The 56863-nt window shown below is 45.1% G+C and carries 66 protein-coding genes, 4 tRNA genes and 1 pseudogene (1 of these 71 cut by a window edge); 8 read left to right on the forward strand and 63 right to left on the reverse strand.

All coding sequences use genetic code 11. The annotated features are described in order from the left end of the window. Window positions 1-96 (forward strand): annotated as a pseudogene (locus H8S52_RS06940) (rRNA adenine methyltransferase); the annotation flags it as partial. 197 nt (window positions 97-293) lie between these two features. On the opposite strand, the gene mobV reads toward H8S52_RS06940, so the two are convergent. The 5 genes from mobV to H8S52_RS19940 form a co-directional block, all read right to left on the reverse strand. Then, on the reverse strand, window positions 294-1661 hold the full coding sequence (mobV, locus tag H8S52_RS06945; protein WP_117703097.1) for a MobV family relaxase: 1368 nt from the start codon (window positions 1659-1661) through the stop codon (window positions 294-296). Between the two features lie 591 nt (window positions 1662-2252). Beyond that, window positions 2253-2645, reverse strand: coding sequence for a hypothetical protein (locus H8S52_RS06950; protein WP_117703096.1), 393 nt, complete (start codon window positions 2643-2645; stop codon window positions 2253-2255). Between the two features lie 17 nt (window positions 2646-2662). Beyond that, window positions 2663-3895, reverse strand: a complete 1233-nt coding sequence (locus H8S52_RS06955) for a site-specific integrase (RefSeq protein ID WP_117703095.1) — start codon at window positions 3893-3895, stop codon at window positions 2663-2665. Window positions 3896-4188: 293 nt separating this feature from the next. Then, window positions 4189-5142 carry a DUF5700 domain-containing putative Zn-dependent protease gene (locus tag H8S52_RS19935; RefSeq protein WP_255470006.1) on the reverse strand — a complete coding sequence of 318 codons (954 nt, stop codon included), beginning with the start codon at window positions 5140-5142 and terminating at the stop codon, window positions 4189-4191. Window positions 5143-5148: 6 nt separating this feature from the next. Then, window positions 5149-5862 carry a DUF6563 family protein gene (locus H8S52_RS19940; RefSeq protein WP_255470007.1) on the reverse strand — a complete coding sequence of 238 codons (714 nt, stop codon included), beginning with the start codon at window positions 5860-5862 and terminating at the stop codon, window positions 5149-5151. A 110-nt stretch (window positions 5863-5972) separates the two neighbouring features. Here H8S52_RS19940 and H8S52_RS06965 point away from each other — a divergent pair, with 110 nt between their 5' ends. Together H8S52_RS06965 and H8S52_RS06970 are read left to right on the forward strand one after the other, a co-directional pair. Further along, the gene (locus H8S52_RS06965) at window positions 5973-6146 is read left to right on the forward strand and encodes a hypothetical protein (protein ID WP_181987229.1); all 174 of its coding nucleotides are present in this window, start codon (window positions 5973-5975) and stop codon (window positions 6144-6146) included. A gap of 157 nt (window positions 6147-6303) precedes the next feature. Next, window positions 6304-8193: a MutS family DNA mismatch repair protein gene (locus H8S52_RS06970; RefSeq protein WP_186909538.1), complete on the forward strand. Its 1890-nt coding sequence runs from the start codon at window positions 6304-6306 to the stop codon at window positions 8191-8193. A 50-nt stretch (window positions 8194-8243) separates the two neighbouring features. Here the strand turns inward: H8S52_RS06970 and H8S52_RS06975 are convergent, their stop codons facing one another. From H8S52_RS06975 to rpsU, 52 genes are all read right to left on the reverse strand, one after another. Beyond that, entirely contained in the window at window positions 8244-8783 is a 540-nt protein-coding gene (locus H8S52_RS06975) for a hypothetical protein (protein WP_117984947.1), read from the reverse strand. A gap of 124 nt (window positions 8784-8907) precedes the next feature. Then, entirely contained in the window at window positions 8908-9327 is a 420-nt protein-coding gene (locus H8S52_RS06980) for a hypothetical protein (RefSeq protein WP_117984944.1), read from the reverse strand. Window positions 9328-9628: 301 nt separating this feature from the next. Next, entirely contained in the window at window positions 9629-10129 is a 501-nt protein-coding gene (gene rplQ, locus H8S52_RS06985; protein ID WP_005656466.1) for a 50S ribosomal protein L17, read from the reverse strand. A 3-nt stretch (window positions 10130-10132) separates the two neighbouring features. After that, entirely contained in the window at window positions 10133-11125 is a 993-nt protein-coding gene (locus H8S52_RS06990; protein ID WP_005656468.1) for a DNA-directed RNA polymerase subunit alpha, read from the reverse strand. Between the two features lie 11 nt (window positions 11126-11136). Further along, window positions 11137-11742 (reverse strand): 30S ribosomal protein S4, encoded by a 606-nt coding sequence (gene rpsD, locus H8S52_RS06995; RefSeq protein ID WP_005656470.1) that lies wholly within the window; start codon window positions 11740-11742, stop codon window positions 11137-11139. Window positions 11743-11857: 115 nt separating this feature from the next. Further along, a complete protein-coding gene (gene rpsK, locus H8S52_RS07000) occupies window positions 11858-12247 on the reverse strand; it encodes a 30S ribosomal protein S11 (RefSeq protein ID WP_005656474.1) in 390 nt (129 codons plus the stop codon). Window positions 12248-12258: 11 nt separating this feature from the next. Continuing rightward, window positions 12259-12639 (reverse strand): 30S ribosomal protein S13, encoded by a 381-nt coding sequence (gene rpsM, locus H8S52_RS07005; RefSeq protein WP_004291218.1) that lies wholly within the window; start codon window positions 12637-12639, stop codon window positions 12259-12261. Window positions 12640-12673: 34 nt separating this feature from the next. Continuing rightward, window positions 12674-12790 carry a type B 50S ribosomal protein L36 gene (gene ykgO, locus H8S52_RS07010; protein WP_002558051.1) on the reverse strand — a complete coding sequence of 39 codons (117 nt, stop codon included), beginning with the start codon at window positions 12788-12790 and terminating at the stop codon, window positions 12674-12676. 9 nt (window positions 12791-12799) lie between these two features. Continuing rightward, window positions 12800-13018, reverse strand: a complete 219-nt coding sequence (gene infA, locus H8S52_RS07015; RefSeq protein WP_002558052.1) for a translation initiation factor IF-1 — start codon at window positions 13016-13018, stop codon at window positions 12800-12802. 9 nt (window positions 13019-13027) lie between these two features. Next, window positions 13028-13828 carry a type I methionyl aminopeptidase gene (gene map, locus H8S52_RS07020; protein ID WP_005656511.1) on the reverse strand — a complete coding sequence of 267 codons (801 nt, stop codon included), beginning with the start codon at window positions 13826-13828 and terminating at the stop codon, window positions 13028-13030. Between the two features lie 13 nt (window positions 13829-13841). Further along, window positions 13842-15185, reverse strand: a complete 1344-nt coding sequence (secY, locus tag H8S52_RS07025) for a preprotein translocase subunit SecY (RefSeq protein ID WP_005656513.1) — start codon at window positions 15183-15185, stop codon at window positions 13842-13844. Window positions 15186-15189: 4 nt separating this feature from the next. Continuing rightward, the gene (gene rplO / locus H8S52_RS07030) at window positions 15190-15636 is read right to left on the reverse strand and encodes a 50S ribosomal protein L15 (RefSeq protein WP_004291221.1); all 447 of its coding nucleotides are present in this window, start codon (window positions 15634-15636) and stop codon (window positions 15190-15192) included. Window positions 15637-15666: 30 nt separating this feature from the next. Beyond that, window positions 15667-15843 (reverse strand): 50S ribosomal protein L30, encoded by a 177-nt coding sequence (gene rpmD, locus H8S52_RS07035; RefSeq protein WP_004291222.1) that lies wholly within the window; start codon window positions 15841-15843, stop codon window positions 15667-15669. Between the two features lie 11 nt (window positions 15844-15854). Then, the gene (rpsE, locus tag H8S52_RS07040; RefSeq protein ID WP_005656517.1) at window positions 15855-16373 is read right to left on the reverse strand and encodes a 30S ribosomal protein S5; all 519 of its coding nucleotides are present in this window, start codon (window positions 16371-16373) and stop codon (window positions 15855-15857) included. Window positions 16374-16378: 5 nt separating this feature from the next. Further along, on the reverse strand, window positions 16379-16723 hold the full coding sequence (gene rplR / locus H8S52_RS07045; RefSeq protein ID WP_005656518.1) for a 50S ribosomal protein L18: 345 nt from the start codon (window positions 16721-16723) through the stop codon (window positions 16379-16381). A gap of 20 nt (window positions 16724-16743) precedes the next feature. After that, window positions 16744-17313 (reverse strand): 50S ribosomal protein L6, encoded by a 570-nt coding sequence (gene rplF / locus H8S52_RS07050; RefSeq protein WP_005656520.1) that lies wholly within the window; start codon window positions 17311-17313, stop codon window positions 16744-16746. Between the two features lie 15 nt (window positions 17314-17328). Then, complete coding sequence (gene rpsH / locus H8S52_RS07055; RefSeq protein WP_005656522.1) at window positions 17329-17724, reverse strand: 30S ribosomal protein S8; 396 nt, start codon at window positions 17722-17724, stop codon at window positions 17329-17331. A gap of 55 nt (window positions 17725-17779) precedes the next feature. Further along, a complete protein-coding gene (gene rpsN / locus H8S52_RS07060) occupies window positions 17780-18079 on the reverse strand; it encodes a 30S ribosomal protein S14 (RefSeq protein WP_005656523.1) in 300 nt (99 codons plus the stop codon). 4 nt (window positions 18080-18083) lie between these two features. Beyond that, entirely contained in the window at window positions 18084-18641 is a 558-nt protein-coding gene (gene rplE, locus H8S52_RS07065; protein WP_004294559.1) for a 50S ribosomal protein L5, read from the reverse strand. Then, window positions 18641-18961 carry a 50S ribosomal protein L24 gene (rplX, locus tag H8S52_RS07070; RefSeq protein ID WP_005656526.1) on the reverse strand — a complete coding sequence of 107 codons (321 nt, stop codon included), beginning with the start codon at window positions 18959-18961 and terminating at the stop codon, window positions 18641-18643. Before rplX ends, rplE begins: the two co-directional genes overlap by 1 nt. Before the next feature lie 20 nt (window positions 18962-18981). Next, window positions 18982-19347 carry a 50S ribosomal protein L14 gene (gene rplN / locus H8S52_RS07075; RefSeq protein WP_005656528.1) on the reverse strand — a complete coding sequence of 122 codons (366 nt, stop codon included), beginning with the start codon at window positions 19345-19347 and terminating at the stop codon, window positions 18982-18984. A gap of 2 nt (window positions 19348-19349) precedes the next feature. Next, entirely contained in the window at window positions 19350-19619 is a 270-nt protein-coding gene (gene rpsQ / locus H8S52_RS07080) for a 30S ribosomal protein S17 (RefSeq protein WP_005656533.1), read from the reverse strand. Further along, on the reverse strand, window positions 19616-19813 hold the full coding sequence (gene rpmC, locus H8S52_RS07085; protein WP_005656537.1) for a 50S ribosomal protein L29: 198 nt from the start codon (window positions 19811-19813) through the stop codon (window positions 19616-19618). The genes rpsQ and rpmC overlap by 4 nt, the downstream gene beginning before the upstream one ends. 5 nt (window positions 19814-19818) lie before the next feature. Further along, complete coding sequence (gene rplP / locus H8S52_RS07090) at window positions 19819-20253, reverse strand: 50S ribosomal protein L16 (protein WP_005656538.1); 435 nt, start codon at window positions 20251-20253, stop codon at window positions 19819-19821. A 21-nt stretch (window positions 20254-20274) separates the two neighbouring features. Continuing rightward, complete coding sequence (gene rpsC / locus H8S52_RS07095) at window positions 20275-21006, reverse strand: 30S ribosomal protein S3 (RefSeq protein ID WP_005656540.1); 732 nt, start codon at window positions 21004-21006, stop codon at window positions 20275-20277. 5 nt (window positions 21007-21011) lie between these two features. Further along, entirely contained in the window at window positions 21012-21422 is a 411-nt protein-coding gene (gene rplV, locus H8S52_RS07100) for a 50S ribosomal protein L22 (RefSeq protein ID WP_004291236.1), read from the reverse strand. A 36-nt stretch (window positions 21423-21458) separates the two neighbouring features. Beyond that, the gene (gene rpsS / locus H8S52_RS07105) at window positions 21459-21728 is read right to left on the reverse strand and encodes a 30S ribosomal protein S19 (protein WP_002558070.1); all 270 of its coding nucleotides are present in this window, start codon (window positions 21726-21728) and stop codon (window positions 21459-21461) included. Between the two features lie 20 nt (window positions 21729-21748). Further along, window positions 21749-22573, reverse strand: coding sequence for a 50S ribosomal protein L2 (gene rplB, locus H8S52_RS07110; RefSeq protein ID WP_060385716.1), 825 nt, complete (start codon window positions 22571-22573; stop codon window positions 21749-21751). 5 nt (window positions 22574-22578) lie between these two features. Further along, on the reverse strand, window positions 22579-22872 hold the full coding sequence (rplW, locus tag H8S52_RS07115; RefSeq protein WP_005656548.1) for a 50S ribosomal protein L23: 294 nt from the start codon (window positions 22870-22872) through the stop codon (window positions 22579-22581). Window positions 22873-22888: 16 nt separating this feature from the next. Beyond that, window positions 22889-23515, reverse strand: a complete 627-nt coding sequence (gene rplD / locus H8S52_RS07120; protein WP_186909539.1) for a 50S ribosomal protein L4 — start codon at window positions 23513-23515, stop codon at window positions 22889-22891. Continuing rightward, a complete protein-coding gene (gene rplC, locus H8S52_RS07125; protein WP_005656556.1) occupies window positions 23515-24132 on the reverse strand; it encodes a 50S ribosomal protein L3 in 618 nt (205 codons plus the stop codon). The genes rplD and rplC overlap by 1 nt, the downstream gene beginning before the upstream one ends. A 19-nt stretch (window positions 24133-24151) precedes the next feature. Beyond that, window positions 24152-24457 carry a 30S ribosomal protein S10 gene (gene rpsJ, locus H8S52_RS07130; RefSeq protein WP_004291244.1) on the reverse strand — a complete coding sequence of 102 codons (306 nt, stop codon included), beginning with the start codon at window positions 24455-24457 and terminating at the stop codon, window positions 24152-24154. Window positions 24458-24547: 90 nt separating this feature from the next. Further along, window positions 24548-26665, reverse strand: coding sequence for an elongation factor G (fusA, locus tag H8S52_RS07135; RefSeq protein WP_060385714.1), 2118 nt, complete (start codon window positions 26663-26665; stop codon window positions 24548-24550). 56 nt (window positions 26666-26721) lie between these two features. Then, window positions 26722-27198: a 30S ribosomal protein S7 gene (gene rpsG / locus H8S52_RS07140; RefSeq protein ID WP_005656559.1), complete on the reverse strand. Its 477-nt coding sequence runs from the start codon at window positions 27196-27198 to the stop codon at window positions 26722-26724. Between the two features lie 154 nt (window positions 27199-27352). After that, window positions 27353-27754, reverse strand: coding sequence for a 30S ribosomal protein S12 (gene rpsL / locus H8S52_RS07145; protein ID WP_004291249.1), 402 nt, complete (start codon window positions 27752-27754; stop codon window positions 27353-27355). 116 nt (window positions 27755-27870) lie between these two features. Continuing rightward, on the reverse strand, window positions 27871-28182 hold the full coding sequence (locus tag H8S52_RS07150; protein ID WP_016660791.1) for a DUF3467 domain-containing protein: 312 nt from the start codon (window positions 28180-28182) through the stop codon (window positions 27871-27873). Window positions 28183-28607: 425 nt separating this feature from the next. Beyond that, entirely contained in the window at window positions 28608-32903 is a 4296-nt protein-coding gene (gene rpoC / locus H8S52_RS07155; RefSeq protein WP_005656561.1) for a DNA-directed RNA polymerase subunit beta', read from the reverse strand. A 113-nt stretch (window positions 32904-33016) separates the two neighbouring features. Continuing rightward, window positions 33017-36829, reverse strand: a complete 3813-nt coding sequence (gene rpoB, locus H8S52_RS07160) for a DNA-directed RNA polymerase subunit beta (protein WP_016660792.1) — start codon at window positions 36827-36829, stop codon at window positions 33017-33019. 105 nt (window positions 36830-36934) lie between these two features. After that, window positions 36935-37312 carry a 50S ribosomal protein L7/L12 gene (gene rplL, locus H8S52_RS07165; RefSeq protein WP_004291279.1) on the reverse strand — a complete coding sequence of 126 codons (378 nt, stop codon included), beginning with the start codon at window positions 37310-37312 and terminating at the stop codon, window positions 36935-36937. 60 nt (window positions 37313-37372) lie between these two features. Beyond that, entirely contained in the window at window positions 37373-37894 is a 522-nt protein-coding gene (gene rplJ, locus H8S52_RS07170; protein WP_004291281.1) for a 50S ribosomal protein L10, read from the reverse strand. A gap of 15 nt (window positions 37895-37909) precedes the next feature. Next, window positions 37910-38608 carry a 50S ribosomal protein L1 gene (rplA, locus tag H8S52_RS07175; protein WP_005656564.1) on the reverse strand — a complete coding sequence of 233 codons (699 nt, stop codon included), beginning with the start codon at window positions 38606-38608 and terminating at the stop codon, window positions 37910-37912. A gap of 15 nt (window positions 38609-38623) precedes the next feature. Next, the gene (gene rplK, locus H8S52_RS07180; protein WP_004291286.1) at window positions 38624-39067 is read right to left on the reverse strand and encodes a 50S ribosomal protein L11; all 444 of its coding nucleotides are present in this window, start codon (window positions 39065-39067) and stop codon (window positions 38624-38626) included. A gap of 57 nt (window positions 39068-39124) precedes the next feature. Continuing rightward, window positions 39125-39667 carry a transcription termination/antitermination protein NusG gene (gene nusG / locus H8S52_RS07185; RefSeq protein WP_016660793.1) on the reverse strand — a complete coding sequence of 181 codons (543 nt, stop codon included), beginning with the start codon at window positions 39665-39667 and terminating at the stop codon, window positions 39125-39127. A 13-nt stretch (window positions 39668-39680) separates the two neighbouring features. Beyond that, on the reverse strand, window positions 39681-39869 hold the full coding sequence (secE, locus tag H8S52_RS07190) for a preprotein translocase subunit SecE (RefSeq protein WP_004291288.1): 189 nt from the start codon (window positions 39867-39869) through the stop codon (window positions 39681-39683). A 14-nt stretch (window positions 39870-39883) separates the two neighbouring features. Beyond that, a tRNA-Trp gene (locus H8S52_RS07195) sits at window positions 39884-39956 on the reverse strand. 54 nt (window positions 39957-40010) lie between these two features. Beyond that, window positions 40011-41195 carry an elongation factor Tu gene (gene tuf, locus H8S52_RS07200; RefSeq protein ID WP_117907031.1) on the reverse strand — a complete coding sequence of 395 codons (1185 nt, stop codon included), beginning with the start codon at window positions 41193-41195 and terminating at the stop codon, window positions 40011-40013. Between the two features lie 49 nt (window positions 41196-41244). After that, window positions 41245-41316: transfer RNA gene (locus H8S52_RS07205), tRNA-Thr, on the reverse strand. Between the two features lie 16 nt (window positions 41317-41332). Then, a tRNA-Tyr gene (locus tag H8S52_RS07210) sits at window positions 41333-41415 on the reverse strand. A 70-nt stretch (window positions 41416-41485) separates the two neighbouring features. Next, window positions 41486-41559, reverse strand: a tRNA-Thr gene (locus H8S52_RS07215). 96 nt (window positions 41560-41655) lie between these two features. After that, window positions 41656-41955: a ribosome hibernation-promoting factor, HPF/YfiA family gene (gene hpf, locus H8S52_RS07220; protein WP_117984937.1), complete on the reverse strand. Its 300-nt coding sequence runs from the start codon at window positions 41953-41955 to the stop codon at window positions 41656-41658. Between the two features lie 15 nt (window positions 41956-41970). Then, complete coding sequence (xerA, locus tag H8S52_RS07225) at window positions 41971-42855, reverse strand: site-specific tyrosine recombinase/integron integrase (RefSeq protein ID WP_186909540.1); 885 nt, start codon at window positions 42853-42855, stop codon at window positions 41971-41973. Window positions 42856-42925: 70 nt separating this feature from the next. Further along, on the reverse strand, window positions 42926-43117 hold the full coding sequence (gene rpsU, locus H8S52_RS07230; protein WP_002558090.1) for a 30S ribosomal protein S21: 192 nt from the start codon (window positions 43115-43117) through the stop codon (window positions 42926-42928). A gap of 270 nt (window positions 43118-43387) precedes the next feature. On the opposite strand from rpsU, the gene H8S52_RS07235 reads away from it, so the two are divergent. Continuing rightward, on the forward strand, window positions 43388-45181 hold the full coding sequence (locus H8S52_RS07235; protein WP_186909541.1) for an aminopeptidase P family protein: 1794 nt from the start codon (window positions 43388-43390) through the stop codon (window positions 45179-45181). A 14-nt stretch (window positions 45182-45195) separates the two neighbouring features. Further along, the gene (locus H8S52_RS07240; RefSeq protein ID WP_005656571.1) at window positions 45196-45711 is read left to right on the forward strand and encodes a gamma carbonic anhydrase family protein; all 516 of its coding nucleotides are present in this window, start codon (window positions 45196-45198) and stop codon (window positions 45709-45711) included. A 272-nt stretch (window positions 45712-45983) separates the two neighbouring features. Here the strand turns inward: H8S52_RS07240 and H8S52_RS07245 are convergent, their stop codons facing one another. Continuing rightward, window positions 45984-47204, reverse strand: coding sequence for a 3-deoxy-D-manno-octulosonic acid transferase (locus H8S52_RS07245; RefSeq protein ID WP_005656572.1), 1221 nt, complete (start codon window positions 47202-47204; stop codon window positions 45984-45986). 18 nt (window positions 47205-47222) lie between these two features. Continuing rightward, window positions 47223-48749, reverse strand: a complete 1527-nt coding sequence (gene gltX / locus H8S52_RS07250; protein WP_186909542.1) for a glutamate--tRNA ligase — start codon at window positions 48747-48749, stop codon at window positions 47223-47225. 98 nt (window positions 48750-48847) lie between these two features. Between gltX and H8S52_RS07255 the strand changes: the two genes are divergently transcribed. Beyond that, entirely contained in the window at window positions 48848-50920 is a 2073-nt protein-coding gene (locus H8S52_RS07255) for an HD family phosphohydrolase (RefSeq protein WP_117984929.1), read from the forward strand. Then, window positions 50917-51684 carry a hypothetical protein gene (locus tag H8S52_RS07260; protein ID WP_186909543.1) on the forward strand — a complete coding sequence of 256 codons (768 nt, stop codon included), beginning with the start codon at window positions 50917-50919 and terminating at the stop codon, window positions 51682-51684. The genes H8S52_RS07255 and H8S52_RS07260 overlap by 4 nt, the downstream gene beginning before the upstream one ends. Window positions 51685-51699: 15 nt before the next feature. Here the strand turns inward: H8S52_RS07260 and H8S52_RS07265 are convergent, their stop codons facing one another. The 3 genes from H8S52_RS07265 to H8S52_RS07275 form a co-directional block, all read right to left on the reverse strand. Next, the gene (locus tag H8S52_RS07265) at window positions 51700-52176 is read right to left on the reverse strand and encodes a low molecular weight protein-tyrosine-phosphatase (RefSeq protein ID WP_005656578.1); all 477 of its coding nucleotides are present in this window, start codon (window positions 52174-52176) and stop codon (window positions 51700-51702) included. 44 nt (window positions 52177-52220) lie between these two features. Continuing rightward, window positions 52221-54683: a primosomal protein N' gene (priA, locus tag H8S52_RS07270; RefSeq protein WP_186909544.1), complete on the reverse strand. Its 2463-nt coding sequence runs from the start codon at window positions 54681-54683 to the stop codon at window positions 52221-52223. An 81-nt stretch (window positions 54684-54764) separates the two neighbouring features. After that, the gene (locus H8S52_RS07275; protein WP_186909545.1) at window positions 54765-55343 is read right to left on the reverse strand and encodes a porin family protein; all 579 of its coding nucleotides are present in this window, start codon (window positions 55341-55343) and stop codon (window positions 54765-54767) included. 744 nt (window positions 55344-56087) lie between these two features. Here H8S52_RS07275 and H8S52_RS07280 point away from each other — a divergent pair. Then, complete coding sequence (locus H8S52_RS07280; RefSeq protein ID WP_186909546.1) at window positions 56088-56579, forward strand: GNAT family N-acetyltransferase; 492 nt, start codon at window positions 56088-56090, stop codon at window positions 56577-56579. 20 nt (window positions 56580-56599) lie between these two features. On the opposite strand, the gene H8S52_RS07285 is transcribed toward H8S52_RS07280, so the two are convergent. Next, window positions 56600-56863 carry the 3' end of a DEAD/DEAH box helicase gene (locus H8S52_RS07285; RefSeq protein ID WP_186909547.1) on the reverse strand. 2181 nt of this gene lie beyond the right edge of the window, so the window shows 264 of its 2445 coding nt (coding positions 2182-2445); its start codon lies beyond the right edge, outside the window; the stop codon is at window positions 56600-56602.

A 56863-nucleotide genomic window follows, 5' to 3' on the forward strand; every position in this document is an offset into this window, starting at 1 on the left:
CTTAATGCTCAAATTGTTTGTTTGTCTCCAAGTCAATGGGTAAACTGTTTTTTGGAAATGCTGGAAGTTGTCCCTGAAAAATTTCATCCTTCGTAGTTCAAAGTCGGGTGGTTGTCAAGATGATTTTTCTGGTTTGGTGTCGTCTTTTAAGCTGCCGCATAATGTTGTGCTAACAGCGAAATCGGCTGTTATTTTCTTCAAGTATATCACCTTGCGAACAAATATAAAAAAAGTGCGGTACACCACGAACGGCGTACCGCACTTTTTTCGGCAAATCGGGCAGGATTTAACATTTATAGCTTGAATCCCTTGCCTTTCCTTTGCGGTTGTATAGGTCGGCGTATGTTCTGCCTTAACTTCTCGAACTGTTCCTTAAACCACTCGGCAATGGGCTTTCGGTCGATGACAAGAACCAATTTAGTCCCGTCCGTGGGGTCTTTCAGCACTTGGAAACCTGCCCTTTCGGTCGTGAATTTCCGTCCGTGTTCCTCCGAGTAGAGTTCCCCCGTATACTCCAACGGCTTTCCCTTGACGAGCGTTGCGGTCTGCCTTTCATCGAACCCGACAAGGCGGCAGAGGTTTTCGATACGGAGCATTTCACGGAAATAGGGAAACCATGCCGCCGCCCTTGCGATTACCGTTTTCAGAAACGATATTTCCTGCTTGTGCCTTGTGTCCTTGTCGGCTATCTCCCTGCCGTGCTTTTGCTGCATTTCCCGTATCTCCCTGCTGTGGTCTGCCTGCATGGTCTGTATCCTATCTTGCAGGGCTTCGATGGTTTCCTCGTGGTCGGCTACCTCCCTATGCAGGGCGGTGTTCTCCCTTTCCAGCGTCTTGACCTTGTTACTGCCGAAAAGAGAACCGACGCTCTCGGCGATGTTGGCGGCTGCGGTGGTTGCCGCCCCTTTCAGCTTCTCGGTCTGTATTTCTTTTTTCGCCCGTCTTAGTTCCTCCCGTGCCGTTTCTTTCTGCTGCTGCAAATCCACCACTTCCGCTTTGAGGTCGTCGGAGAGTTTCTGTATATCCCGATAATACTGCTGCGTGGACTTGTGGCGAGCTTTCGAGCCGTCTATGCCCCTTTGCAGCCCGTATTTCGCCATCGCTTCGGCATAGGTATCTTGGTAGGACTTCAATTTCAGCCGTGTCATAATATCGTCTGCGCACAGCCTCACGGTGTCGGTCGGCTTCTTGCGGTATCGCTTCTTCGTCTGTTCCTCCCTTTTCCTGCGCTTGCGCTCTCCCTTGACGATAGGGACGAGTGTAACGTGTATGTGCGGCGTTTCCTCGTCCCTGTGCAGGTGAGCCGCCACGATGTTCTCCTTTCCGAACGTGTCGGCGAAGTATTTCAGATTGTCGGCGCACCACTCGTCCAAACGCCCCTCTTCCTCTATCCGCTTCATGTCCTCGTGCGTTCCCGACACGTTGATGCGGATAGCCCGTACTTGGTTGCTTCCGATTTTGCGTGTCAGCCCCGCTTCTTCCAGTCTTCTCTGAACAGCCGCCGAACGGTCTTTCACCCCGTCGGGGTATTCGATGAGCCTGCGGTTTAGGTGCGTGCGTGTGGGGTCGGCGTTCTTCGGTATGATGAAACGCTCGATATGTGCGGTTGTTCCGCTGTCGCTGCCGTGCGCCTTTTCCATGTGTAAAACTACGAAACCCATATATTCTTCCTTTCTTTTTTGGCTTGTGAAACAATGATTTTTTGTATCTTCGGGGGCGGCAAATGCCGTCCCCGATGGGGTGTGCAGAGGGGCTTGCCCCTTGCCTTATTGGGGAATTTTCAGCGATACGTAGTATTGCGGCTCGGAAAATTCCCTAATAAGCTACGGTATTTTCTCCGTAAATACCCTGCGGCGTGCCGTCTGCCTTTCGGCTGTGGCTGTTCCTACCACCTGCTTACCCATATAACCCCACCTTATTTTTTCCCTTTCGGTCGGTGGGTGGCGGGGCGGTCGTTTCCGTTTTCAAAGGCTCTTTTGCATGGGGCGGTCGGATACAAGGTTTTCCCGATAAATACGCTCGCAGCGAAGCGAGAGGAAGATTTATCGGGAAACGGCGCAGCCGCCTGACCTTTTAGCCGACATAAAGCCCCGTGCTTGCTTTGCCTTTGTAAACGGAAATGATTGCTCCGCTTTCCTCTGAAAAGAGGAATAGAACCTGCAATATCTATCACCATAGTGATAGATTTGCATGTTGGTATGTTGGTATGCTGATATGTTGGTATGTTTGCATGTTGGTATGTTGATATATCATCATGCTTTCCAACGGCTGTTGGGCTTGCCGTCCGAAACAACCGACACGAATACCGTCGTTTTCTCTTTTCGCCCGTGTATAATCCTCTCTAATAATGCCCTGCGGACTTTCGCCGCCCCGAACGATTCGACACGGAAAGCGAGGGCGGCTATCGTTTCGAGGTTGTAAACCTCCGCGCTGTATTTGTCCGATAGGCGGATAATGCGCTTTATGTCATATATAGATAAAACTCCGCTTTTGCAGAGTGCCTTTATCCCTGCCCGAACCGTCGGGGCGATAACCCCGAACAGTTCGCAGATTTCCCGCTCGGTCATGGCGGTTGCGCCTATATCGCTCGGCAGGGAGATATTGCCCTGCCCGTCCATCGTGATAATGTTCTTTTCTTCTTTCATCGGTATTCTGTTCTTAATTAGATGGCTCGGCAGATATTCTTCTCCATATCCTCCAACTTGTGCGACAAGGTTTCCATGTCTTGGCTTATCTTCTGGGCGGTGATTTTGGCGTAAATTTGGGTGGTCTTTATGTTCGTGTGTCCCAAAAGGCGGCTCACCGTTTCGATGGGTACGCCGTGCGACAGAAGTACGGTCGTGGCGTTCGTGTGACGTGCAACATGGTAGGTCAAGCGTACCTTGAAGCCGCATTGTCTGCCTATCTCTTTGAGTATCTTGTTGCAGCTTCCGTTGCTCGGAACGGGGAAAACATGACCGTCCCGAGCCAGCCCCTTGTATTTCTCTATGATACGCTTGGGAACGTCCAAAAGACGGATGTTCGATTCGGTGTTGGTCTTCTTTCTTCGGGTGATTATCCACAGGTTGCCGTCGAAGAATGTTTGCAGGCGGTCGGTGGTGAGGTTCTTCACGTCGGAATACGCCAAACCCGTGAACACCGAAAAGACGAACAAGTCCCGTACAAGTTCATGGGTGGCGTTCTTCATCGGTGCGTCCATGAGCGTCTGTATCTCCGTTTGGGTGAGGTAGCCCCTATCCACGCTTTCGGGAGAGTTGATATATCCTGCAAAGGGGTTGAACGGCAAACGCCCGTCGTTCCTCGCTATGGAAACGATGTGTTTCAACACAATCATGTAGCCCCACACGGTATTGGTATGGCATTTCTTCTCCGTGCGCAAAAAATACTCGAAGTCGTTGATGAACGTGAGGTTGAGTTCCTTTAACGGAATATCCTCACGCTTGTGGGTATGGGGCAGGAACTCCCGAATATGGTTGCAGACCGTCCGATAACGGGTAAATGTACCCTGCGCCCTGCTGTGCCCGACTTTCTTCTCAAACTCGGCGTTGTGCTGCTCGAACAGCTTTAACAATGTTTCCTGCTTGACGCCGATACCGAGATAGGCGTCTTTGAGTTTGGCGGCGGTAACATAACCGTCCGTCTGCATCAACTCTTGATAGCGGCGGTTTACCTCCACACGGATTTTATCTACCGCAAGGTTGATTCTCTGCGCTTCGACACTCTTGCCCGAAGCACGGCTGTTCCTCACGTCCCACAACCGTGGGGGAACGTCCATCTTACAACTGAACTGTTTAATCTCGCCGTCCACCGTGATACGGCACATTAAAGGCAGGTTGCCGTTCGGCTTCTCGCTGCCTTTCTTCACGTAAAATAATACCTTGAATGTACTACGCATAACTCACTCCTTTTTTTGGTTACAAAATTAGTTATTAGTGAGTTACCGACAGCTATGTAAATCTACGCAAAACGCAGAAACAGAACCTTTTAGCAAAAAATCTGCACCCGTTACGGGAGTAACGAGGTGGTAACTGAACTTCTGCACCGTTTGGCTTCGAGGTGGTATTTCGTTGGCTCTGCCCCATAGAAAAACAAAGCGTAACGAACGCTCTATCAGCTAATTCGCTACGCTTTGCCCAAATTTACTTTTTCGCTATGTGTTTATTTTAATTTTAGTTAAAGTCAGAAAAGTTACTTCTCCATTAACTTATACTGTTGTTTTACATAAGCCACAAATTCATCAGTAAAGACATATTCATCACCTGCCTTTCGCGCAGCCTTGTTATAGGTTTCCACAAACATCACCGGTTCCACAGAATTGTCGGCAATCGCCTGCAATCCGAGTTGATGCTTGATGAGCGTCGCCATATAAAAGCCATTCGGATGTCCGCCGTTAACCGGCAACTTGGCAACCTGCCCATAGACATCGGCGTCCACTGTTCCTTTCGAGTAACCCACCGTCAAAGAATCTATCTTTTGCAGTAGCTTCGGCGTATTGTAGTAGTTTTCGTTCATCTGTTTCAGCACATCTTCACCGAAAAGCCCGGCGTCTTTCATAGAATAAGGCCCCTCGAACTTGTTCAGAATATCAGCGCAACCCTCCGACTGCATCATGCTCAACGCTGCCGCAACAGGACTTCCACTGTCTTTGTATTTCTCTCGAAGATAGCCCCAACGATAGCTGTGATGCAGTTCGTGGCCTATCAGATTGACCAGGGATTCTTCATCCTGACTATAAACACAGTTCAAATCCATAAATACATTGCCGCTGAGCGACCAGGCTTCGGGGGTAAACAAGAGAATGTAGAATTTACTGTGATCGGGATGTCGCATCGCAAAACTATCCGGTAAGTATTTCAAGGCTTGCTTGTTGCCACGGACAAAAGCGCCGGAGAGGGCAGAGCCTGCCAAATAGTCATCGAGCCTATCAAGGTCATCGCCAAACCGGCTGAGATTTTGAATACAAAAATAACGTACGATATCTTCATTGTTCTTCATCGTCTGAAGGGGAACGGACAAGATACTATCCTTAACAGCCTTTAAATTCCGGTCGAAAACAATTTCATAAGCAGCCTTGAAAGTTTTTTTCAGCGATTTCCCCACAGGGCGGTCAAAAAACTGCTTATATCCATCGGTGGCAAACAATATTTCTCACTCCTGTTGTGAAGGCAGATGACCGTTTCTCGCTTTCTTGGTCAGTTCGATAAGGGCTTGGGCTGATTCGATGGAACAAGTCGGTTCAGACTTGAGCTGTCTCAGATACCTTCCGATGACCTCCGCCGACTCGCTCGTTTCTTTTTCAAAAGCCTCTTTCAGCTCCGGATAATCCGCCAGCAGTTCCAGCATCTTCTCCCTGCCCACAAACTCCGAGCGTCCCGTTTCCGGATTCAACTCATAATACACGCGCGCAAAGACCAGCCCCGAGGCATTGATGGCATCTCCCACTTCACCGCCCAACTTGGTTGCATCGGGCGGAGTTGCCGTACTTGCGGCAGCCTGCCCCACAGGTTGCGCACAGAAATAAATCCTGCCTTTCACCCACATGGCAGGTGCATACCAGCCGCCAAAGCGGTAGCGTTTATAACGCATTTTCTTACAATTTACATATAGCGACGTATCCATCCGCACCGCATAACAGCGAGACTTCAAATATCTGCAAAGACCGGAATTGTCCTTCGCTTCTATACGGTAATCCGCTCCCCCCATCAGATAAATCTGATTCTTGGAACGCTTCTCCACCTTCAGTATGGTGACCGTATCTCCACGCCCTTCCACCAACTCTTTCAAATTGGAATACATTATCTGCTGTGCCGAACATGGCAAGACCAATAATGCCAATAGCCCTAACACCCAACCTCTTTTCATATCGCTATCCTTTCTTTTTGAAACTTTGCATACTCAGGCGAAAGGTACATTTTTTATTGATATTCAGCAAATATAGAAGAGAAAAAACATCATATTCCCCGCAAAATCATTTGCATATACCTATCATCGGCCTTGCATGCCGCCATCGCCGCGAACGGAAACCTATGGTACGGAAGCCCGAAGCCACCTTGCCGCAACAAGCAAGATACGCTGCTGATTACAAGCAAGATGTAAGTACCAACAATGTACCTCCTGCTGGTACACGCCGTACCAACCGTTGGTAGCTCCCGTACCAAGCAGTGGTAGTTCTCCTACCCAACCGTGGTAGGCCTCGTACCAACCTGTGGTACTTCGAATACCGCCAGCCGGTATTTCGCATATCCTTAGGGGAAAAAACATATATTTCGTTATCTTTGTCGTTCTCTAAAGCATGGAAACAAAATGGAAAGCATTGAAAATATAAAATCGGTCTACCGGCGCATCGAGGATGAAGCCCGATGCGAATTGAATAAAGTACAGCAACAGATTTATCGCATCAGCACACTGCGGCTGCTGCTGTTCGTGGCAGGAATTGCGGGGATTATCTATTTCCGGACGGAAAGTTGGGCAGTGCTTACGGGCATTGCACTTGTCACCCTGCTGCCGTTCATTCTCCTGATAAAATACCACAACCGCCTGTTTCACCGCAAAGATTATCTGGAAAAGGAGGCAGAGGTCAACCGGCAGGAACTGGCTGCGCTGGACTATGACACATCCTGCTTCGACGGCGGCGAGGAATTTGCAGACCCTGCACATCTGTATGCTTACGACCTGGACGTATTCGGCACGCATTCGCTGTTCCAATACATCAACCGTACCTGTACCGAACCGGGGAAACGCCTGCTGGCCGACTGGCTGGGACAGCATCTTACAAAGAAGGAGGATATACTGGAACGCCAGGCTGCCGTACGCGAACTTGCTCCCGAACTGAAATTCCGCCAGCGGTTCCGTATCCTCGGCCTGCTGCATAAAGGCAAGGCAGCCGATGAAACCGAGTTGAAAGCATGGGCGGCAAGTCCCGGGATATTTCGCAAGAGCAGACTCTTGCGTGTGCTGCCGGCAACCGTTACGGGTATCAACGGTGTATGTTTTCTTTTGGTCGTTGCCGGTTACCTGCCGGCAAGTATGTGGGGAGTAATCTGGACCCTCTTTGTCGTTGCCGGGTTTGCCTTTACCGGAAAGATTACCAAGATACAAGCCGTGTACGGCAAGAAACTGCAGATTCTCGGAACGTATGCCGGGCTGCTCAGGCTTATGGAAGCCCGCCCCATGCAATGCCGCCTGCTGAAAAGCATTAAAGAGGAAATCGGCGGCGAACAGCGGAAAGCATCCCTCTCCATCAGCCGTTTGAGCAAGCTGATGAACGAGTTGGACCAACGCAACAATATGTTCATGTACGTCATCCTCAACGGACTGTTCTTCTGGGAACTGCGGCAGATTATGCGCATCGAGGCATGGAAAGAGCAATATGCCGGCGAACTGCCTCAGTGGCTCGATGCCCTCGGGCAGATGGATGCTCTTAACTCACTGGCAACCTTTGCCTATAATCATCCCGCATATGCTTATCCTACTCTGCTTGACAAGGCTGATATGGCTGCCGCCAAAGCCGGCATCTCTTCCGATGCAAGGAAAGCCGGTGCGGCAAATACCGGTAGCAATGCCCGTTTCATACTCCGTGCAAAGGCCTTGGGACATCCCCTGATGCATCGCGACCGTTGTGTGCGCAACGACATCGACATGGAGAAACGCCCTTTCTTCATCATCATCACCGGCGCCAACATGGCAGGAAAAAGCACGTACCTGCGTACGATAGGCGTCAATTATTTGCTTGCCTGCACCGGCATGCCTGTGTGTGCGGAGGAAATGGAAGTGTATCCCGCGCGCCTTATCACCAGCCTGCGCACCAGCGACTCCCTGACCGACAACGAGTCTTACTTCTTTGCCGAACTCAAGCGCCTGAAACTCATTATCGACAAACTGCAAGCGGGCGAAGAGCTGTTTATCATTCTGGACGAAATACTCAAAGGAACGAACTCGATGGATAAGCAGAAGGGGTCATTCGCACTTATCAAGCAGTTCATGGCTTTAGAGGCAGACGGCATCATCGCCACCCACGACCTGCTGCTGGGTACGCTCATCGACCTTTTCCCGGAGAATATCCGCAACTTCCGCTTCGAGGCGGATATCACCGACAATGAGCTGACCTTCTCCTACCGTCTCCGCCCGGGCGTGGCGCAGAACATGAACGCCTGCTTCCTGATGAAAAAAATGGGGATTGCCGTCACCGACTAATCCCCGTTTTATACCGATAAGCTAAAGCGCTCGCTTTTATCTGCGCAAACTTACACTGCCTTGCACTTAGACAGGAAAGCCGAGACCGCCGCTGCCTCGCTACCCGTGAAGTAACGTACGGAAGTCACCGGAGTGTAGGTGTAAGGCACAAACTGAAACAGTTGCAATGCGGCAAATTTATTGTCCTGCGAAATCATAATATCCATACGTACATTACCGCTCGACTCGCTTTTTATACCCGCCTCGCAGTCCGGATTGCCGCGCTCAATCATTTCGGTCAGCTCACCTATATGCTTCAAATCGAAAAACATGCTGCGCTCCTTTGTCACGCTTCCTGTAGGCAGGTACACCATTTCCTTCGACTTCCAGAACAAACGGAATACCCCCAGCAGGATCAATGCCGTGCCCACTACCATCAGCGCCATGCTTATGGTGGAAGATTTATCGTGCATTTCAAAAATAGAAACAAAGATAAGAAGACCTACCACCATCATCGCCAATGAGATGAGCAGTCCGGAAACACTTGTACGTTTTGCAATATCGGGATGTGAAGACGCAAAGAGAGTTGCGTCGATAGTTTTAGTTGCCATATTATAAACAGTTTTATAAATTAATGAATTATTGTAATAGAGAATAAGGGAGTACAATCTCTTCTCTATACGGACATTTATCCGATGCCCATACACAGAAAAAAGACCTGAATACAATAAGACATTAAATCAGAATCCGCCTCAGTGTGAAAATATAGTATTCACACACAGGCTTGCAACCATAGTAAGCGGTGGAATCATAAAGCTTCTCTTTATGCAAAGACAGAACCGCTTCGCGCCGGGCAAGCTTATCCACCCAGTCCTTTAGTGAAAAGATGTATTTGGCGGTATAGGAACGCTGAATGCGGGACATGGCAAGCGAGTGCAGATGACCGCTGTTACTCGCCAGCTCCGCTACCGGCAGATAGGGCAACTGAGGTGAAGTAAAGCATGTGCCATCCTGAGAATGAGCGGCAGTCACCGCCTGAATATCCGTAGAATCTCCTGTACTCACCCCGCCATCGGAAGTAAATACAGCGCCCGACGTCTGCCACAAAGCCAACGCAAGCACCAGGAGTCCTATGATTTTCAAATATCTGCCCATAACTGTGTGCAAATATAACGGTTTATTTCACAGGTTTGTTTTATACACACATCTTTTAAGGTTTGTTCATGTAAAAAGAGGATTGCCAAAATACGTTTGATTGAATCTCTAAAAAATCTTGCTTCGTCATAAATAGAAAGGTTATAGCTGTTGCAATGTTGAAGTGGCAAAATTACACCACAACCATAACCTTTGAAGTAAGTACTTCTGTTAGTGCTTACCGTAAAAATGATAAAAGCGTAAACAAAAAAGCCGCCCCAATCGCTGGGACGGCTTTCTATATATAAAAAGAATAGTTGAATTATTCTGCTTTTGCTTCTTCAGCAGCAGGAGCTTCGGCAACCGGTGCAGTTTCAGCAGCGGGAGCAGCTTCAGCAGCAGCGCTCTTCTTTGAACGACGGGTACGGGTAGCTTTCTTAGCCACTTTTTCCTTAGCCATGTTTTCGTTGTAGTCAACGAGTTCAATGAAGCACATTTCTGCGTTGTCACCCAAACGGTTACCAGTCTTGATGATACGAGTGTAACCACCCGGACGGTCAGCAATCTTCACAGAGATTTCCTTGAACAGTTCAGTTACAGCATACTTGTCTTGCAAATTGCTAAATACAACACGACGAGAGTTTGTCGTATCGTCCTTGGCTTTTGTAATTAAAGGCTCAACGAACTTCTTCAGAGCTTTAGCCTTTGCAACGGTCGTAGTGATTCTTTTGTGCTTTATCAAAGAACACGCCATATTAGCCAACATAGCGTTTCTATGAGAGGCAGTACGACCCAAATGGTTGAATTTCTTATTATGTCTCATTTTTTATTCTTTATCTAATTTATATTTAGAAATATCAGTTCCAAACGACAGATTCAGACTTTCCAGCAAATCATCAAGCTCGGTAAGCGATTTCTTTCCGAAATTTCTGAACTTCAGCAAATCGGTCTTGTTGAACTGTACCAAGTCGCCCAAAGTCTCTACATCGGCAGCCTTCAAACAGTTGAGGGCGCGAACCGAGAGATCCATATCGACAAGCTTGGTCTTCAGCAACTGACGCATGTGCAATACTTCCTCATCAAACTCTTCATTGCCGTCAGCATCGTTGCTTTCCAGCGTAATCTTCTCATCGGAGAAGAGCATGAAGTGATAAATCAGAATCTTTGCTGCCTCTTTCAGAGCTTCTTTCGGGTGAATGGAACCATCCGTAGTAATCTCAAGCACCAGCTTTTCGTAGTCGGTCTTCTGCTCAACACGGAAGTTCTCTACCTGATACTTAACATTACGTATCGGAGTATAAATAGAATCGATAGGAATTACGTTCACATCGGTGCAATATTCGCGGTTTTCGTCAGCAGGAACATAACCACGGCCCTTGTTGATCGTAATATCTATCTGCATAGTTGATTTTGAATCTAAATGACAAATAACTAATTCAGGATTTAACACTTCAAATCCAGTCAAATACTTACCTATGTCACCTGCTTTAAATTCACTTGAATTCTCGATTGTAATACTTACCTTTTCGCTCTCGAATTCTTCAACTACTTGCTTGAATCTCACTTGTTTCAGATTCAAGATAATGTTAGTAACATCCTCTTTTACTCCCGGAACACTGGAAAACTCGTGCTCAACACCTTCTATCTTGATAGTAGTGATAGCAAAACCTTCCAATGAAGAAAGCAGGATGCGGCGCAGTGCATTACCCACGGTAATACCGAAACCGGGCTCCAACGGACGAAATTCGAACTTTCCGAATTTAGAGTCCGCTTCCAACATTAATACTTTATCAGGTTTTTGAAATGCTAATATCGCCATGAAATTAATTATTATTTAGAATACAATTCTACAATCAAATGCTCTTTAATGTTTTCAGGAATGTCTGCTCTTTCAGGTACGTGCAACAGCTTACCTACTTTAGCATTGTCATCCCATTCCAACCAAGGATATTTGCTGTGATTAAAGCCGGCCAATGAGTTGGCGATAACTTCCAAAGATTTGGATCTTTCACGAACGCCAATAACCTGACCCGGTTTTACTGCATATGAAGGAATGTTTACCACTTCGCCATCTACAGTAATGTGCTTGTGACTCACCAACTGACGGGCAGCGGCACGAGTCGGAGCAATACCCAAACGGAATACTACATTGTCAAGACGACCTTCCAACAATTGAAGGAGTACCTCACCGGTAATACCTTTAGCGGTAGCTGCCTTCTCAAACAAGTTGCGGAATTGTTTTTCCAAAACTCCATAGGTGTATTTGGCTTTCTGTTTCTCACGAAGTTGAACACCATATTCAGAAGTTTTTCTCTTTCTTGAATTACCGTGCTGTCCGGGAGGATAGTTCTTCTTTGACAATACTTTATCTGCTCCAAAGATACCTTCACCGAATTTACGGGCTATTCTTGATTTTGGTCCAGTATATCTAGCCATTTCTTTTAAATATTTAATTGTTATTCATGAACTTAATTTGTTGCAGCCGCGATTGTAGAGAAGAAATTACAATCCAATAACAATATCAAGTTTCATTTTTTATTAAAGGTAAATCTTAAACTCTACGTCTTTTCGGAGGACGACAACCATTATGTGGAAGCGGAGTTACATCAATGATTTCAGTAACTTCGATACCTGCACCGTGGATAGTTCTAATAGCAGACTCACGTCCGTTACCTGGACCCTTCACATATGCCTTTACCTTTCTCAAGCCAAGATCGTATGCTACTTTAGCACAATCTTGAGCAGCCATTTGTGCTGCATAAGGAGTGTTCTTCTTAGAACCTCTGAATCCCATCTTTCCGGCAGAAGACCAAGAAATAATCTGACCTTCACTATTAGCCAGAGAAACAATAATGTTGTTGAAAGATGAATGAACATGCAACTGTCCATTAGCATCTACCTTTACATTTCTCTTTTTTGCTGCAACTGTTTTTTTTGCCATATCAACAATTATTATTTAGTAGCTTTTTTCTTATTAGCAACGGTTTTCTTTCTTCCCTTACGAGTACGGGCGTTGTTCTTCGTACTCTGGCCTCTTACAGGGAGACCGATACGGTGACGTACACCACGGTAGCAACCGATATCCATTAAACGTTTGATGTTCAATTGAACTTCAGAGCGAAGATCACCTTCTACTTTATACTCTGCACCAATGATCTCACGAATCTTGGCAGCCTGATCATCCGTCCAGTCTTTTACTTTCAGGTCTCTGTCAACACCTGCTTTGTCCAAAATCTTTGCTGAACTACTACGACCTATTCCATATACATAGGTCAACGCAACTTCACCTCTCTTGTTTTGAGGCAAATCGACACCAACTATTCTTATAGCCATATACTAAATTATTTTTTTTGCAAAAATAATAATATTATCCTTGACGTTGTTTATACTTAGGATTTTTCTTGTTAATAACATACAAACGGCCATTACGTCTAACGATCTTACACTCTGGCGTACGTTTCTTTAAGGATGCTCTTACTTTCATATCTTAATTTTATTTATATCTAAATACAATTCTTCCTTTCGATAAATCGTAAGGAGACATTTCGACTCTTACCTTATCACCCGGCAGGATCTTGATGTAGTGCATCCGCATCTTACCGGAAATATGGGCAGTAATCTCATGTCCGTTTTCTAATTCAACACGAAACATTGCATTAGACAATGCTTCAACTATAACTCCATCTTGTTCTATTGCAGATTGCTTTGCCATATTAACTTCTTAAATTGCTTTATCTCCTAATACTTCTTCAATGAATTTGAACGATGACAGAATATCGGCTTCACCGCTTCTCACTGCTATGGTATGCTCAAAATGAGCGGCGTACTTGCAATCTCTGGTTCTCACCGTCCAGCCATCACGTTCCATTACTATCTGCCGGTTACCTAAAGTTATCATCGGCTCGATTGCGATGCACAACCCCTTTTTCAACATTGTACCGTAACCGCGCTTACCGTAGTTGGGCACCTGGGGATCTTCGTGCATGTCCTTACCGATACCATGACCGACAAACTCGCGCACCACACCATAAGAATTGGACTCGCAATGTTGTTGTATAGCATATCCTATATCACCCAACCGCTTGCCTTGAACAGCATTCTGTATTCCTATATATAATGCTTCCTTAGTAACCTTCAGTAATTTGCGAACTTCTTCGTCAACCTCACCTACACAAAACGTATAGGCCGAGTCGCCACAAAAGCCATTCATATAAGTACCGCAATCAACAGAAACTACATCACCCTCTTTCAGTACTACATTATCACTCGGAATACCATGTACCACCTGCTCGTTTACAGAAGTACAAATCGAAGCCGGAAACGGATCGCCATATTGGTTCGGAAATCCCTTGAAAGTAGGAACAGCCCCATTATCTCTAATGAACTCTTCCGCTACTCTATCCAACTCCTTTGTAGTAACTCCGGGCTTTATAACCTTAGCTATCTCAGCCAACGTTTTTCCTACAAGCAAATTACTCGCACGGAGCAGCTCTATCTCATCTTCAGTTTTAAGAAATATCATTCTTCAAATAAGATTAATACGCAGCCACTGTACCGCTACGGCCTTTAATACGTCCAGATTTCAGCAAACCGTCATAGTGTCTCATCAACAAATGACTTTCAACCTGCTGGAGAGTATCAAGAACCACACCTACAAGAATTAACAAAGACGTACCACCGAAGAATTGAGCAAACTCGGCTTTCACACCGAAGATACCGGCAAATGCAGGCATAATGGCAACCAAAGCCAAGAAGAAAGAACCCGGCAAAGTGATACGTGACATAATCACGTCAATGTACTCTGCTGTTTGCTTTCCCGGTTTGATGCCCGGAATGAAACCGTTGTTTCTCTTCATATCCTCAGCCATCTGAGTCGGGTTAATGGTAATCGCAGTATAGAAATACGTAAACAGTATAATCAATACCGCAAAAATCAAATTATACCAAAAGCTTGTATGATCAGTTAATGCATGTATGAAACCGCTCGCATTATTTACATTTGAAAATCCAACGAGAGTAATAGGAATGAACATGATTGCCTGAGCAAAAATAATAGGCATCACGTTTGCTGCATTTACTTTCAAAGGAATGTATTGTCTTGCACCACCGTATTGCTTGTTACCAACAATCTTCTTTGCGTATTGTACAGGAATCTTTCTTGTACCTTGCACCAGAAGAATGGCAAATGCAATGACAAGCAACAGGACTACAAGTTCAATCAGGAACATAACCAAACCACCGGTCTTATCGGTCATACGGGAAATCAATTCCTGAAATAAAGACTGCGGTAAACGTGCAATAATACCCACCATAATAATCAAGGAGATACCATTACCTATTCCTTTGTCTGTAATTCTCTCACCAAGCCACAAAATAAACATACTTCCAGCCGCCAATATAATGGTAGAAGTAAGCATAAATAGAGTCCAATCTAATGAAGCATTTAAGGAAGGACCAGCCTGCATTTTAAGATTGAGCAAATAAGAAGGAGCCTGAACCAGCAAAATGATAATCGTCAGATAACGGGTGTACTGATTCATTTTTCTTCTACCACTCTCACCTTCACGTTGCAATTTCTGGAAATACGGTACCGCAATACCCAGCAACTGAATCACAATGGAAGCGGAGATATAAGGCATGATACCTAATGCAAAGATAGACGCATTAGAGAACGCTCCTCCAGAAAACATGTTTAACAAGGCTAAAAGACCCTCGCTTGTTTGTTGATGCAACTGTGTCAACATTGACGGATTAATACCCGGCAATACAACATACGAACCGAAACGGTAAATTGCCACAAACAATATGGTAATGAGGATCCGTTGTCTCAGATCCTCAATTTTCCATATATTCTTTAATGTTTCAATAGCTTTTCTCATCGAATTAGAGTTTTACTACTTGTCCACCAGCAGCTTCGATGGCAGCAACCGCAGTCTTAGAGAATGCGTGTGCTTGTACATCCAACTTAGCAGTCAAAGTTCCGTTACCTAATACTTTTACCAACTGGCTTGAAGAAATGAAACCGGCAGCGATGAAGTCATTGATACCTACAGTCTGCAGATTTTTAGCTTCAGCCAATTTCTGAATTGTATCCAAGTTGATAGCCTTATACTCTACACGGTTGATATTTTTAAAGCCAAACTTAGGAACACGACGTTGAAGAGGCATCTGACCACCTTCAAAACCGATTTTCTTAGAGTATCCAGATCTTGATTTAGCTCCTTTATGACCTCTGGTAGAAGTACCTCCCAAACCAGAACCCGGACCGCGTCCGATTCTTTTTCTTGTTTTAGTAGATCCCTCTGCAGGTTTTAAATTACTTAAGTTCATATTGTAATTCGTTTTATATTCAACAAATAATTACTTAACAATGGTAACCAAGTGTTTAACCTTATCCACCATTCCAAGAATTGAAGGAGTGCATTCGTGTTCAACCACACGATTCAACTTATGAAGTCCCAGTGCATCGAGAGTTCTCTTCTGATCAGCAGGAGCACCAATTCTACTTTTAACTTGTTTAATCTTTATAGTCGACATATTCTTCCTCCTTATCCTCTAAATACTTTTTCCATACTAACTCCTCTGTTCTGAGCAACCATACGGGCATCACGCATTTCGCTTAATGCCAAAATAGTAGCTTTCACCAAGTTATGTGGGTTGGAAGAACCTTTTGACTTAGCCAAAACATCCGTTACACCAACACTTTCAAGCACTGCACGCATTGCACCACCTGCCACTACACCAGTACCGTGAGAAGCCGGTTTAATGAATACCTCAGCACCGCCAAACTTAGCAGACTGTTCGTGAGGAACCGTACCTTTCAGTACAGGTACTTTAGTCAGGTTCTTTTTTGCTGATTCAACACCCTTAGCAATAGCAGCGGTTACTTCACCTGCTTTGCCAAGACCCCAACCGATGATACCTTCTTCATTTCCTACTACCACAATAGCAGAAAAACTAAAAGTTCTACCACCTTTGGTTACTTTGGTTACACGATTAATAGCAACCAATCTGTCTTTCAGTTCTATATCGTTTGTAATCTTAACTCTATTATTAAGTCCTGCCATAATGATTAAAATTTAAGTCCACCGTTACGAGCAGCATCAGCCACTTCTTTTACTCTCCCATGATACAAGTAACCATTACGGTCGAAAACAACAGTAGTTATACCTGCTTCCTGAGCCTTCTTTGCAATCAGTTCACCTACTTTGGCAGCCTGTTCTTTCTTAGGCATCTTTTCAGTCATACCCAAAGAAGATGCAGCAGCCAGAGTCTTACCGGACAAATCGTCGATAATCTGAACGTAGATTTGCTTATTGCTTCTAAACACACTCATACGCGGACATTCAGTTGTACCTGAAATCTTATTGCGTACTCTATATTTAATCTTAATACGTCTTTCTATTTTTGTTGTCATAATACTATCAATTTAAATGATTATTTAGCACCGGCTGATTTACCAGACTTTCTACGAATTTCTTCGCCAACAAACTTAATACCTTTACCTTTATACGGTTCAGGCTTACGGAAAGAACGTATTTTAGAGCAAACTTGACCAAGCAATTGTTTGTCGCAAGATTCCAAAAGGATAAGAGGATTCTTGTTTCTCTCAGACTTAGTTTCTACTTTGATCTCAGCAGGCAACTGTATAAAGATACTGTGCGTATAACCTAAGTTCAATTCAATAATATTGCCTTGATTAGAAGCGCGGTAACCTACACCGACAAGTTCCAACTCTTTCTTATATCCTTCAGATACACCAACAACCATGTTGTGAACCAATGAACGGTACAGACCGTGGAATGCGTGCTTCTGCTTCGGATTATCCAGCATTGCATTTTCATTCTCTGTCAAAACGACATGGCCTTCTTCGATGGCAACATTGATAGCAGGATTTACATATTGGCTCATTTCGCCTTTGGGTCCCTTTACGGTAACCACATCATCCTTCAGAGTAACTGTTACTCCAGCGGGAATACTAATGGGTAATTTTCCTATTCTTGACATTGCTGATTCCTCCTATTAATATACATAACACAAAACTTCACCGCCAATCTTCAGTTCAGCGGCTTCTTTGTTGGTCATTACACCTTTGGAAGTAGATATTATAGCAATACCCAAACCATTAATAACTCGCGGCATCTCTTTGTAACCGGTATATTGACGCAAACCCGGAGAAGAAATTCTTTCCAGCTTCTTGATAGCGTTAACTTTGTTAACCGGATCATACTTCAAGGCAACCTTAATAGTACCTTGAGGACCATCTTCTACAAACTTGTAATTAAGAATGTAGCCTTTTTCAAAAAGAATCTTAGTGATTTCTTTTTTCAAATTTGAAGCGGGAACTTCAACAACTCTGTGCTTTGCTTGAATAGCGTTCCGCAACCTCGTCAAATAATCTGCTATTGGATCAGTCATATAAAAATAAATTAAATTAATCAGGACTGCCCTGACAATATTTAAAAAACAAAAATTACCAGCTTGCTTTCTTTACACCTGGAATAAGACCGTTGGATGCCATCTCACGGAACTGAATTCTGGAGATTCCGAACTGACGGATATATCCTTTAGGACGACCTGTCAATTTGCAACGGTTGTGCATACGAATCGGATTAGAATTCTTGGGCAGGTCCTGCAATTTCTGTGCAGCTTCAAAAGCTTCCGCAGGATCACCTGTTCTAACGATTTGCTTCAATGCAGCTCTCTTCTCGGCATATTTGGCTACTAATTTGGCACGCTTTACTTCACGTGCTTTCATTGATTCCTTTGCCATATTATCAATCTTTTTTAGCGTTCTTAAACGGTAAACCGAATTCTTTCAACAAGGCATAACCTTCTTCATCTGTTTGCGCAGAGGTTACAAAGGTAATATTCATTCCGAGAATTCTGGTAATACTATCGATATTAATTTCAGGGAAAATAATTTGTTCCTGAATACCAAGGGTATAGTTACCCTTTCCATCGAACTTACTTTCAATACCCTTGAAGTCACGGATACGCGGCAGAGCTACACGAACCAATTTTTCAAGGAATTCGTACATTCTCTCGCGACGTAAAGTTACCATAACACCAATCGGCATTTTCTTACGCAACTTAAAGTTAGCGATATCTTTACGAGAAATGGTTGCAACGGCCTTCTGACCTGTAATAGCAGTCATTTCATTAATTGCCACTTCGATAATCTTCTTATCAGCAACGGCCATACCCAAACCCTGATTGATAACAATCTTCTTAAGTACGGGTACCTGCATTGAAGAAGAATACTGGAACTGTGATTTCAATGCAGGCGCAATACGCTCTGCATATTCTTTCTTAAGGCTAGCAGTATTACTCATTACTTAATCTCCTCTCCTGATTTTTTAGAATAACGCACTAAAGTGCCGTCAGCACTTAATTTTCTACCAACACGCGTTGCTTTGCCAGTCTTTGGATCAACCGGGTTCAAGTTTGAAATGTGGATAGAAGCTTCTTGCTTCACGATACCACCTTGCGGGTTCTTTGCATTCGGTTTTGTGCTCTTAGACACCATGTTGATACCCTCAACGATTGCACGTTTTTTATCAACAAGAACCTTCAATACACGACCAGTCTTACCTTTGTCTTCACCAGAATTTACGTAAACTGTATCGCCTTTTTTAATATGTAATTTACTCATTACTTAAATCTTTTACAAAATTAAAGTACTTCAGGAGCGAGTGACACAACTTTCATGTTAGCAGCACGAAGTTCACGAGCTACCGGACCGAAAATACGACTACCTCTAATTTCACCTGCATTGTTCAGCAACACGCAAGCATTATCATCAAAACGTATGTAAGAACCATCAGCACGACGGATTTCTTTCTTAGTACGTACGATCAAAGCTTTAGACACTGCACCTTTTTTAATATCACTTGAAGGGATAACGCTTTTTACAGAAACAACAATCACGTCCCCTACTGAAGCATAGCGACGACCCGTACCGCCCAAAACGCGGATACAGAGAGCCTCTTTTGCTCCGCTGTTGTCACATACTGTAAGTCTGGATTCTACTTGTATCATAATTACTTAGCTCTTTCAATTATTTCAACCAATCTCCATCTCTTAGTCTTGCTCAAAGGACGAGTTTCCATGATGCGTACAGTATCACCGATATTGCACTCATTCTTTTCATCATGAGCATGGTACTTCTTCGTCTTACTAACGAACTTACCATATATGGGGTGTTTTTCCTTAAACTTAGCTGCAACAGTAATGGTCTTATCCATCTTATCGCTCAGCACAACCCCTGTTCTTTCTTTTCTTAAATTTCTTGCTTCCATCAAGCTCATCATTTATTGTTAAGTTCTCTCTGGCGTAATTCAGTTTTCATACGCGCAATAGTCCTGCGTAATTGTTTGATCTGAGCAGGATTATCCAAAGGAGAAATAGAATGATTTAAAACCATTTGGCTATAGTTAGCCACTTCTGCTTCTACTCTTTCTACCAAGTCATTGGTAGTCATTTCTTTAATTTCTGCAATTTTCATACTTCTTACGCATTTTGATTTTGGATATCATAATCACGTCTTACCACAAACTTAGTTGTGATAGGAAGCTTCTGTGCAGCTAAGCGCAAAGCTTCTTTTGCGATTTCATAAGATACTCCTTCAGCTTCGATAATAATTCTACCCGGTGTAACAGGAGCAACGAATCCCTCGGGGCTACCTTTACCTTTACCCATACGTACGTCAGCAGGCTTTCTTGTAATAGGCTTATCCGGGAAAATACGAATCCAAATCTGTCCTTGACGTTGCATATATCTTGTTACTGCAATACGCGCAGCTTCAATCTGACGGCCTGTAATCCACTTCGTCTCCAAGGCCTTAATACCAAAAGAACCGAAAGCCAGTTGGTTTCCTCTTTGGGCATTACCTTTTTGACGGCCTTTTTGTTGTCTTCTGAATTTTGTCTTTTTCGGTTGTAACATAATTCCTAAAAATCAAATTCGTTAGCGATTATTTTTCTTTCTTTTGAAGTTCTTTCCGCCATTGTTTCCGCTATTGCTTCCACGACCGCTTTCTTTGCTTTGCGTAAAGTTCGGAGCCAACTCTCTCTTACCATAAACTTCACCTCTACAAATCCAAACTTTAATACCAAGAAGACCTACTTTAGTCAATGCTTCTGCATGACAATAGTCGATGTCTGCTCTGAAAGTGTGCAGCGGAGTTCTTCCTTCTTTATACATTTCAGAACGGGCCATTTCTGCACCATTCAAACGTCCTGAAATCTGAATTTTGATACCTTCCGCACCCATACGCATTGTGTTGGCAATAGCCATTTTGATAGCGCGACGGTAGGCAATTTTACCTTCTACCTGACGGGCGATGTTGTTAGCCACGATAACAGCGTCCAACTCAGGTCTTTTCACTTCGAAGATATTGATCTGGATATCTTTATCAGTGACCTTCTTCAACTCTTCTTTCAACTTATCAACTTCTTGGCCACCCTTACCGATAATGATACCCGGACGTGCTGTACAAACGGTAATAGTCACGAGTTTCAGTGTACGTTCGATTACAATTCTTGAAACACTTGCTTTAGCAAGACGAGCGTTCAAATATTTACGAATCTTGCTATCTTCCAGCAAAGAGTCGCCGTAATTCTTTCCACCATACCAATTGGAATCCCAGCCTCTGATAATTCCTAAACGGTTGCTTATTGGATTAACTTTTTGTCCCATTTACCTTAATTTTGATCTTCGTTATTACTTTTAGAACCAACGAACAACGTTACGTGGTTTGAACGCTTGCGGATTCTGTAACCTCTACCCTGCGGAGCCGGTCTCATTCTTTTGAGTGTAGCACCACCATCAACAAAAATCTTGGTTACGAACAGCTCGCCGCTTTCAGCTTTACGTTCGTTTTTCTGCTCCCAGTTAGCAATTGCAGAGCGCAGCAATTTTTCCACTCTGGCGGCAGCCTCTTTTGAGGAGAACTTCAAAACGCCGAGTGCTCTGTTCACTTCCATTCCACGAATCATGTCAGCCACGAGACGCATTTTACGGGGGGAAGTAGGAACATTTTGCAATTTCGCAAAATACATGGTCTTAAGGGCTTCTTTTCTTTTTTCAGCCGATATTTTTTTTCTTGCTCCCATTATATTATTACTTTATTATTTCAGATAAATCCTGTCTTATTTTTTCTTGTTACCAGCGTGTCCTCTGAATGTACGAGTTGGAGCAAATTCGCCCAACTTGTGTCCTACCATGTTTTCGGTAACATAAACAGGAATAAATTTATTTCCATTGTGAACTGCAACAGTATGGCCTACAAAATCAGGCGAAATCATTGAAGCTCTGGCCCAAGTCTTAACTACCACTTTCTTGCCCGATTCATTCATGGCAAGCACTTTCTTCTCAAGCTTAACGTTAATATACGGACCTTTTTTTAATGAACGACTCATAATTTACTCAATTAATCAGATTACTTCTTTCTTCTCTCAATAATATACTTAGACGATTGTTTCTTCGGAGCTCTTGTCTTAAGACCCTTAGCATACAATCCCTTACGAGATCTCGGGTGTCCTCCTGAAGCACGTCCTTCACCACCACCCATCGGGTGATCAACCGGGTTCATAACAACACCACGGTTACGCGGACGACGTCCTAACCAACGAGAACGTCCAGCTTTACCTGAACTTTCCAATCCATGATCTGAGTTACCAACGCTACCGATAGTAGCCTTACATGTGCTGAGGATCTGACGAACCTCGCCTGAAGGCAACTTGATAACGCAGTATTTACCTTCTCTTGAAGTCAATTGAGCGAAGTTTCCGGCTGAACGAACCAAAGCAGCGCCTTGACCCGGACGTAATTCGATGTTGTGAATTACAGTACCGACCGGAATATTCTGAAGCGGAAGAGCATTTCCGATTTCCGGAGCAGCAGTTTCACCTGACATCAAAGTCGCACCAACTTGCAATCCATTGGGAGCAATAATATATCTTTTTTCACCATCTGCATAAAACAACAGAGCGATACGAGCCGAACGGTTCGGATCGTATTCAATTGTTTTAACCACTGCAGGTACACCGTCTTTATTTCTCTTGAAGTCTACGATACGGATAATCTTCTTACTACCGCCACCGATGTAGCGCATGGTCATTTTACCTGTATTGTTACGACCGCCGGAAGATTTCTTACCAAATACAAGAGACTTTTCTGGTACTCGTGCAGTAATTTCTTCGAAAGTACCAATAATTTTATGTCTTTGCCCCGGTGTTGTGGGCTTAAATTTACGTACTGCCATTTCTTTTAAATATTGCTATAAAAATCAATAGTATCTCCTTCTTTCAACGTAACAACAGCTTTTTTGTAAGCGTTTGTACGTCCGTTGATGATACCTGCGCGTGTATAACGGCTCTTGTTCTTGCCGGCATAACGAATTGTATTCACATCAACCACGGTAACGTTGTAAAGGGCTTCAACTTCGTTCTTAATTTCCAGTTTATTAGCTTCAGGACGCACGATAAAGCCGAAACGATTGTTCGACTTATCAGTAATTGCAGTCATCTTCTCTGTCACTAACGGTTTAATAATAATTCCCATTATTTAAGCCTCCTTTTTACATTAAGATATTGTCGATAGCAGAAAGTGCACTTTCAGCAAACACAACAACACCAGCGTTCAATACTCTGTAAGTATTTAACCCTGAGATAGTCTGCACATTAGCGCCCTTTACGTTACGAGCCGACAAATATACGTTTTTATTTGCTTCCGGTAAAACAACAAGCAGCTTTTTGTCAGAAACTTTAAGATTTTTTGTCATAACAACAAAATCTTTTGTCTTAGGAGCTTCAAAGTTGAAGTCTTCTACTACAATGATGGCATTGTTCTGAGCCTTATATGCCAAAGCTGACTTACGTGCCAGAGCTTTTACTTTCTTATTCAGTTTGAAGTAGTAATCTCTCGGTTTCGGACCAAATACACGTCCACCACCAACGAGTACCGGTGAGTTCATGTCACCACGACGTGCACCACCGCCACCTTTCTGGCGACCGATTTTGCGAGTAGAACCGCTGATTTCGCTTCTTTCCTTTGACTTGTGTGTACCCTGACGCTGGTTAGCCATAAACTGTTTAACGTCCAAGTAGATAGCGTGGTCGTTGGGCTCAATTCCGAAGATAGACTCGTTTAACGTAATCTTTCTCCCAGTGTCTTCACCTTTAATGTTATATACGTTAACTTCCATTATTTCTCAATTATTACGATTGAACCTTTGCAACCAGGAACAGAACCCTTAATCAAAAGGAGATTGTGCTCCGCGATTACTTTTAATACTTGCAGATTTTGAACAGTTACTCTGTCACCACCAAGTTGTCCGCCCATGCGCATTCCCTTGAATACTTTTGCAGGGTAAGAACAAGCACCGATAGAACCCGGTTTACGGGCACGGTTGTGCTGACCGTGAGTAGTCTGACCTACACCACCGAAACCATGACGTTTCACAACACCCTGGAAGCCTTTACCTTTGGAAGTACCTACAACGTCTACATAATCAGCGCCTTCGAACAATTCTACGGTAACAGTATCACCCAGATTCAATTCTGTCTCAAATTCTTTGAACTCAGCCAAGTGTTTCTTGGGAGTTACTCCAGCTTTCTTAAAGTGGCCCATAAGAGGCTTTGTAGTGTGCTTTTCCTTCTTGTCCTGGAAACCCAACTGAACAGCTTGATAGCCGTCCTTTTCTACAGTTTTCACTTGAGTAACAACACAAGGACCTGCTTCGATAACAGTGCATGGTACATTCTTACCCTCGGCACTGAAAACGGATGTCATTCCGATTTTTTTTCCTAATAATCCTGGCATTTCACTTAATTTTTAATACTTACACTTTGATTTCTACTTCCACACCACTCGGTAACTCCAACTTCATCAGAGCATCTACTGTCTTAGCTGTTGAGCTATAGATGTCAATTAATCTCTTGTAAGAAGAGAGTTCGAATTGTTCACGCGACTTCTTGTTAACGAAAGTCGAACGGTTTACGGTAAAGATACGCTTATGCGTAGGGAGAGGAATTGGACCGCTAACGATAGCGCCTGTTGTCTTCACCGTTCTTACAATCTTCTCAGCTGACTTGTCAACCAAGTTGTGGTCGTAAGATTTCAGTTTAATTCTAATTTTTTGACTCATTACTGTCTTAGTTATTAATAGTGTTATTATATAAGATAAAGTCCCGTAGGTTAAGAGTCATTCGCTAACCTACGGACTTTAGTTATTATTTTAGATTAAGTCTGTACGACCTTTTACTTCTTCCAATACTGCCTTGGCAATAGAGTTGGAAACCTGAGCGTGGTGAGAATATACCATTGAAGAAGTTGCACGACCAGAAGTGATAGTACGCAACGCAGTTACGTAACCGAACATTTCTGCCAGCGGAACCATTGCCTTCACGATACGAGCACCAGAACGGCTTGATTCCATACCTTCTACCTGACCGCGACGCTTGTTCAAGTCACCGATAACGTCACCCATGTTTTCTTCCGGAGTAACAACTTCCAGCTTCATGATAGGCTCCATCAATACCGGACCTGCCTTAGCGCAAGCGTTCTTGTATGCCTGGATAGCACAGATTTCAAATGACAACTGGTCAGAGTCAACCGGGTGGAAAGAACCGTCGATCAAAGTTACCTTCAGTGAATCCAACGGATAACCGGCCAATACACCGTTCTTCATTGCAGTTGTGAAACCTTTCTGTACAGACGGGATAAATTCCTTAGGAATATTACCGCCCTTCACTTCGTCAACAAACTGCAAGCCGCCTTGAGTAAAGTCCTCATCAACCGGACCGATGTTCACGATGATATCGGCAAACTTACCACGACCACCAGACTGTTTCTTATAAACTTCACGCAAGTTAACAGTCTTCGTAATAGCCTCCTTGTAGTTAACCTGAGGTTTACCCTGGTTACACTCAACCTTGAATTCACGTTTCAGACGGTCGATGATAATATCCAAGTGAAGCTCACCCATACCGGAAATAACTGTCTGACCTGTCTGTTCGTCAGTCTTAACCGTAAACGTCGGGTCTTCTTCAGCCAATTTAGCCAAACCGTTAGACAGTTTATCCATATCCTTCTGAGTCTTAGGCTCAACTGCGATACCGATTACCGGTTCGGGGAAGTCCATAGATTCCAATACGATCGGTGCGGTTTCGTCGCACAGCGTATCACCGGTATGGATATCCTTGAAGCCTACACCGGCACCAATATCACCGGCGCCAATCACCTCAACAGGATTCTGTTTATTTGAGTGCATCTGAAACAGACGTGAAACACGTTCTTTCTTACCAGAGCGAGAGTTATAAATATAAGAACCGGCTTCAATCTTACCTGAATAAACACGGAAGAAAGTCAGACGGCCTACATACGGGTCGGTTGCAATCTTGAACGCCAAAGCAGAAGTCTTTTCATCCTCGCTCGGCTTACGGTCTTCTTCAGCACCGGTTTCAGGGTTTGTACCAACCACATTCTCTGTATCCAGCGGAGAAGGCAAGAATGCACAAACATAGTCAAGCAAAGTCTGTACACCCTTATTCTTGAATGAAGAACCACACAACATAGGAACAACAGCCATCTGTACTGTAGCGTTGCGAAGAGCTCTCAATATTTCTTCTTCTGTAATAGTAGAAGGATCATCGAAATATTTCTCCATCAAAGCATCGTCGAACTCAGCTACTTTTTCGAGCATCTTATCTCTCCATTCGTTAGCTTCGTCTACCAAATTAGCAGGGATTTCCTCTACTGTATAGTCGGCACCCATAGTTTCGTCATGCCAGTAGATAGCCTTCATCTTGATAAGGTCTACCAAACCTTTGAAAGATTCCTCAGCACCGATAGGCACAACGATAGGACAAGGATTAGCACCCAAAACGTCCTTCATCTGACGAACAACCTCAAAGAAGTCGGCACCCGAACGGTCCATTTTGTTAACGTATGCGATACGCGGTACGTTATATTTATCAGCCTGACGCCAAACAGTTTCAGATTGCGGTTCAACGCCACCAACTGCACAATAAGCAGCAACAGCGCCGTCAAGAATACGCAAAGAACGCTCTACCTCAGCGGTAAAGTCAACGTGTCCCGGAGTATCAATCAAGTTGATTTTATAAGTATTACCGGCATATTTCCAACGAGTGGTAGTAGCAGCGGAAGTAATAGTGATACCACGTTCCTGTTCTTGCTCCATCCAGTCCATTGTAGCGGCACCATCGTGCACCTCACCGATTTTGTGAGTCAAACCCGTATAAAACAAAATACGTTCAGAGGTTGTTGTCTTTCCGGCATCGATGTGGGCCATGATACCGATATTACGTGTCAAATGTAAATCATTCTTTGCCATTTTCTAATTCCTTTTACTTTAAGTTTTTAATCTTTGATTGGTTATCTCTTATAGTATTAGAATCTGAAATGAGCAAACGCACGGTTAGCCTCGGCCATTCTGTGCATATCTTCTTTACGTTTGAAAGCACCGCCTTGTTCATTGAAAGCATCCATGATTTCAGCAGCCAGTTTGTCAGCCATTGATTTACCGCCACGCTTGCGGGCAAAGATAATCAAATTCTTCATAGAAATTGACTCCTTGCGGTCAGGACGAATTTCAGTAGGAACTTGGAAAGTAGCACCACCTACACGGCGAGACTTCACTTCCACTTGAGGAGTTACGTTGTCCAAAGCTTTTTTCCAGATTTCAAGAGCTGATTTCTCTTCATTCTGCATTTTGTTCTTCACTGTTTCCAAAGCGGCGTAGAAGATTTCATAAGAAGTATTCTTCTTTCCGTCGTACATCAGGTGGTTAACGAACTTGGAAACTTTCACATCATTAAAAACGGGATCCGGAAGGATGATACGTTTTTTAGGTTTTGCTTTTCTCATTTGTCTGAAAGAATAATGTTTTTCGTTCTTGGTTGTTTACTTCTGTCTTCTTCAACTCTCCCTCCGGAGTGTTTACTCAACCTTTAGCATTTCCAACAAACTAAAACGTAAGTTATTACTTTTAATTTTACTGTTTATCAGTTTGGCCGCCTAATTATTTCTTCTTAGCGGGAGCAGCCTGTCCCGGTTTCGGACGTTTAGCACCGTATTTAGAACGTCTTTGAGTACGGTTAGCAACACCTGCAGTATCCAAAGTACCACGAACGATGTGATAACGTACACCCGGAAGGTCTTTTACACGACCGCCGCGAACCAATACGATTGAGTGTTCCTGCAAGTTGTGACCTTCTCCCGGAATGTAAGAGTTCACCTCTTTACCGTTAGTCAAACGTACACGAGCTACTTTACGCATAGCTGAATTCGGTTTCTTCGGAGTGGTTGTATACACTCTCACGCAAACGCCACGTCTTTGAGGACAAGAATCCAAGGCTGGAGACTTACTTTTCTCTACCAAAACCTCGCGTCCTTTTCTTACTAATTGCTGAATTGTAGGCATTTTAATTGTTTTTAGTTATATATTATGTTTATATTAATTCAAAACTATACACTTTTGGGCTGCAAAGATACTAATAAGTTTTGAATAATCAATGCACTACAAGTTTTTTTTTGATTTTATGCTTCACCCTTAATGTTAGGCAATGGCGGAATAGGTTGCTCATCCGGCATGCGGATAGGGCCGAAAGCACGTTCATATTTACCAACATTTTCTTCAAGCGCACGCAGCAGACGCTTGGCGTGTTCGGGTGCCAATACAATACGCGATTGAACCCCGGCTTTGGGCATTCCCGGCATTACCCGAATAAAATCCATGATAAACTCCGAACTGGAATGAGTGATAATGGCAAGATTGGCATACGTGCCTTGGGCCACTTCTTCTTTCAGCTCTATCTGTAACTGTCCGTTATTATTTTCCTGATTTTCCATATTATCGTATATCATTATAATTGAATGACAAATATACTTCTTTCATTCCGACACACAAAATACTCCAAGATAAAAGTAACAGTACGACCTGAACAAAAAAGGCACTTGATATGTCCTGAAATTGCATGGTCTGTTCGGATAGAACACATCATCTGATTTACCTGAACAGACCATACGTTTACCCCCAACCGATGGTCTGTTTTATTTGAGCCAATGGCACGCTTCCCCTCCTCCCCTTCACCCTCAAACATCCATGAATAAAAGGATGTGAAGGGGGCATGCAAATCTTTATTCTACTATTACATTGCACTCTTCTTACATCAGACCGAAAAGAAGCCGGTTTGCAACAAATATAAAAAAAGAAGAGAATCCCGGGAGATCCTCTTCTTTCACTATAAAAATTACTGATTGTATTAACGTAGTAATTACTCTTCTACCTTATCATCAACTGCATAATCGAGCACCGTTTTCTTGTTGGCAAGCATACGATCGTACTCTTCTTTCGAACCGACAATAATCTTCTCGAATTCACGCTGGCCTGTACCGGCAGGAATCAAGTGACCGCAGATAACATTCTCTTTCATACCTTCCAGACGGTCTACCTTTCCGTTGATAGCAGCTTCGTTGAGTACCTTCGTCGTTTCCTGGAAAGAAGCGGCAGACATAAAGCTTGAAGTCTGCAAAGCCGCACGGGTAATACCTTGAAGAATCTGTGTAGAGGTAGCAGGCACAGCATCACGTACTGAAACGGGTTTCAAGTCACGGCGCTTCAGCATGGAGTTTTCATCGCGCAACTTGCGGGCAGTAACAATCTGTCCCGGTTGCAGGTTCTGAGAATCTCCGGCATCTACTACAACTTTCTTGCCCCAGATACGGTCGTTCTCTTCCATGAATTCGAGCTTATCCACTACCTGTTGTTCCAAGAAGCGGGTATCGCCCGGTTCATCGATTTCAACCTTACGCATCATCTGACGAACGATAATTTCAAAGTGCTTATCGTTAATCTTCACACCTTGCAGACGATAAACGTCCTGTACTTCGTTTACGATATATTCCTGTACAGCCGTAGGACCTTTAATGGCAAGGATATCGGCAGGAGTAATGGCACCGTCGGACAACGGAGTACCGGCACGCACGTAGTCGTTCTCCTGTACCAGTATCTGTTTGGACAGCGGTACGAGATATTTCTTAACTTCCCCGGTCTTAGAGGTAACGATAATTTCGCGGTTACCACGTTTCACCTTACCCATTGTGACCTCACCGTCAATTTCGGAAACCACAGCAGGATTGGACGGGTTACGTGCCTCGAACAATTCGGTAACACGGGGAAGACCACCCGTGATATCACCCGCCTTACCAACGGCACGCGGAATCTTCACGATTACTTCACCGGCTTTTACCTTCTGTCCGTTTTCCACTACTACGTGACCACCCACAGGAAGGTTATAGGTACGGATTAGTTCGCCATCTTCAGTCATGATGTGCGCTGTAGGCACTTTCGTCTTGTCCTTAGACTCAATGATGATGATTTCGCGCAAACCGGTAGATTCATCGGACTCTACCTTATAGGTAACGTTTTCAATAACGCCTTCAAACTCAATCTTACCGGTAGCCTCGGTAATGATAACTGCGTTGAACGGGTCCCAACGGGCTATAAGTTTGCCTTTCTCTACTACTTCACCATCCGCTGCATAGAGTGTAGAACCATAAGGCACGTTATGCGTAGAAAGTATGATACCTGTATTGACATCTACGAAACGTACTTCTGCCAGACGGCCTACTACCACCTTAGCCGGTTCGCCTGCTTCGTCAATAATATCTACTGTACGGAGTTCTTCAAATTCCAGACGGGAAGGATTCTTGGCAACAATACTTGCATTAGCAGCGATATTGGCTGCCGTACCACCGGCATGGAACGTACGCAACGTCAACTGTGTACCTGGCTCACCGATAGACTGCGCAGCGATTACACCGACAGCTTCACCTTTCTGAACCATACGGCTTGTAGCCAGATTACGGCCGTAGCACTTGGCACAAACACCCTTCTTGGATTCACAAGTCAATACAGAACGGATTTCAACGCTCTCAATCGGAGAGTCTTCAATCTTCTGTGCAATGGCTTCAGTGATTTCTTCACCACCTGCAACAAGCAATTCACCGGTTGTGGGGTGAACGATATCATGTACGGATACACGTCCCAGAATACGTTCGTACAATGTAGCGATTGTCTCATCGTTATTCTTCAAAGCTGTACAAACCAGTCCGCGAAGCGTACCGCAGTCTTCTTCGTTGATAATCACATCGTGAGATACGTCAACCAGACGACGGGTCAAGTATCCGGCATCGGCCGTCTTCAAAGCGGTATCGGCAAGACCCTTACGAGCACCGTGAGTAGAGATAAAGTACTCCAACACGGAAAGACCTTCCTTAAAGTTAGAAAGAATCGGGTTCTCGATAATCTGACCGCCTTCGGCACCTGCCTTCTGAGGTTTCGCCATCAAACCACGCATACCGGAAAGCTGACGAATCTGCTCCTTAGAACCACGGGCTCCGGAATCCAACATCATGTATACGGAATTGAATCCCTGATCGTCGCTCGAAATAGTTTTCATCAAAATGTTTGACAACTCGGAGTTTACATGTGTCCAGATATCAATTACCTGGTTGTAACGCTCGTTGTTGGTGATGAAACCCATGTTATAGTTGTTGATTACCTGCTCTACTTCTTCGTAACCTTTCTGCACCAGCGCTTCTTTCTCTTCGGGAATAATAATATCTCCCAAGTTGAACGAAAGACCGCCTTTGAATGCCATCTGATAACCGAGGTTCTTGATTCCATCCAGGAATTCGGCTGCCTCTGCCACACCACAAACCTTGATTACGTGACTGATGATGTCACGAAGTGACTTCTTAGAGATAATCGTATTGATATAACCCGCTTTGGCAGGTACAATTTCGTTTACAATAACACGACCTACTGAGGTGTCGTGCATCATCTTGTCTACCACATTGCCGTTTTCGTCAATGTCCTTAACGATAACGCTGATAGGTGCGTGAATGTCGCACTTACCTTCGTTGTAGGCAATAAGCGCTTCTTCCGGACCGTAGAAAGTAAGGCCTTCACCTTTAGCTCCTTTACGCAGTTTGGTGATATAGTACAAACCGAGTACCATATCCTGTGCAGGCACTGTGATAGGCGCACCGTTGGCAGGGTTCAAGATATTATGTGACTGGAGCATCAGCATCTGTGCTTCCAGAATAGCTTCGTTACTCAAAGGCAAGTGAACGGCCATCTGGTCACCGTCGAAGTCGGCGTTGAATGCCGTACATGCCAACGGGTGCAACTGGATTGCCTTGCCTTCAATCATCTTCGGCTGGAACGCCTGGATACCCAGACGGTGCAGTGTCGGAGCACGGTTCAACAATACCGGATGTCCTTTCATTACATGTTCCAGGATGTCCCAGATAACAGGCTCCTTACGGTCTACAATCTTCTTGGCACTCTTCACCGTCTTCACAATACCACGCTCGATGAGTTTACGGATAATGAACGGTTTGTAGAGTTCGGCCGCCATGAGTTTAGGAATACCGCACTCACCCATTTTCAGCTCCGGACCTACAACAATTACGGAACGTGCAGAGTAGTCGACACGCTTACCCAACAAGTTCTGACGGAAACGTCCCTGCTTACCTTTCAAACTGTCGGAAAGTGACTTCAAAGGACGGTTGGCATCAGTCTTCACTGCGCTTGACTTACGAGAGTTATCGAACAATGAATCGACAGCTTCCTGCAACATACGTTTCTCATTACGTAAAATCACCTCAGGAGCCTTGATTTCAATCAATCTCTTCAAGCGGTTGTTACGGATGATAACGCGACGGTAAAGGTCGTTCAAGTCGGAAGTAGCGAAACGCCCGCCATCCAACGGAACCAACGGACGAAGTTCGGGCGGGATAACCGGTACGATACGTACAATCATCCATTCGGGCTTGTTGCGTCCGCGTGATGCACGGAAAGACTCAACTACCTGCAAACGCTTCAAAGCTTCGCTCTTGCGCTGTTGTGAAGCATCGCTGCCTGCACGGTTACGCAGTTCGTAAGACAATGAATCAAGATCAATGCGCGACAGCAAGTCATAAATGGCTTCTGCACCCATCTTGGCAACAAACTTATTGGGGTCTGAATCTTCAAGGTACTGATTATCGCTTGGTAACTTTTCCAACAGGTCCAGATATTCTCCTTCTTCAAGCAAATCATACTGTGCCACTTCGCCTTCCAATATACCCGGCTGGATTACTACATAACGCTCGTAGTAAATAATAGCATCGAGTTTCTTGGTCGGTAAACCCAGCAAGTAACCGATTTTATTAGGAAGCGAACGGAAATACCAAATGTGAGCCACCGGCACAACCAGCTGGATGTGTCCCATACGCTCACGACGTACTTTCTTTTCTGTCACTTCCACACCGCAACGGTCGCACACAATGCCTTTGTAACGGATACGTTTGTACTTACCGCAATGGCACTCATAATCCTTAATAGGACCGAAGATACGCTCGCAGAACAAACCGTCGCGTTCCGGCTTATACGTCCGGTAGTTAATGGTTTCAGGCTTTAAAACTTCACCACTCGAATTCTCAAGGATTTCTTCGGGAGAAGCCAAACCGATAGAGATTTTCGAGAAATTACTCTTTATCTTGTTATCTTTTCTAAAAGCCATACTTTTATATATAATTGATAATTGAGAATTAAAAATTGAAAAACAATGTTGATAAGTCGGGAATTGAGAATCGAGAGACATTAGCTCTCAACTCTCAATTTCCAAATTTCAATTTATTCTAAGTTGATGCTCAAGCCCAAACCTCTCAACTCGTGCAACAATACATTCAGTGATTCAGGAATACCCGGAGCTGGCATCGGCTCACCCTTAACGATTGCTTCATAAGCCTTGGAGCGTCCGACAACATCATCAGACTTGATAGTCAGGATTTCCTGCAGGATATGCGCAGCACCGAATGCTTCGAGCGCCCAAACCTCCATTTCTCCGAAACGCTGACCACCGAACTGTGCCTTACCGCCCAACGGCTGTTGTGTAATAAGCGAATAAGGACCGATAGAACGTGCGTGCATCTTATCTTCAACCATGTGACCGAGTTTCAACATGTATGTCACACCCACTGTAGCCTGCTGTTCGAAAGCCTCACCTGTACCACCATCATACAAAGTGGTTTTACCATAACGGGGCAAACCGGCCTTGTCGGTCCATTCGTTCAGGTCATCCAGCGTAGCACCATCAAAGATAGGCGTAGCAAACTTAACTCCCAAGTTCTTTCCGGCACGTCCCAAAACAGCCTCGAATATCTGACCGATGTTCATACGTGAAGGCACACCCAGCGGATTCAATACAATATCTACCGGAGTACCGTCTGCCAAGAACGGCATGTCTTCCTGACGTACCACGCGTGAAACGATACCTTTGTTACCGTGACGACCGGCCATCTTATCACCAACACCGATTTTACGCTTCTTGGCAATATAAACCTTAGCCATCTGGATGATACCTGCAGGCAACTCGTCACCGATAGTAATAGCAAATTTCTTACGCTTCAACTCTGCATCGAGTTCCTTATATTTCTTGATAAAGTTCGTTACCAGTGCACGGATCAATTCATTGGTATGCTCGTCTTTTGTCCAATTGCTCAACTGAATAGCAGTAAAGTCTATATCACTGAAATCAGAAGCATAGAATTTAGCGCCTTTACTGATTACTTCAGCTCCCATATAGTCTTTCACACCTTCTGAAGTATGATTTTCTGTGAGCTTCAAAAGCTTATTTACCAATATTTTCTTCAAATCAGCCACCTTGCTATCGAACTCATCATCAATCTTCGGCAGCAATGCCTTGTCGGCCAATTTAGAACTACGAGTCTTGATAACGCGGGAGAACAGACGTTTACCGATAATCACACCTTTCAAAGAAGGAGATGCCTTCAAAGACGCATCTTTCACATCACCAGCCTTATCACCGAATATGGCACGAAGCAACTTTTCTTCCGGAGAAGGGTCAGACTCCCCTTTCGGAGTAATCTTACCAATCAAAATATCACCCGGCTCGATACGGGCACCTACACGCACAATACCATTCTCGTCAAGGTCTTTGGTAGCCTCTTCACTTACATTAGGAATATCGGAAGTCAACTCTTCCATACCGCGCTTCGTTTCACGAACTTCCAAAGAGTATTCCTCTACGTGTACGGAAGTCAAAAGGTCTTCGCGAACCACACGTTCGTTCAATACGATAGCGTCCTCATAGTTGTATCCCTTCCAAGGCATGTAGGCAACCAACAGGTTCTTACCCAAAGCAAGTTCGCCCTGTTCGGTTGAGTAACCCTCGGTAAGGATTTGTCCCTTCGTCACACGCTGACCTTTCTCGCAAATAGGACGAAGGTCAATCGTCATGTTCTGGTTGGTACGACGCCATTTGGGAATAGTATATTCTTTCAGTGCAGATTCGAAGCTTACAAACTCTTCCTCTTCCGTACGATCGTACAGAATGCGGATAGTCGTAGCATCTACAAAGTCAACCACACCTTCGCCCTCAGCAGTAATCTGCGTACGAGAGTCACGTGCAAGCTGACGTTCGATACCTGTACCTACAATCGGAGCTTCACTCTTCAACAAAGGAACTGCCTGGCGCATCATGTTCGATCCCATCAACGCACGGTTAGCATCGTCATGTTCCAAGAACGGAATCAGAGATGCTGCAATAGAGGCAATCTGCTGTGGCGATACGTCCATCAGCTCTACCTCATCAGGAGCTACAACCGGATAATCGGCATCCTGACGGGATTTTACTTTGTCGCGGACGAAAGTTCCGTCTTCATTCAAAGGTGCATTACCCTGAGCGATAATCTTCTCTTCTTCTTCTTCGGCTGTAAGGTAAACCAAACCTTCATCCGAAAGGTCTACCTTTCCGTTAGCCACCTTACGGTACGGTGTCTCAATAAAACCAAGCTGATTGATTTTAGCAAACACACAAAGTGAAGATATCAAACCAATGTTCGGACCTTCAGGCGTTTCAATCGGACAAAGACGACCGTAGTGGGTATAGTGTACGTCACGCACCTCAAAACCGGCACGTTCACGTGACAAACCACCGGGACCCAAAGCTGACATACGGCGCTTGTGAGTGATTTCGGCAAGCGGATTGGTCTGGTCCATGAATTGTGACAAGGCATTTGTTCCGAAGAAAGAATTGATAACGGAAGAAATAGTCTTGGCGTTAATCAAATCGATCGGGGTAAAGACTTCATTGTCACGAACGTTCATGCGCTCGCGGATAGTACGGGACATACGTGCCAAACCGATAGCAAACTGGTTTGACAACTGTTCGCCTACCGTACGTACACGACGGTTGCTCAAGTGGTCAATATCATCCACATCTGCTTTTGAGTTTATCAACTCAATCAGATACTTGATAATCTCAATGATATCTTCCTTGGTGAGTACACGGACATCCATGTCAGTCGTCAAATTCAACTTTCTGTTGATACGGTAACGACCTACATCACCCAAGTCGTATCTCTTTTCTGAGAAGAACAGGTTATTAATAACCTCACGCGCGCTGGCATCATCGGCAGGATCTGCATTACGCAACTGACGATAGATATAAAGCACTGCTTCTTTTTCCGAATTACTGGGGTCCTTCTGCAGAGTATTATATATGATAGAGTAGTCAGACTGGTTCGGTTCTTCCTTATGTACAAGGATATTCTGAACGCCTGACTCTAATATAATGTCAATATGTTCCGGCTCGATTATAGTTTCACGGTCGATAACCACTTCGTTACGCTCAATAGAAACAACTTCACCGGTATCTTCGTCTACAAAATCCTCAATCCATGTTTTCAATACACGTGCTGCCAACTTACGACCTACAATCTTCTTGAGGTTCGTCTTATTCACTTTCACGTCTTCCGCCAGATTGAAGATTTCAAGAATGTCCTTATCATTCTCAAAACCGATAGCTCTCAGCAATGTGGTTACCGGTAACTTCTTCTTACGGTCGATATAGGCATACATGACATTGTTGATGTCAGTAGCAAACTCAATCCAAGATCCTTTGAACGGGATGATACGGGCTGAGTACAACTTAGTACCGTTGGCATGCACGCTTTGACCGAAGAATACGCCCGGTGAACGATGAAGCTGCGACACAACAACACGTTCCGCACCATTGATAACGAATGTAGCCTTATCCGTCATATAAGGAATCGGACCCAGGAATACATCCTGAATAACCGTATCAAAATCTTCGTGGTCAGGGTCGGTACAATATAATTTCAATTTTGCCTTTAAGGGTACGCTATAAGTAAGCCCTCGCTCTATACATTCGTCTATGGTATAGCGCGGCGGATCAATATAGTAGTCCAAAAACTCAAGAACAAAATTATTTCTTGTATCGGCAATGGGGAAGTTTTCAGCAAATACTTTATACAGTCCCTCGTTCTTACGTTTCTCGGGTGGGGTATCCAGTTGTAAAAAGTCTTTGAATGACTTCAATTGTACTTCCAGGAAATCCGGATATTCCAGCGGATTCTTAGTCGAAGCAAAATTAACTCTTTGATTTACAGTATTTGAAGACATCTGTTAATGGATTTGTAGAACTTAATTTTAAATATATACACAAAAAGGTAAAGAACCCTTTTCACGAAGGGTTCCTTACCGAATTACCTGATTTACAGGCTAATGTTATTTAAGTTCAACTTCAGCTCCAGCTTCTTCCAATGTTTTCTTCAATGATTCTGCTTCGTCTTTAGCCAAACCTTCTTTTACTACGCTAGGAGCACCGTCTACCATGTCTTTAGCTTCCTTCAAACCAAGACCGCAAGCTTCCTTAACGGCTTTAACTACTTGAAGTTTAGCTGAGCCAGCGCTCTTCAATACTACATCGAAAGAAGTTTTTTCTTCAGCGGCAGCAGCACCACCAGCTGCAGGGCCAGCAGCAACAGCAACAGCTGCAGCAGCAGGTTCAATACCGTATTCTTCTTTCAGGATAGTTGCAAGTTCATTAACTTCTTTTACTGTCAAGTTAACTAATTGTTCTGCAAAAGCTTTCAAATCTGCCATTTTTGTATGATTTTAATTGTTTAATTACTAAAATAAATTGATGTTTTTTTGTTTCCGAAGTTACGCTTCGGGACGTTCACCGAGAGTCTTGAGAACTCCGTGAATGGTGTTACCACCTGATTGCAGAGCAGAAATAACATTCTTGGCCGGTGATTGCAGCAAGGCAACGATTTCGGCAATAACTTCATTCTTACTCTTGATACTTACGAGAGCATCCAACTGGTCAGCACCAACATAGAAGCTTTCTTCTGCATATGCAGCTTTCAATCCGGGAATACCGTTCTTTGCTTTATCTTTCAGCAGTTTCGCAGGTGCATTCGCTGTATTGCAAAACATTACAGCAGTCGTACCTTTCATGCAACCGTAAAGCGGAGAATAATCCTCTTCCAGGCTTTCCAATGCTTTATGAAGCAATGTATTCTTAACTACCATCAATTTGATGTCAGCCTTGAAACACAAAGCTCTCAACGCGCTTGTATCGGCAGCGTTCATAGCAGTGGTATCTACCAAATAGAAGTGACCGTATTCCTTAACTGTAGCAGCAATCTGCTCAATAATCGTACTTTTATCTTCCTTTCTCATTATTACTCCGTTTTATTAGATTTCTTCTACAGATTTCGGGTCAATCTTGATACCCGCACTCATCGTGCTAGAAAGATAAATACTCTTGATATATGTACCCTTGGCTGCGGTCGGTTTCAATTTATTCAAAGTAGAGATGAATTCTTTCGCATTGTCGCGAATTTGATCAGCACTAAATGAAACTTTACCGATAGAAGTATGAACGATACCGCTCTTGTCAACTTTAAAGTCGATTTTACCTTGTTTTACTTCTTTTACAGCTTTAGCAACATCCATAGTCACAGTGCCACTCTTCGGATTCGGCATCAATCCACGAGGACCGAGTACACGACCGAGCGCACCAATCTTACCCATGATAGACGGCATAGTGATGATTACATCAATATCAGTCCATCCACCTTTGATCTTTTCAATATATTCGTCAAGACCAACATAGTCAGCTCCGGCTTCTTTTGCAGCAGCTTCAGCATCCGGTGTACAAAGCACCAAAACGCGTGTAACCTTACCAGTACCGTGAGGAAGTGATACAACACCTCTCACCATCTGGTTAGCCTTACGCGGGTCAACGCCCAAACGTACGTCGATATCCAGAGAAGCGTCAAACTTAGTAAAAGTAATTTCCTTTACCAATTGAGCAGCTTCTTTGAGAGAGTATGCTTTCCCTGCTTCAATTTTTTCTGCAGCCAACTTTTGATTTTTTGTCAGTTTACTCATTCTAATTGAAGTTTATTAGTTATTAACCGGGAACTCCCCTTTTACAGCGATACCCATACTACGAGCTGTACCGGCAACCATCTTCATGGCAGCTTCTACAGTGAAACAGTTTAAGTCAACCATCTTGTCCTGAGCAATCGTACGAACCTGTTCCCAAGTAATCTCGGCAACTTTCTTACGGTTAGGCTCAGCAGAACCACTCTTTACCTTAGCTACTTCAAGTAATTGAATAGCAACGGGAGGAGTCTTGATTACAAAATCGAAAGACTTGTCTGCGTAGTAAGTGATAATCACAGGAAGAATTTTTCCTGCTTTGTCTTGGGTTCTGGCGTTGAATTGCTTGCAAAACTCCATGATGTTGATTCCCTTAGAACCCAGAGCAGGTCCAACGGGAGGTGATGGATTTGCCGCGCCTCCTTTAATCTGTAATTTGATTAGTCCAGCAACTTCTTTAGCCATTTTTTAATTGATTTATATATAAACATTAATGAAGAATATTACAGCGTAACACCTGTCCTATTCTTTTTCTACTTGCATAAAGCCCAATTCGAGCGGAGTCTTCCGTCCGAATATCTTTACCATGACCTTCAGTTTCTTCTTCTCGGTATTCACTTCTTCGATGATTCCGCTAAAGCCACTGAACGGACCGTAATTCACTTTTACAGTCTCGCCGACTACATACGGGATATTCAGTTCTTCACCGGCATCCTGCAATTCGTCAACTGTACCAAGTATACGATTCACTTCCGACTGTCTCAGAGGAACGGGTTTTTCCGATCCACCCAAGAATCCTATCACATTAGGAGTATTTCTCAGATGGTGAGCGACCTCACCAACCAGAGCAGCCTCCACCAAAACGTAACCAGGGAGATAACTTCTCTCTTTCACAATTTTCTTACCATTGCGAACCTGATATACCTTTTCGGTAGGAATCAATACCTGAGACACATAATCACCAAGGTCGCTGTTTTTGATATCAGCTTCAAGATATTCCTTTACCTTAGTTTCTTTACCGCTAATAGCACGCAAAACGTACCATTTCTTTTCAATCTCAGACATTTCTCCTTCTTTTTTAATGTGGATAAACAAATTCCATTAAATGCTGGAAACAGAAGTCCATCGCAAACACCACCAGTGCAATAAGCAGGGAAGCATATAAAACAACTACTGCACTGTTAGTAAGTTCAGAATACGTAGGCCACGACACTTTATGAACAAGCTCGTCGTAAGTTTCTTTAAAATAAGCTACTATCTTCTTCATTTCAAAAATATTAGCACGGGAGGAGAGGCTCGAACTCCCGACACCCGGTTTTGGAGACCGGTGCTCTACCAACTGAGCTACTCCCGTGTGAACATAATCAGTTCCCAGTAAATACCGGGAACTGATTAAGATATTTGGTTATTAGTCGAGAATTTCAGTAATCTGACCAGAACCTACTGTACGACCACCCTCACGGATAGCGAAACGCAAACCTACGTTCAATGCTACCGGATAGATCAGTTCTACAGTAATTTCTACGTTATCGCCAGGCATTACCATTTCAGTTCCTTCCGGAAGAGAAATTTCACCTGTACAGTCCATAGTACGCAGATAGAACTGAGGACGGTATTTGTTGTGAAACGGAGTGTGACGACCACCTTCTTCTTTCTTCAAAACATAGATAGAAGCTTTGAACTTAGAGTGAGGTTTAATCTGACCCGGCTTACAAAGAACCATACCACGTTTGATTTCGTTCTTATCGATACCACGGAGCAACAAACCTACGTTATCACCGGCTTCACCCTGATCCAGCAATTTGCGGAACATTTCAACACCAGTTACAACAGACTTCTTGTCTTCACCCAAACCGAGGATTTCAACTTCGTCACCTACATGGATAACACCAGCTTCGATACGACCTGTAGCTACAGTACCACGACCAGTAATTGAGAACACGTCTTCAACCGGCATCAGGAACGGTTTATCAACATCACGCGGAGGCAATGGAATCCAATTGTCGCAAGCGTCCATCAATTCCATAACTTTTTCTTCCCACTTTTCAACGCCGTTCAATGCGCCAAGAGCAGAACCCTGGATGAAAGGAGTGTTGTCGCCATCGAATTCGTAAGCTGAAAGCAGTTCACGCATTTCCATTTCAACAAGTTCCAGCATTTCAGGGTCATCTACCATATCGCACTTGTTCATAAACACAACCAGTCTGGGAACGTTTACCTGACGAGCCAACAGAATGTGCTCACGAGTTTGAGGCATCGGACCATCGGTTGCAGCAACCACGATAATAGCACCATCCATCTGAGCAGCACCAGTTACCATGTTCTTAACGTAGTCGGCGTGACCCGGACAGTCTACGTGAGCATAGTGACGATTAGCTGTTTCATACTCAACGTGTGAAGTATTGATAGTAATACCTCTTTCCTTTTCTTCAGGAGCGTTGTCAATCTGATCGAATGATTTTACTTCAGAAAAACCTTTCTTGCCTAATACTGTAGTGATAGCAGCAGTCAACGTGGTTTTACCGTGGTCTACGTGACCAATTGTACCAATGTTTACGTGCGGTTTGGTACGTTCGAATTTCTCTTTAGCCATAGCTTTACTTGTTATTTATTTGATTAATAATCAGCTTTTACATTTTATGAGCTGTTACCGGGACTTGAACCCGGGACCTCTTCCTTACCAAGGAAGTGCTCTACCGCTGAGCTATAACAGCAAGAAAACCGGAGTTGTGGGCAAAGATGGATTCGAACCACCGAAGGCGTAAGCCAGCAGATTTACAGTCTGCCCCATTTGGCCACTCTGGTATTTGCCCAATCATAGAACTCTTTTTCTTTTTCTGAATTCTCTCGGGCGTTTCCACCCTTTAATGATAATTCATTTCGAGCCTCTTGTCGGATTCGAACCAACGACCCCGAGATTACAAATCACGTGCTCTGGCCAACTGAGCTAAAGAGGCAATCTTTTTAAAAATGCAACCGCAACGTTCTACCGCGAGCGAAACGGCTGCAAATTTAGACATTTATTTTTTACCCGCAAAATTTTAAGCGGATTTTTATTTACTTCGTTGTTTTTCCTTGTATTTAACCAGCTGTTTTTCCAAAGCTCCCAGACAAAGATCCACTGCTTCTTCAAACGTATCACAAACCTTATTCGCATAAAGTTCACCATTGGGTACCAATACTTTCACCCCGGCTTCTTTATTTTCGGCTGTTTCCGGCTTAACTACCTTTAATGACACCTCTACTTTCTCTATATCATCGTAAAATTTCTCCAATTTAGCAGCTTTCTTCTGAATAAAAGCCTGCAACTGCTCTGACGCATCAAAGTGAATCGATTGAATTCTAACTATCATACTTACCTCCTTTTTTTAGGCTCGAGGATGAGCCTGATTATACACTTTTTTAAGCTCTTCAAAAGTAGTATGCGTATAAACTTCCGTAGTCGCCAAACTTTCATGCCCCAACAGCTCTTTTATCGAGCTCAAATCAGCGCCATTGTTCAGCATAGCCGTTGCAAAGGTATGCCTCAGCACATGCGGACTTCTTTTTTTTACAGTTACTACCTTTGACAGGTTTCGTCTCACAATATATGCTACGATACCGCGGCCAAGCCTTTCTCCATTCTTTCGGACAAAAAAAGCATCCGAACGAACCGGCAATGCTTGATTCCGCACATTGACATACTCCTGCATGGAACGCCCCAATTCTTTATCAAAAGGTATCAGACGTTGCTTATTCCGTTTTCCGGTCACTTTAATAAGAGAAGCAGAAAAATCAACATCCTTATCATCCAACCCTATCAATTCCGAAAGCCTCATACCTGTCGTATAAAACATTTCGATAATCAAACGGTCGCGATACCCTTCAAACCTTTCTCCAAAGTCGACATCATCCAACAACCTATCCACTTCACCTTCTCTCAGAAAGACAGGAAGCGGTTTCTTTTTTTTCGGCCCTGTTACTCTCCGTAACGGATCTGCCGCCACCAATCCTTTCTTTAAAAGATACTTGTAATATGTCCGGACAGAACTCAACTTTCGATTCACCGTATTAGGCGCATAACCTTTATCCATCAGGGAAACAATCCATTCACGAACAAGATCCGCACCTACATCCGACGGGGCCAAATCTCCCAACAGCTTCTCACCAAACTTCTGCAACTCAAGAATATCCGCCCGGTAATACCTTACAGTACCTTCAGAATAATTCCGTTCATACAGAAGATAGTCGAGAAAAGAATCTGTCAACAGCATATCGTTACATCTAAATCATGCAACGAATGTATGAAAAAGAATTCAATAATTCAAAGGAAATTACGAATTATTAATCTTCTACTTGTTGAAGTTGCTGAACGTAAACTGCACGCTCTTTCTTAAGTCTTTTAGTCACAGACGGTTTATCAAACTGTTGTCTGCTTCTCAACTCTTTAACGATACCAGTCTTTTCAAATTTTCTTTTAAATTTCTTCAGCGCTTTTTCAATGTTTTCGCCTTCTTTTACAGGTACTACAATCATTTTTTTGTTTTTAAAATTTAAATGGTTTATAAAATCTCACGATTAAATTGAGCGGCAAAATTACACATACTTTCTTTATTCACAAAACTTTCGACAAAAAAATCGACAATCCTAACATAAAATACCTGCCTTTCTTACTGACAGTTATCAAAACTGCCCGCAGATAAGATTTCACTTACAGAAGCAACAATAGAAAAATAACAGAATTTACTCCATGTAATACAAGTAAAGTGAGTATCTTTGAAAACGCTTATCAACACCTTATACAGTATGAATTTAATAATTAATGAACGTATTGCCGCCTTGCGGACACACATTGCCCAAGAAAACATACAGGCATTCATCATTCCAAGCACAGACCCTCACCTCAGCGAGTACGTGGCTCCCCACTGGCAGTCGCGGGAATGGATTTCCGGATTTACAGGTTCAGCCGGCACGGTAGTTATAACAGCAGAAGAGGCCGGTTTATGGACCGACTCCCGTTATTTCCTGCAAGCCGCCCGGCAGATAGAAGGAACTGAAATCACATTATACAAAGAGATGTTGCCTGAAACGCCAAGTATTCCGACATTCTTGAACTCACGCCTGCAAGAGGGAGACACCGTAGGAATAGACGGAAAAATGTTCTCGGCCAAAGAAGTGGAGCATCTGCAAGAAGCATTGAGAAAGAGCGGTATTCATGTAAAAAGTGTTGCCGACCCCCTGCAACTGTTATGGAAAGACCGCCCGGCAATGCCATTGTCTCCCGCGTTTATTCACGACACACAATATGCCGGCAGGAGCTTTACGGAGAAACTTGCAGCCGTCCGAAAAGAGATGGACGCAAACGGTGCTGAGTCTTTGCTACTGTCGGCACTGGATGAAATAGCCTGGCTGCTCAACATTCGAGGAAATGACGTACACTGCAACCCGGTTGTTGTCAGCTACCTGCTGATAGAGAAAAACGCAGTGCATTATTTCATCCAACCGCAAAAAGTCACAGCAGAGCTAACTTCCTATTTTAACGTTAATGGTATCTCCGTACATACATATGAAGAAATAGAAGATTACCTTAACCACTTCCCTGCAAGAAGCATACTGGCAGATTCCGCCAAAACAAATTACGCCATCTACTCGGCAATCAATCCGCAATGCCGGATAATCGACGGCACATCCCCCGTAACTCTACTGAAAGCCATCCGCAACAAACAGGAAATAGCCGGCATCCATACGGCTATGCAAAGAGACGGCGTTGCATTGGTTAAATTTCTGAAGTGGCTGGAAGATGCCGTCCCTACAGGTCGGGAAACAGAAATCAGTATAGATAAAAAGCTGCATGCTTTTCGGGCTGCACAACCACTTTACATGGGCGAAAGCTTTGATACGATTGCCGGCTATAAAGAACATGGAGCCATAGTTCACTATGAAGCCACTCCCGAAACGGATGTAACACTGAAAGCGGAAGGCTTTCTTTTACTGGACTCCGGAGCCCAATATCTGGACGGAACGACAGATATAACCCGTACCATCGCACTTGGCAACTTGACGGAGGAAGAGAAAACCGATTACACCTTAATATTGAAAGGCCATATCGCACTGGCAACGGCGGTATTCCCTGAAGGCACCCGCGGAGCGCAACTGGACGTATTGGCACGCCTCCCGATATGGAAGCAGCACATGAATTATCTGCATGGAACCGGCCACGGAGTGGGACATTTCCTCAATGTACACGAAGGACCGCAGAGCATCCGAATGAACGAGAATCCCATTCCCTTGCAACCGGGTATGGTCACTTCCAACGAACCAGGCGTGTACAAGGCCGGAAGCCACGGCATCCGCACCGAAAACCTGTTACTGACAGTTCCTGCCGGCGAAGGCATGTTCGGCAATTATCTGAAGTTCGAGACCGTCACGCTCTGTCCTATCTGCCGGAAAGGAATCATCAAGGAATTGCTGACTGCCGAAGAAATCGAATGGCTGAACGAATACCATCGAGTTGTATACGAAAAGCTATCTCCCGACTTAGAAAATGATGAAAAAGAGTGGCTGAAAGAAGCATGTAAACCATTAATTATTAACCGATAACCAACAGAAAGAAAATGGCACTAATAAAATCAGTAAGAGGTTTCACTCCGGAAATCGGAGAGAATTGTTTTTTAGCAGATAACGCTACTATCATCGGAGATGTAAAAATGGGACGGGATTGCAGCATCTGGTTCAGTACCGTACTGCGCGGAGATGTTAACTCCATCCGCATCGGAAACGGTGTAAACATCCAAGACGGAAGCGTACTGCACACCTTATACGAGAAATCCACCATTGAAATAGGCGACCATGTATCCGTAGGCCACAATGTAACCATCCACGGAGCTGCAATCAGGGATTATGCACTTATAGGCATGGGGTCTACCATTCTGGACCATGTCGTAGTAGGCGAAGGCGCCATTGTAGCCGCCGGCTCATTGGTACTTAGCAACACCGTAATAGAACCGGGAAGCATCTGGGGTGGCGTACCTGCCAAATTCATCAAAAAGGTAGACCCCGAACAGGCAAAAGAACTAAACCAGAAGATTGCGCACAACTACCTGATGTACTCAAGCTGGTACAAGGAGTAAAGGTATCGGCTGCCTCTAAAAAGGAGACTGCCTACATATAGGAAAAATGAACGCGTCACAACTCATTCTTTGAGAAGACAAACTTTTTAACTTGAAATTAGAACATCCTAAAAGACCAAAGAAAAGGGTCGTATCATCACTCTCAAAACGGAGTTTGATACGACCCTTTTAGAGGTTATAATTACAGTCTGAACTTTTCAGAGTCTCGTTTTAGTTTTGACAACCCCTCATATTTTTTATGGAAAGAGGTCTTTGACAACCTCCTCAACAGTCTAAAAGTTAATCATGCCCAAAACTTTGTCTGTTGCTCCGGCATTACCGGTTACATAAGTCCCCGCATTCGTACCGGTCTCGCGCAAGAAACTTTCATCTTCCAGCATACGGTCGAGCAACGCTTTCAGTTCTTCATAACTCTTGACAGAGAACCCGCCTTTTGCCTCCAAGAGCTGAACGGCTTCCTGGAATTTCTGGTACTTCGGTCCAAAGATTACCGGAATGCCATATACGGCAGCTTCCAACGTATTATGGATACCCACTCCGAACCCGCCGCCGATATAGGCAATCTCTCCATAGCGATAGATGGAGGAAAGCAGACCGAAGCAGTCTATTATCAGGCAATCCGCCTTACGGACATTCTTTTCGTCGGCACGGGTATAACGCACATACGGACGCTTCAGCTTACGGATTATCTCTACCAAATGATTTTCGTCGATTACATGCGGAGCTATAATCAGCTTTACTTCCGGATGCTGATTAAAATATTCGATAAACAAATCCTCGTCGGGCTGCCAGGAACTTCCGGCAACAAAAGTCATCGTATTGTTCTTGAACAACTCAACCAAAGGCAAGTCTTTAGCCTCTTCCCGAATTTGAAGCACGCGGTCAAAACGGGTATCCCCCACCACAGTCACCCGGTTGATGCCAATCTTCGCCAGATAACGCTTGGAGCGCTCGTTCTGCACGAAGATGTGGTCGAAGTTGCGCAGCACGTTCCTATACGTACCGCCGTACCATTTAAAGAAAATCTGCCCGCGGCGAAAGATGGAAGACACGCTATAAACGGGGATGCGGCGCTTATGCAACTCATCCAGGTAGTTCTTCCAAAACTCATACTTGATAAAAAACGCCATGCAGGGATTCACCAGGTCAAGAAACTTCCTCACATTGCGCGGTTTGTCGAAAGGCAGATAACACACGATATCCGCCCCCCGGTAGTTCTTGCGCACTTCATAACCCGACGGCGAAAAGAATGTCAGCAAAATACGATAATCCGGATATTTGGCACGTATCTTCTCAATCAGCGGGCGTCCCTGTTCAAACTCTCCCAAAGAGGCAGCGTGAAACCAGATATAACGCGCATCCTTCTCCAGCTGCTGCCGAAGAAGTTCGTACACTACCCAGTGCCCCTTCATCATCTTCCGCGGTTTACGGCTGAAAGGAGCCACCAGGTGCACCGCAATATCATAGAGTATTATTGCTAAATTATAAAACATACTTTTCTCCGCTTCAACTTATTTCAGAACGTCGATGGCACGCTGTATGCGGGCAAGCGTCTCTTCTTTGCCCAACAATGCGGTAATATCGAACATGTGCGGTCCTTTGCACTCTCCTACCACAGCCAGCCGGAAAGCATTCATCACATTACCCATGTGATATCCTTTCTCCGTAATCCAGCCGATAACTACATCTTCCGACGGTTTAGAGGAGAAATCCCCAATGCCCCGAAGCACTTCCATCAATTCCGTCATGATGCGCGGAGTATCTTCCGACCAACGTTTCTTCACATCCTTCTCGGCATACTGTTCAGGAGCAACAAAGAAGAAACGTGCCTGATCCCACAGTTCCTTCACGAAGTTGACGCGGCCCTTTACCAGGGAGACTACCGTAGTAAGGAACGCATCGCTGTATGCACCAAGCTCTACACCGTGCTCTTTCAGTACCGGCTTGAAAAGTTCCGCAAGCTCCTCGTCCGATTTCTGAAGAATATATTCATGGTTAAACCAGATACCTTTCTTATAGTCGAACTTAGCGCCCGATTTGCTGCAATGACTCAGATTGAACAGTTTTACAAGTTCATCCATCGACATCAGTTCCTGGTCGTTACCCGGGTTCCAGCCCAGCAAGGCAAGGAAATTGATAACAGCTTCCGGCAGATAGCCCGATTCGCGATAGCCCGAAGACACTTCGCCCGACTTGGGGTCGTGCCATTCCAGCGGAAATACCGGGAAGCCCAGACGGTCGCCGTCGCGCTTGCTGAGCTTACCGTTACCTTCGGGCTTCAGCAACAGCGGCAGGTGCGCGAACGCCGGCATCGTATCTTCCCAACCGAAAGCACGGTACAGCAGCACATGCAGCGGAGCGGAAGGCAGCCACTCTTCACCGCGGATAACGTGGGAAACTTCCATCAAATGGTCATCCACAATATTTGCCAGGTGATAGGTAGGCAGTTCGTCCGCCGATTTGTAAAGCACCTTATCGTCAAGGATAGACGAGTTTATCACGACCTCGCCACGTATCAAGTCGTTCACATGCACATCTTCGTCCGGCTCTATCTTGAAACGGACCACATACTGCCTGCCTTCGGCAATCAGCGCGTCCACTTCCTCTTTGGGCATCGTCAGCGAATTACGCATCTGCATGCGTGTAGAAGCGTCGTACTGGAAATTGGCAATCTCCGCACGCTTGGCTTCCAGCTCCTGCGGAGTATCGAAAGCGATATATGCCTTGCCGGCATCCAGCAACACCTGTACATACTTCTTGTATATGTCGCGGCGTTCGGACTGACGGTACGGACCATGTTCTCCACCAAAGCTGACACCCTCGTCAAAAGGAATGCCCAACCACTTGAAAGACTCCAATATATATTCTTCCGCCCCCGGCACAAACCGGTTGGAATCGGTATCCTCAATGCGGAAAATCAAATCTCCTCCATGCTGACGGGCAAAGAGATAATTATACAACGCAGTGCGCACACCACCGATGTGCAACGCCCCCGTAGGACTCGGGGCAAAACGGACTCTGACTTTTCTTTCTGTCATAATCTATCTTACTTATAACTAAATTAGACGGCAAAATTAAACCTTTTTTTCCATACTATTGTTTTTTTTTTGTACTTTTCGCAAAAATTTCAACCGATATGAACTATTTCAAAGGTAAAAACAAAGAGTTCTCGTTCAGAGATTTGATATACAAGGCACTTATTTTTATAGGTACGGTGGGAGTTATTGTCTATTTCCTGCCGAGAGATGGTAAGTTTAATTACCAGTTTGACATTGACAAACCCTGGAAGTACGGGCAACTGATGGCTACCTTCGACTTCCCCATTTACAAAGACGACCAAGTCGTAAAAAAAGAACAAGACAGCATCCTGGCCGCTTTCCAACCCTATTTCCAATTGGACAAGAGCACCGGGAAAGAGGCGCTCAAGAAACTTAAGAACGACTATCAGACTCATCTGCGCGACATTCTGCCCTCTTCCGATTACATCCGCCATATCGAAAAAATACTATCCGAGGTGTACCGGGCGGGCATCCTTTCCACTGAAGAACTTGCCCGGCTGCACAAAGACAGCACATCTGCCGTCATGGTGGTAGACGACAAGCTTGCCAACCAACGGAGCATCGACAAACTCTACTCCGTAAAGCAGGCATATGCCTACCTGCTTACAGCCGATACCATACACTATCGCCCGAACATACTCCGGCAGTGTTCCCTCAACGAATACCTCTCTCCCAACCTCACCTACGATGCCCGGCGGACAGAGACCGCCAAGGAAGAAATCCTCGACAACTATTCATGGGCAAACGGCATCGTACTGAGCGGGCAGAAAATCATCGACCGCGGCGAGATAGTGAGCCGGGAAACCTACAACATCCTCGAAAGCCTGCGCAAAGAGTCCATCCAGCGCAGCGAGTCCATCGGGCAGAAACAACTGATGCTGGCAGGACAGATTCTGTACGTCGGCATCTTCATATTGTGCTTCATGCTTTATCTCGACCTCTTCCGCAAAGATTATTACAACCGCAAAGGCAACCTCGCGCTGCTTTTCACCCTTATCATGTTCTATTGTGTGGTAACGGCCGTTATGGTAACAAACAATATATTCAACGTATACATCATTCCCTATGCCATGCTGCCCGTCATTATCCGCGTGTTTCTCGACTCACGGACAGCCTTTCTCACACAGGTCGTCACAATACTGATTTGTTCCATCTGCCTGCGCTATCCGCACGAGTTCATCCTGCTGCAACTAACGGCAGGTTTGGTTGCGATTTTCAGTTTGAGAGAATTATCGCAACGCTCGCAGTTGTTCCGCACGGCTATCCTGGTGATTCTGACTTATGCAGCCGTTTATTTCGCTTTTGAACTGATAACGGAAAACGACCTGTCCAAACTGAACGGCAGTATGTACACCTACTTCGTGATAAACGGCGTATTGCTGCTTTTCACGTATCCGTTGCTTTTCCTGGTGGAAAAGACCTTCGGCTTCACTTCGAATGTTACTTTGGTGGAATTGTCCAACATCAACAACAGTTTGCTGCGGCGCATGTCGGAAACCGTACCCGGCACATTCCAGCATTCCATGCAGGTAGCCAACCTCGCAGCCGAAGCAGCCAACCGCATCGGCGCAAACAGCCAGTTGGTGCGTACAGGCGCTTTATACCATGACATCGGCAAAATGGAGAATCCGGCATTCTTTACCGAAAACCAGTCGGGCGGTGTCAATCCGCACAAGAATCTCGGTTACGAGCAGAGTGCGCAGGTCGTCATCGGACATGTAACGGACGGATTGAAACTGGCCGAGAAGAACAACCTGCCTAAAGTCATCAAGGATTTCATTACTACCCACCACGGTAGGGGAAAGACAAAATACTTCTACATATCCTGGAAAAACGAGCATCCCGGCGAGGAACCCGACAACGAGTCATTCACCTATCCCGGTCCCAACCCTTTCAGCAAGGAGCAAGCCATCCTGATGATGGCGGATTCCGTAGAGGCAGCCTCGCGCAGCCTGCCCGAATATACGGAAGAGAGCATCAGCAACCTGGTAGACAAGATTATCGATTCGCAGGTGGAGGAAGGTTATTTCAGGGAGTGCCCCGTCACGTTCAAGGACATAGCAACGGTAAAAGCCGTTTTCAAAGAAAAATTGAAAACCATCTACCACACCCGCATCAGTTACCCGGAACTTAAAAAGCAAGACCTATGAAAATCAGTACCAAAGAACGGCAAAGAGCGGAATTCCTGTTGCAAAGCCAACGGATTCAACTGCATCAGATTGAAAGTTTCAGTTTCATGGAACGATACCCCCGGCAGGCGCATAAGGGTGTCCCGGCAGAAAAAGCCAAATACGGCCCCGGAATATTCGTATTCCACCTAAAGGAAAAACAGGATAAGGTAATATACATGCCTCCCTTCAGGCATCCTTCATCACTCGTCCGTTTTCTGGTGTCGCAAGGAGTGCCTTTTGCCAACTATGTTCCGCGCGAACGGAGCGTGGGAACCCTCCCGGAGGAAACTTACCGGCGTCCCTCGCTGTATATGTTTTGGTTCTTCATATTATTCCTCATGTTCCTGATATTGGGTTACTATTCCGTCGGCATCGATGCATGGTGGGGATTCATTCCGGCCATCCTGTCCTTCGGCCTAAGCCTTTTCTTCATTTGCATGCTGATGACCCGGTTCTGCTACCTGACGCTGGACAACGAAAATCTCACCGTACACAGTGCAGGCAGGACAATCCGCTATCCGTATACAAACCTGCGCAAGGTCAACTTCGATTTTGCCCGGGAGCAGACTTTCACCCACGTCATGGAATTGCTTGACAAGGACTACCGTTACCGTCTTTTCTACATCGGCCGGGTTTCAAGGAAGAAGCTGAATGAGATTGCCGAACGGTTGCAGCAGGCCGGAGTGGATGCAACGTGCAGCCTCAACGACAACAAGCGTTTTTATCATGACAACAGACATTGAGCGGTGATTAGGTGATTATTCGCCAACCGCTCCGAGCAATCCGGCACAGGCGTCTTCCAATATATCGAGTACGTATTCAAACCCCTCGGCCCCGCCATAATAAGGGTCGGGCACGTAATCGGCATGGGCAAACTTAGTACAGTATTCCGTCATGCGATGTATCTTTCCGCATGCTTCCACAGAAGGGGCACGCTCTTTCAAATCATCAATATTACGGTCATCCATTCCGATAATCAAATCGAACTCATAGAAATCATCCGTACGTACCGGACGGGAACGGTGCGTCAGGTTGTAACCCCGACGGGCGGCATGGGCACGCATCCTGCTGTCGGGCAGCTCTCCCTGATGATAGGAAAGAATACCTGCCGAGTCGATAACGAACTCATCTTCACGCCCTGCCTCTTCTATCAAATGCCTCATCACCCCTTCCGCCGAAGAAGAACGGCAAATGTTGCCCAGGCAAACAAACAATATCTTTTTCTTCTCTTTCATACTCAAACTCATATTAAACATTCCGTAACCCGCACTACGGCTATCTACATCGGGTCTACATCATAATATACAATCAGCGACTTGAAACGGTCTTCCATTATCATCTCCTTCTGTACCTGCAGCAACAATTCGCGGACACGCGCCATAGGAGCTTTGGTTTCAATCTTCACTACAATTTTGCGGATAAACAGCGTCTGCACACGTGCCACCGGCGGTTTATCCGGCCCTAACACCCGATTGCCGAAGATGGCACGCAGCTTGCCCGCCATAGTCTGCGCCATCAAATCGAGCAGGGCCTCATTGCGGTTCTTCAGATACACATATATGAGGCGGTAATAAGGGGGATAATGAAACATCTGCCGCTCGGCAAGCTGTCCGTCGACCATGCCTTCGTAGTCGTTGGCAATTACCTGAGGGATGATGGGATGCTCAATGCTCTTGGTCTGCAACACTACCCTGCCCCTTTTATTCTTCCGTCCGGCACGCCCTGCCACCTGCGCCATCAACTGGAAAGCACGCTCATAGGCACGAAAATCCGGATAGTTCAGCATCGTATCCGCATTCAGAATGCCTACCACGCTTACGTGGTCAAAGTCCAGCCCTTTGGAAACCATTTGCGTACCGATAAGAATATCCGTCTTTCCCTGTTCAAAATCGGCGATGATACGCTCGTAGGCCGCGCGGGTGCGGGTGGTATCCAGGTCCATACGGGCAACGGTCGCTTCGGGAAACAGGAGTTTGACGTCGTCCTCTATCTTTTCCGTACCGAAACCGCGGTTGCGCAAGTCCGTTCCTTCGCAGGCGGGACAGATGCGGGGCAGTTGATAGGTATATCCGCAATAGTGGCAGGTCAGCTGGTTCAGTCCTTTATGATAGGTCAGGCTGACATCGCAGTTCTTACATTTGGGAACCCACCCGCACGTATGGCATTCTATCATCGGGGCAAACCCCCTGCGGTTCTGAAACAGAATAACCTGTTCTTTCCGTTCCAGTGCCTCGCGGACATATTGCAGCAACAAAGGGGAAAAGGGCCCGTTCATCCGCTTCTTGCGCTGCAACTCCTTGATGTCTACCGGAATAATCTCCGGCAACTGTATCTCCTTGTACCTCTCCTTCAGCTCCACCAGCCCGTACTTTCCGGACATGGCGTTGTGCCAGGTTTCTATGGAAGGCGTCGCCGTTCCCAGCAGGGTCTTGGCGCCATACAGCGCAGCCAGCACAGTGGCGGCATTACGTGCATGGTAGCGGGGGGCGGGGTCCTGTTGCTTATATGTGTTCTCGTGCTCCTCGTCCACGATAACCAGGCCCAGCTTGCGGAAAGGCAGGAACACGGAAGAACGAACTCCCAGAATGATGTCATATCCGCTGTCCGAAAGCTGTTTCTGCCAGATTTCCACCCGTTCGGCATCCGGAAACTTGGAGTGATAGATGCCCAGACGCGAGCCGAACACCCGTTGCAGCCTTTCGGTAATCTGTGTGGTCAGGGCTATTTCCGGCAACAGATACAGCACCTGCTTCCCTTGCCGGATAACTTTTTCTATCAGATGGATGTAAATCTCCGTCTTTCCGCTGGACGTGACTCCATGCAGCAAACAGACATTTTTTGTCCGGAAACTTTCCACAATGCTGTCGTATGCCCGCTGCTGATGCCCGTTCAAAGGATTTAAAGGGAGGGTTGTCCGGGCAGAGGCTGCGTTCAGCCTGCCTATTTCCTGCTGGTATACCTCAAAGACCCCGCGTTCCACCAACCCGTTGAACACGGCAGGCGTAGCGGAAGTCCGCTGCAAAAGTTCCTTCTTGGTGACTTCTTTCGGCGTTGTACCCAAACAGGCGGAAAGTTCGATGTACTTCATCAGCAAGTCCAACTGTTTGGGAGCGCGACGCTGCAGTTCGTCAAAGAAGAAGTGCAGACGGTGTTCGTTGCCTGCCGCTTCCGTCAGGCGTACGCGGGTCTCGGTCTTGGGCTTGTAGGTGCGCTTCAGTTCTTCTTTCACAAAGACCGCCTCTTTATCCAGCAAGGATTTAATTACGGACAGGATATTCCTGATGCCGCTCTCCTTCTCCAGTTTCGTAATGCACTGTTCCGGCTCCGCGGCAAGCAGGTCCAGTATCTTCTGTTCCTTTTCGGGCAGTTGCACATCCGATTCGAAATCAGGGTTATACTCCACGATGGTCTCGCTCTCCAGCTTCAGGCCTGAAGGAAGCGCCGCTTTATAGACATCGCCCCGGGTACAGAGATAATAATCCGCCAGCCAGTCCCAAAACTTGAACTGCTCGGACAGCAGGATGGGATGCGCATCCAGCAGGGCACTCACTTCCTTTACCTCGTACCCGGCCGGTGCGGAATAGTGTATGTTCTGCACAATAGCCGTATAGTATTTCTTCCGTCCGAAAGGAACGACCACCCGGCAGCCAATCTGTACACTCTCCGCCATATCCTCCGGCAGCGAGTATGTAAAGCAGGCATGCAGGGGAAGGGGCAATATGACATCTACGAACTTTTCCATTGCAACGGCAAAGATAACGTAAAAAAACGGCGTTGCCAATCAAAATCGACAACGCCATACAGAGATAATCCCGTTATATCTTTAGAACAGGTAAGCAGCGGAAATCTGCCAGGTCTTATTCTTTGTTCCGATAGCCTCACTGGCATCCTTCCAGGTGAACGAGTCACCGCAAGGAATCGTATAGTTGAAACCTATCTGCAAATGCCGAACCAGTTTCACACCGGCTCCCACATTGATACCCACCTGCGCTTTCTTGCTTTCCAACTTTCTTCCATCTTCAAAATTCTTATCACCCTTGAAGTTGAAGAAGAAGTCCGGACCGGCCGCTACATAAATACCCAGCATACTGCCCAGACCGATGGAATATTTCAGATTGACAGGTATGTCCAGCCCCGATTGCTTCATATCAAGGCCTTCCATCTTATCGCCTTTCTGAGAATACAGCAACGCACCGTCCACTCCCAGTCCTATAACGGGAATCGTTATTTCCGCCATAGGTCCGAAAAAGAATCCGGTAGAGTTGTCTTTCATTCCTTCGAACTTGAGTTTCGACAAGTTCACACCGCCTTTCACACCAAACTTAATCAACTGAGCTTGGGCAGGCATAGCCAATGCCATGCAGCATACAGCTATCATAAAAACACTAAAGAACTTTTTCATAATTCAATACGTTTAAATTTCGCGGACAAATATATGCAAATTATCCCTTAAAAAAACAACAAGCATTCCGAATTGTTCAAAATTAAAACAAGAGTTCCGGTGCGCCACCGGTGGGAGATCGTCCCAATCTCCAGCCCGAAGCATTCCGTATGCCGGTGTTTTTCCACGACATCCCTTATGTATAAAGGAGAAATACCCTATGCAAAAACCTGCTATGCCACATTGTTTTCCTCGTCCTGCAACTGCGGGCTGTACGGCCCGCATATGGAAACCGTACGGCCCGCAACCGGCAACCGGAGAGCCCGCAGTTGGAAAACGAGGTTTTACATCCGGCTTTCCTACATTATACATGCTGTAAAACGACAAAACCAACGGGCAACGGTGCCATTAAACCGCAGAGTTTGGAACGCTCCGCCCTTGAAAAACAGAGGTTTTTAACCGCCGTTAACAAATTTCGCTTCACATAGGTTTTGCTTCTGTGTATAAGCCTGTTACAAGAAAAAAGAAGGATAAAAGTGACGACCGGAAGTGACGACAAACAATTGGTCAACACTCTCGTCACCGTTGTCAACACCCTCTCCATCTCCCTTCTGCAAAGGGATAGAACGCTACCGGTGACGAGTGACGAGAAAAAACGTGTTTTCTTTTTAGGAGATTAAAAATGCAAGATAGGCATCGGAAAGCATAGATTGACTACCTTTGCAAAACATTATTCAAAAAAAACACATTTCTTTATTACGGAGTATGATAGAAATCAGGAAAACAGATATTGCAGAACTCGGCATCCTTATGGAGCTCTTTGAACAGGGAAAACGCATCATGCGCAAAAGCGGAAACTTGAAGCAGTGGACCGGCGGCTATCCCGATGAAGAACTTGTAAAGAAGGACATCGAGAACGGAAACAGCTACGTATGCCTCGATGAAGAACGGAACATAGTAGGGACTTTCACTTTCATACAAGGGAACGACCCTACTTACGCCCGAATTTACGAAGGAGCCTGGAGTGACGATACGCGTCCCTACGGCGTCATCCACCGCCTGGCAAGCACGGAGCAAAGCAAAGGGGTGGCATCCGCCTGCCTGCAATGGTGCTACCGCCAGATTCCCAACCTACGGGCAGACACGCACCGCGACAACCATATCCTGCAACACATCCTCAAAAAGCACGGCTTCCAATATTGCGGCATCATATACCTGCAGAATGGAGACGAACGGCTGGCTTTCCAGAAGCTGTAGCAACGGCACACGCACCAAACTCATACGGGCCGGCTGCCGCCATACTTCTTCTTCAACTCCTCCACGGTTGTTCCGGTGAAATACTCTTCCACGAAATCCCAACGCTGGTCGTCGGTCAGAGTATCCGTACCGAAGAAAAAGGAGAACAGCTCAATCTGCTCCTCGAAGATACGTTCGTTCGTGTCCAGTATAAGATTATGATATTCGTCGGAATCCGCCAACTGTTGCAGAAGTTCCGGGTTATCGAACCGTACATGCACGCAAGGCGTACCGCCTCCCTCGAC

The organism is Bacteroides sp. NSJ-48 (assembly GCF_014287405.1).
GTDB classification, from domain to species: Bacteria; Bacteroidota; Bacteroidia; order Bacteroidales; family Bacteroidaceae; genus Bacteroides; species Bacteroides stercoris.

Coding starts and splice junctions, on each gene's coding strand:
- H8S52_RS06955 (WP_117703095.1), bottom strand. CDS start 3,895: ATGCGTAGTACATTCAAGGTATTATTTTACGTGAAGAAAGGCAGCGAG.
- hpf (WP_117984937.1), bottom strand. CDS start 41,955: ATGATAGTTAGAATTCAATCGATTCACTTTGATGCGTCAGAGCAGTTG.
- rplL (WP_004291279.1), bottom strand. CDS start 37,312: ATGGCAGATTTGAAAGCTTTTGCAGAACAATTAGTTAACTTGACAGTA.
- H8S52_RS07260 (WP_186909543.1), top strand. CDS start 50,917: ATGAAAATCAGTACCAAAGAACGGCAAAGAGCGGAATTCCTGTTGCAA.
- rplV (WP_004291236.1), bottom strand. CDS start 21,422: ATGGGAGCAAGAAAAAAAATATCGGCTGAAAAAAGAAAAGAAGCCCTT.
- rplW (WP_005656548.1), bottom strand. CDS start 22,872: ATGGGAATTATTATTAAACCGTTAGTGACAGAGAAGATGACTGCAATT.
- gltX (WP_186909542.1), bottom strand. CDS start 48,749: ATGACAGAAAGAAAAGTCAGAGTCCGTTTTGCCCCGAGTCCTACGGGG.
- H8S52_RS07240 (WP_005656571.1), top strand. CDS start 45,196: ATGGCACTAATAAAATCAGTAAGAGGTTTCACTCCGGAAATCGGAGAG.
- rpsQ (WP_005656533.1), bottom strand. CDS start 19,619: ATGATGAGCTTGATGGAAGCAAGAAATTTAAGAAAAGAAAGAACAGGG.
- H8S52_RS06980 (WP_117984944.1), bottom strand. CDS start 9,327: ATGGGCAGATATTTGAAAATCATAGGACTCCTGGTGCTTGCGTTGGCT.
- rplN (WP_005656528.1), bottom strand. CDS start 19,347: ATGATACAAGTAGAATCCAGACTTACAGTATGTGACAACAGCGGAGCA.
- rplQ (WP_005656466.1), bottom strand. CDS start 10,129: ATGAGACATAATAAGAAATTCAACCATTTGGGTCGTACTGCCTCTCAT.
- rplE (WP_004294559.1), bottom strand. CDS start 18,641: ATGAGTAATACTGCTAGCCTTAAGAAAGAATATGCAGAGCGTATTGCG.
- rpmD (WP_004291222.1), bottom strand. CDS start 15,843: ATGTCGACTATAAAGATTAAACAAGTTAAAAGTAGAATTGGTGCTCCT.
- rplP (WP_005656538.1), bottom strand. CDS start 20,253: ATGTTACAACCGAAAAAGACAAAATTCAGAAGACAACAAAAAGGCCGT.
- rplJ (WP_004291281.1), bottom strand. CDS start 37,894: ATGAGAAAGGAAGATAAAAGTACGATTATTGAGCAGATTGCTGCTACA.
- rpmC (WP_005656537.1), bottom strand. CDS start 19,813: ATGAAAATTGCAGAAATTAAAGAAATGACTACCAATGACTTGGTAGAA.
- rpsG (WP_005656559.1), bottom strand. CDS start 27,198: ATGAGAAAAGCAAAACCTAAAAAACGTATCATCCTTCCGGATCCCGTT.
- rpoB (WP_016660792.1), bottom strand. CDS start 36,829: ATGTCTTCAAATACTGTAAATCAAAGAGTTAATTTTGCTTCGACTAAG.
- H8S52_RS07150 (WP_016660791.1), bottom strand. CDS start 28,182: ATGGAAAATCAGGAAAATAATAACGGACAGTTACAGATAGAGCTGAAA.
- rplK (WP_004291286.1), bottom strand. CDS start 39,067: ATGGCTAAAGAAGTTGCTGGACTAATCAAATTACAGATTAAAGGAGGC.
- rpsU (WP_002558090.1), bottom strand. CDS start 43,117: ATGATTGTAGTACCTGTAAAAGAAGGCGAAAACATTGAAAAAGCGCTG.
- H8S52_RS07275 (WP_186909545.1), bottom strand. CDS start 55,343: ATGAAAAAGTTCTTTAGTGTTTTTATGATAGCTGTATGCTGCATGGCA.
- xerA (WP_186909540.1), bottom strand. CDS start 42,855: ATGCTGTTGACAGATTCTTTTCTCGACTATCTTCTGTATGAACGGAAT.
- rpsC (WP_005656540.1), bottom strand. CDS start 21,006: ATGGGACAAAAAGTTAATCCAATAAGCAACCGTTTAGGAATTATCAGA.
- H8S52_RS06975 (WP_117984947.1), bottom strand. CDS start 8,783: ATGGCAACTAAAACTATCGACGCAACTCTCTTTGCGTCTTCACATCCC.
- priA (WP_186909544.1), bottom strand. CDS start 54,683: ATGGAAAAGTTCGTAGATGTCATATTGCCCCTTCCCCTGCATGCCTGC.
- rplC (WP_005656556.1), bottom strand. CDS start 24,132: ATGCCAGGATTATTAGGAAAAAAAATCGGAATGACATCCGTTTTCAGT.
- rpsM (WP_004291218.1), bottom strand. CDS start 12,639: ATGGCTATAAGAATAGTTGGTGTCGATTTGCCTCAAAACAAGAGAGGT.
- rpsN (WP_005656523.1), bottom strand. CDS start 18,079: ATGGCAAAGGAATCAATGAAAGCACGTGAAGTAAAGCGTGCCAAATTA.
- secE (WP_004291288.1), bottom strand. CDS start 39,869: ATGAAGAAGATAGTAGCTTATTTTAAAGAAACTTACGACGAGCTTGTT.
- H8S52_RS07265 (WP_005656578.1), bottom strand. CDS start 52,176: ATGAAAGAGAAGAAAAAGATATTGTTTGTTTGCCTGGGCAACATTTGC.
- rpsL (WP_004291249.1), bottom strand. CDS start 27,754: ATGCCTACAATTCAGCAATTAGTAAGAAAAGGACGCGAGGTTTTGGTA.
- rplR (WP_005656518.1), bottom strand. CDS start 16,723: ATGACAACAAAAATAGAAAGACGTATTAAGATTAAATATAGAGTACGC.
- H8S52_RS07245 (WP_005656572.1), bottom strand. CDS start 47,204: ATGTTTTATAATTTAGCAATAATACTCTATGATATTGCGGTGCACCTG.
- H8S52_RS07255 (WP_117984929.1), top strand. CDS start 48,848: ATGAACTATTTCAAAGGTAAAAACAAAGAGTTCTCGTTCAGAGATTTG.
- mobV (WP_117703097.1), bottom strand. CDS start 1,661: ATGGGTTTCGTAGTTTTACACATGGAAAAGGCGCACGGCAGCGACAGC.
- map (WP_005656511.1), bottom strand. CDS start 13,828: ATGATATTTCTTAAAACTGAAGATGAGATAGAGCTGCTCCGTGCGAGT.
- rplA (WP_005656564.1), bottom strand. CDS start 38,608: ATGAGTAAACTGACAAAAAATCAAAAGTTGGCTGCAGAAAAAATTGAA.
- rplB (WP_060385716.1), bottom strand. CDS start 22,573: ATGGCAGTACGTAAATTTAAGCCCACAACACCGGGGCAAAGACATAAA.
- rpsE (WP_005656517.1), bottom strand. CDS start 16,373: ATGGCAGGACTTAATAATAGAGTTAAGATTACAAACGATATAGAACTG.
- H8S52_RS06970 (WP_186909538.1), top strand. CDS start 6,304: ATGGAAAGCATTGAAAATATAAAATCGGTCTACCGGCGCATCGAGGAT.
- rplF (WP_005656520.1), bottom strand. CDS start 17,313: ATGTCAAGAATAGGAAAATTACCCATTAGTATTCCCGCTGGAGTAACA.
- rpoC (WP_005656561.1), bottom strand. CDS start 32,903: ATGGCTTTTAGAAAAGATAACAAGATAAAGAGTAATTTCTCGAAAATC.
- H8S52_RS07280 (WP_186909546.1), top strand. CDS start 56,088: ATGATAGAAATCAGGAAAACAGATATTGCAGAACTCGGCATCCTTATG.
- rpsH (WP_005656522.1), bottom strand. CDS start 17,724: ATGACTGATCCAATAGCAGATTATTTGACGAGGTTGCGGAACGCTATT.
- secY (WP_005656513.1), bottom strand. CDS start 15,185: ATGAGAAAAGCTATTGAAACATTAAAGAATATATGGAAAATTGAGGAT.
- rpsJ (WP_004291244.1), bottom strand. CDS start 24,457: ATGAGTCAAAAAATTAGAATTAAACTGAAATCTTACGACCACAACTTG.
- rplX (WP_005656526.1), bottom strand. CDS start 18,961: ATGAGTAAATTACATATTAAAAAAGGCGATACAGTTTACGTAAATTCT.
- rplO (WP_004291221.1), bottom strand. CDS start 15,636: ATGAACTTAAGTAATTTAAAACCTGCAGAGGGATCTACTAAAACAAGA.
- infA (WP_002558052.1), bottom strand. CDS start 13,018: ATGGCAAAGCAATCTGCAATAGAACAAGATGGAGTTATAGTTGAAGCA.
- rpsD (WP_005656470.1), bottom strand. CDS start 11,742: ATGGCTAGATATACTGGACCAAAATCAAGAATAGCCCGTAAATTCGGT.
- nusG (WP_016660793.1), bottom strand. CDS start 39,667: ATGTCTGAGATTGAAAAGAAATGGTACGTTTTGCGTGCTATTAGCGGT.
- H8S52_RS07235 (WP_186909541.1), top strand. CDS start 43,388: ATGAATTTAATAATTAATGAACGTATTGCCGCCTTGCGGACACACATT.
- tuf (WP_117907031.1), bottom strand. CDS start 41,195: ATGGCTAAAGAGAAATTCGAACGTACCAAACCGCACGTAAACATTGGT.
- H8S52_RS06990 (WP_005656468.1), bottom strand. CDS start 11,125: ATGGCGATATTAGCATTTCAAAAACCTGATAAAGTATTAATGTTGGAA.
- rpsS (WP_002558070.1), bottom strand. CDS start 21,728: ATGAGTCGTTCATTAAAAAAAGGTCCGTATATTAACGTTAAGCTTGAG.
- rpsK (WP_005656474.1), bottom strand. CDS start 12,247: ATGGCAAAAAAAACAGTTGCAGCAAAAAAGAGAAATGTAAAGGTAGAT.
- H8S52_RS19940 (WP_255470007.1), bottom strand. CDS start 5,862: ATGAAAAGAGGTTGGGTGTTAGGGCTATTGGCATTATTGGTCTTGCCA.
- rplD (WP_186909539.1), bottom strand. CDS start 23,515: ATGGAAGTTAACGTATATAACATTAAAGGTGAAGACACTGGGAGAAAG.
- fusA (WP_060385714.1), bottom strand. CDS start 26,665: ATGGCAAAGAATGATTTACATTTGACACGTAATATCGGTATCATGGCC.
- ykgO (WP_002558051.1), bottom strand. CDS start 12,790: ATGAAAGTAAGAGCATCCTTAAAGAAACGTACGCCAGAGTGTAAGATC.
- H8S52_RS06950 (WP_117703096.1), bottom strand. CDS start 2,645: ATGAAAGAAGAAAAGAACATTATCACGATGGACGGGCAGGGCAATATC.